Origin of the sequence: Streptomyces marokkonensis (assembly GCF_008312835.1) — a bacterium.
In the GTDB taxonomy this organism is placed as follows: domain Bacteria; phylum Actinomycetota; class Actinomycetes; order Streptomycetales; family Streptomycetaceae; genus Streptomyces; species Streptomyces marokkonensis_A.
In genome coordinates, this window is record NZ_VSKS01000021.1 from 1 (window position 1) to 57,671 (window position 57,671).

Genomic DNA, 57,671 nt, shown 5'->3' on the forward strand with positions numbered 1-57,671 from the left:
AAGTCACCGGCCACCAGGGCGGAATTGTCCCAGGTCCAGGATCCGGTGCCGGAGTCCCAGGCCTTGACGGGTGCGTTGATGCCGGTGCCGGTGGAGGTGAAGGTCCACAGGGCCGAGTGCCCACGCCCGTCGGAGGTGTTGGGGTACCTGTAGAGGGCGCCGACGTCGGACTTGCCGTCACCGTTGAAGTCACCCGCCACCAGGGCGGAATTGTCCCAGGTCCACGAACCGTCGCCGGAATCCCACTTTCTGACCGGTGCGTTGATGCCGGTGCCGGTGGAGGTGAAGGTCCACAGGGCCGAGTGCCCACGCCCGTCGGAGGTGTTGGCGTACTTGTAGAGGACGCCTACGTCGGCGAGGCCGTCACCGTTGAAGTCACCCGCCACCGGGGCGGAACTGTCCCAGCTCCAAGATCCGGTGCCGGAGTCCCACACTTTGACCGGTGCTTTGAATCCGGTACCGGTGGAAGTGAAGGTCCACAGCGCGGTGTGGCCGCGTCCGTCGGAGGTGTTGGGGTACTTGTAGAGGACGCCTACGTCGGCGAGGCCGTCACCATTGAAGTCGCCGGACACCGTCTTGCTGCGGTTCCAGTCCCAGGAATCAGTGCCGGAGTCCCACGACTTCGCCGGCCCGTTGAAGCCGCTGCCGGTGGAGGTCTGCAGCCACAGGGCCGTGTGGTTGGTGCCGTCGGCGTTGGTCCCGTAGTTGTACAGGTACGCGACGTCGGACTTGCCGTCCCCGGTGTGGTCGGTGACGCGGGGGACGGCAACGGTGGAGGCCACCCAGCTGCTCAGGTCGTCGACACGGGTGTCGATGGCGCCGGTGCGGGTTTCGGCGGGATCGTTGCCGAGGCATCCGCCCTGCCAGGAGCGGGAGTTGACGGCGACGAGTTCGGTGGTGCCGTTGACGGTGCGCAGGGCGGGGCCGCCGGCGTCTCCCTTGCAGACGGTCGCACCGTCGGAGCCGTCGAGGTCCACTGTCGTGCTGGTGGTGGAGGCGACGGTGAACGTGCCGCTATGCAGCTTGTCGGGCACCCATTCGGTCTTGGTGCGTCCGAATCCCGCCTTCGTCAGCTCCTCGCCCGGGGCGGCGGGCGTCGTCGCCAGCCGCACGGGCTTGACGGTGGGATCGGTGATCCGGGTGGCGAGCCTGACCAGGACCAGGTCGCGGTCGGCGTGCGGGACGAGCCAGAGGGCCTGCTGGACGCTCCCGCTGGTCTGGGTCAGGTCGGTGCGGCCGACCGTGACGGTGGTGGTGACGGCGGGTCTTCCCGCGGAGAGCATGCCGTCCGCGGCGAAGCAGGTGGCCGCGGTCAGGACCCACTGCGGGTCGACGAGGGTGCCGGTGCAGGCGGACTGCTCACCGACGTTGACCTTCGCGACGTAGTTCAGCTGTGCCGGGGCGTCGACTCCGCCCAGCGCGGAGGCCGAGCCGGTCGCGGCCGGAACGGCGCCCAGTACGACGGGGGCTGCGAGCAGGGCAGCGGCTAACGCGGAGAGACGGTGACGTCTGGAGAGGTGCATGAGCGTGGATTCCTTAAGACATGAGGGCTGCGCGTCCGGTGGACGTCCGACCGCGTTGCGGTGAGCATGACAATGTTGACTGCGCTTACTTGGAGGTCCTGATCTCGACGAGCAGGTGCTCGCGGCCCTCTTCGTCCGCGGCCTCACCCACCGGCGTCCAGGCATTCTTGTTGAGGTCGAACGACTTCTCCTCGGCACCTACGGTCATGTCGACCTCGGTCGTGTAGTCGTTGCCCTTGATCGCGTAGACCGCCGGGATCTCCAAGGTCAGCCAGCCCGAGTCGCCCACCACCTTGAAGCAGATCTTGTCCGCCTTGTTCCGCGCCATGATCTCCAGAAGGCCGGCGCCACTCGCGCAGTCGGCCAGGGTGATGTGCCCGTCTCCGCGCTTGAGGACGATGTTCTTCTCGGCCAGGATCTTGTCCGCCAGCGGGTAGCTGAAGTCCTCCACCGCGTAACCGGGGGATTCCCCCGCGACCAGTGCGGTGGGGTTCGCCTCCTGTGACGCCCCGCCGGGGATGCTCGTGGCCGCCGTGATCCAGGCCAGGGCGCCGGCCACGGCCGCGCCCAGTGCGCGCAGCGCGATCCGCTTGCGCTGCGGCTTGACGGACATTCTGCTGTATTGCTTCATTGCGTCCCCAAGTTCGTGGCTGAAGGTCGGATGTTCGTCACCGGTCTCGGTTTTTCGGATGCACAGGAATGCCTTATCGGCATCGCTCTGCCGGGTGTGTTCCAACTCCTGCGGGAAGAAGCTCCCTTACGCCCCAAAGCGAGAAGTCCTCGCCCGGTGATCATCATCCTCTTCATCATGCAAACACGAAGCCACCCTCAGGTCGAGCGCGCAAAAACACGCATACCGTGGTAATCCCCATGCTTCACTCATGACCTCCGTCACACTAAATAAAGGTTGCGCGAAGTTCTGTGAAGCTCTTGTAAAGAAGATTCTGATGATCCATCAGGACGTGTGCCGATAGCACACGTTGAGGAATGTGACTACTTAATTGCCCCGCTCCATAGGACAGTTGTTGTGGCCCTGAACCACAAGTACTCCCGATTGCATACCACTTCACGTCCGTCGACATTCCACCTTTTGGGCGCACCGGAAACGCCCTGCCGGTGCGATCCGGCATGTCCTGTCACCAGCTCACACGAGGGCAACTCTTCGATGCGGACAATCTTCCGGAGCCGTCGCCGCTGCAGAGGGCGCGGCACCCGAACCGGTGCCGTTGCCGGACACCGAGCGCGCCAAGGTCGTCAGGGCGTGGCTGACTGCTGGCAAGGGCGTCAAGGCCGCCGCCGAGGCCCTTTACGGGTCGGACGCCGGCATCCAGGCCTTCCTCGCCGAGACGCCGGGTCATCGACGCCGACCAGTTCGAGCTGACGTCCTCGTTGCCGGAGACCGGCCCGCACGTCCGCTGCCTGGACACCGCAGACGCGGTGGCACGCTCTCGCGCCCCTGACCGGATCCTTCGAACGGGCCGGCGAGGGGCGTCGCGTTGCCGGGAAGGGGCTACAGCGGGAGCCGGCCCACACCGCCGAACTCGATCCACTCCTGCGTGAGCTGACGGGGCGCCACCTCCGTGTCCGGGCGCCAGGTGGACACCTCCACCAGGCCCGGCTCGAGGATCTCCAGCTCCTCGAAGTAGCTCTCGACGTCCTTCGGTTCGCGCACCCGGCCCCAGTGTCCCTGGGTCGCCTGGTCCATGAAGTCCGTGACGAACTCGCGCACCTCGGGATCCTCGCTGACCAGCTGGCACATCACCATGAAGCTGCCCGGCGCGAGCCGTTCGCGCACCCGGCGGGCCACGGCGAGCGGACCGTCGGTGTCGCTGTCGGGGATGCAGTGGAAGACCGAGTTGAACAGCACGCAGACCGGCTCGGAGAAGTCGATCAGCCGCTGGGTCTCGGGATGCTCGAAGATGCCGTCCGTCTCGCGCATGTCGGCCTGTATGACCACGGTGCGCTCGTCCTGCTCCAGCAGGGCACGGCCGTGGACCAGCACCATCGGGTCGTTGTCGACGTACACCACGTGCGTGCTCGGATCGATGCGCTGCGCGACCTGGTGGACGTTGTCCTGGGTGGGCAGACCGGAGCCGTGGTCCAGGTACTGCCGGATCCCGTACTCCTGGGTGAGCGTGCGGACCACCCGCTGGAGGAAGCGCCGGTTGTTCAGGGCCAGGCGGCGAGTGCTGGGCACCACCTTGTCGAGTTCCTCGGTCGCGGCGCGGTCCGCCGCGTAGTTGTCCTTGCCGCCCAGGTAGTAGTCGTACATGCGCGCGGCCGTCGGCACGGTTGCGTCGATCTCGGTGGACAGCTGCTTACCGGTGTGCATCGTTCCCCCTGCGGAGTGCCGCGCCAACTCGACTGGCTGGACAGGGAGTACATCCTAGGGAGCGCCATGCGGCCCGTGCCAGCCTGTCGGCGAATGAGGCCGCGGAGGAACGGTGTCCGGCTCCCCGGCGTCACTTTCGGTGTTCAGGTGAAAGCGACGCGTGAGTTTCTGGGGGTGTGGGCGGGGCACTCGCGGGGCGACGCCGTTGGTGCCGGCCGGCCCCCGCGGCCACCCGCCGCCGGGCGCGCTCGCCGCGCTGCGGGAGACGGCCTCGCACGCCCTCGGGGAAGCCGGATCCCCGCCGAGGCCTGCGCGAGCGCTTGTGCCCCGCTATCGTCGGTTTCGTCCCCACGGGACGTCCGTCGCCGACGGAGCAGCGGCCGGCCCATCGCTTCCCCGGGAGGCAGGCACCCATGGACGACTACTACGACCTCGGCCCCTACAGCCGGCCGGTGACGACGTCCTCCGCCGACGCCCAGGTCTGGTTCGACCGCGGACTGATGTGGACGTACGCCTTCCATCACGAGGAGGCGGTCGCCTGCTTCGAGAAGGCCGCCGAAGCCGACCCGGACTGCGCCATGGCGCACTGGGGCATCGCCTACGCTCTCGGACCCAACTACAACAAACCCTGGGAGGCCTTCGACGGCGACGAACTCGCCGACACCGTCGAACGCACCCACAGGGCGGTGGAGCGGGCGCACGCGAAGGCCGCGCACGCCACCCCCGTCGAGCAGGCCCTCGTCGAGGCACTGCGCGCCCGCTACCCCCAGGCCGAGGCCGTGGACGACTGCTCGGTGTGGAACGAGCCCTTCGCGGACCGGATGCTCGCCGTGTACGAGATCGCCCCCGGCGACCTCGACGTGGCCACGCTCTGCGCCGACGCCCTGATGAACCTCACCCCCTGGCAACTGTGGGACCTCAGGACCGGCCGGCCCGCCGACGGCGCCCGCACCCTGGAGGCCAAGGCGGTCCTCGACGGCGCGCTCGCCACCGAGGCCGGCGCCCGGCACCCCGGCGTCCTCCACCTGTACATCCACCTGATGGAGATGTCGCCCACCCCGGAGGCCGCCCTCACCGTCGCGGACCGCCTGCGCGGCGCCGTGCCCGACGCCGGGCACCTGCACCACATGCCCTCACACCTGGAGGTGCTGTGCGGCGACTACCGCCGGGTCGTCTCGGACAACACCGTCGCCGTCGCGGCCGACGAGAAGTACCTCCGGCGCGCGGGCGCCATGAACTTCTACACGCTCTACCGCGCCCACAACCACCACTTCCGGATCTACGGCGCCATGTTCGCCGGGCAGTCGGAGGTGGCCCTGGACGCCGCCGCACGGCTCGAGGCCGCCGTCCCCGAGAAGCTGCTCCGGGTACAGAGCCCGCCCATGGCCGACTGGCTCGAGGGGTTCCTGGCGATGCGCGTCCACGTCCTGATCCGCTTCGGGCGCTGGGACGACATCCTGGCGCTGCCGTTCCCCGACGACCCCGGACTCCACTGTGTGACCACCGCCATGCTCCACTACGCCCGCGGCGTCGCCCTCTCCGCGACCGGCGCCGTCGACAGGGCCGAGGCCGAACGGGAGGAGTTCCGCGCGGCGGTGCGGCGCGTCCCCGGGACCCGGATGCTGTTCAACAACACCTGCCACGACATCCTCGCCATCGCCTCGGAGATGCTGGACGGTGAACTCGCCTACCGCAAGGGCGAGTACGACAGCGCCTTCGCCGCGCTGGAGCGGTCCATCGCACTGGACGACAACCTGCCCTACGACGAGCCCTGGGGCTGGATGCAGCCCACCCGGCACGCCTACGGGGCGCTGCTCCTGGAGCAGGGCCGCGTCGCCGAAGCCGAGGCCGTCTACCGGGCGGACCTCGGCCTGGACGACACGCTGCCCAGGCCCCTGCAGCACCCCAACAACGTCTGGGCGCTGCACGGGTTCCACGAGTGCCTGCTGCGCACCGGTAAGACGGGCGAGGCCGCGATCGTCGCACCACAGCTCAGGCAGGCGGTCGCGGTGGCGGACGTCCCGATCGAGGCGTCCTGCTTCTGCCGCCTGGAGGCCCTTCAGCCGGAGGCCTCCGGCGACGGCCACCCCTGTCACTGAGGTCGGTGACGGGGCGGCCGGCGAGGAACCGCGGCGGTCCGGAGCGTGCCGTGGTCCTCAGCGGGACGCCACGACGGCCTGGAACGACTGCATGCAGGAGAAGCAGTGCCGGTCCGTCGTGTGACGCCGCGGGGACTCCTCCTCCTTCTCCACTCCGCACAGCGTCGACGTCTTGTCCGGGGTGAGGACATGCCACACCGGCTCCCCCGAAGTGTCTGCACCGCACCACATCTCGTGCATTCCCAGCTCCCTCCGGGTAGGCATGGAGGCCGCTTCCATACCAGCACGGCACGGACCCGGACGGCGCGCCCGGCGGGCCAGTCGGGTGACGCGCGGGGCCGGGATGCGTGTCCGCGGCACCGGCCGGATGCTGGAAGGGTGAGAAAGGCGCCGATCGTGGTACACCCGCCGCTCGGCTCGGGCGGCCGCCGGGTGACCGTGCGCGGTGAGATCGTCGGCCTCGCGGGCTCCGACCGGGACGTGGTGGAGTTCCTGCGGCGCGCGGGGCTGCCGGACGGCGAACGGCTGCTGGACGACCCGGCCTGGGTGAAGTGGGCCGGCGGCCGGGCCCACGTCTACGACGCGGCGTGACAGCTCCGCCGCGCACCACCGCCCCACGGTGACCGACCGGTGCGCCGTACGCACGGCGGTCACCGTCGGCGCCGACTCCGACGGTGACCGTGCCCGTCCGGGTACCCCCGCTCCTCCCCGGCATGCGCCACGCGCGGCGCATGCCGTCGCACGCCCGCGGCACGGCACACGAGACCGGTGACATTGCCGGTCCCCACCCGCCCCCTCCTCTCCGACAGTGGCACCGCCAGTCAATCGGCGGCGCCCCCGGCCGGGCACGGCCCCCATCCACGCCCTCATCCCGTGCCCCGGCCGGCCGGGCGGTTCGCCGCGACAGAGAGGACCACTCGTCGTGCAGCAGCACCCCCACACCCGCAGGCGCGGGACCGGCCGGTTCGCCGGGCTGGCCGCGGCCCTCGCCGCCGTCGTCGGCCTGACCACCCTCAGCGGCCCCGGCGCCCACGCGGCGGACAACCCCTACGAGCGCGGCCCGGCACCCACACAATCGAGCATCGAGGCACTGCGTGGCCCGTACGCCGTGTCGGACATCTCCGTCTCCCGGCTCTCCGTGACCGGCTTCGGCGGAGGCACGATCTACTACCCGACCAGCACCGCCGACGGCACCTTCGGCGCGATCGCCATCTCGCCGGGCTTCACCGCCTACGAGTCCTCCATCGCGTGGCTGGGCCCCCGCCTGGCCTCCCAGGGCTTCGTGGTCTTCACCATCGACACCAACACCACCCTCGACCAGCCCGACTCCCGCGGCGACCAGCTGCTGGACGCGCTCGACTACCTCACCCAGCGCAGCGCGGTCCGCGGCCGCATCGACAGCAGCCGGCTCGGTGTCATGGGCCACTCGATGGGCGGCGGCGGAAGCCTCGAAGCCGCCAAGGACCGGCCCTCGCTCCAGGCCGCCATCCCGCTCACGCCCTGGAACCTCGACAAGACCTGGCCCGAGGTCCGGACCCCCACCCTGATCTTCGGGGCCGACGGTGACTCGGTGGCCCCGGTCTCCAGCCACGCCGAACCCCTGTACACCGGCCTGCCGTCCTCCCTGGACCGGGCCTATCTGGAGCTGAACGGCGCCACCCACTTCACGCCCAACTCGTCGAACACGACGATCGCGAAGTACAGCATTTCCTGGCTGAAGCGGTTCATCGACAACGACACCCGCTACGAGCAGTTCCTGTGCCCGCTGCCGCGGCCGAGCCTGACGATCGAGGAGTCACGGGGCAACTGCCCGCACACCTCCTGAGTCCTGGGCTCCAGCCGAACGGTCACCCGGTGGCGGTCCGCACACGGTGCGGGCCGCCACCGGCGTTGTGCGTGTGCACCGCCGGGCACCGGCCGCCTTGGGCCGCGGCACACTCCACTCCCCGGGCGGTAGGGGAAGAACCGCTGGTGAACCGGCAGTTGAGCGTTCACCAAGGAGTGGACGCCTTCCTTCCACGTCACCTTACGCGCGAGTAAGGTCACGGGGATGACCGGACAGGCGACCTCCCGACGGCAGGTGATCTCCGCGCTGCTGGACGCGCTGTGCACCGACGGCGGCGTCCGCGTCGTGACCGGTGAACCCGGTTGCGGCCGCACGGCGTTCCTCGAACACGCCGCGCGCTCCTTCCGGGCCGGACCGGTGTGGCACGTACGCGCCGGCCCGGCCCCCGCCGCACGACGTCCGAGCGGCCTGCACACCCTGCTGCGCGCGGCCGGCCGCGACGCGCCCGTGCCCGGGGACGGCTCGGCGGGGGAGGCGCTGTTCGACGTCCTGCGCACGGCGGCCGCCACGTCACCGCTCCTGGTGTGCGTGGACGACGTGCACCGGTGGGACGCTCCGTCGCGCGCCGCCGTGGGGCAGGCCGCGGCGCGCGTGCACGCGGCGGGGGTCCGGGCGGGGCTGCTCCTGACGGTTCCCGGCCACCGTCCCGTCGACCGGGAGCTGGCGGCGCTGCCCCGGCTGCGGCTCGGCCCGCTCGGACCCGCGGACGCGGCGCGACTGGTCGACGACGCGACGGACGGCGCCGTTCATCCCGCCGTGCGCGAGGAACTGGTGACGGAGGCGGAGGGCAACCCCGCGCTGCTGCTGGCGCTCGTCCACCGGCTGTCCCCCGCCCAGCTGGGCGGACGGCGGGCGCTGCCCCGGCCGCTGGCCGACGGGGAGGCCCTGGCCGGTGTCGTCGGCGGATGCCCGGCCGGCGTACCGCCGCAGCAGGCCGGCCTGCTGCTGACGACGGCGGCGGCCGTACGGGCGACGGGGGAGCCGGACGCCGACGCTGACCTCGTCCGGCGAGCGGCCGGAGCGGGTGCCGCGGCCCCGTTGCCCGAGGTCCTGGCCCTGGCCGGGGGCCGGATCCGGTTCCACAGCGCACTGCTGGGGAGGGCGGTGTACGCCGGTGCGCCGCCCGAGCTGCGGCGCGCCGCCCACCGCGCACTGGCCGAGGCCCTGACCGACCCCCATGGCGTCCCCGCCCTGCTGCACCGCTCCTGGGCCGTCCCGGGCCCCGCCCCCGTCCTCGCGGCCGCGCTGGCGGCGGCGGCGACGGACCCGCCGTCCGCCCTCCCGCGGGGCCTGCGCCGCCGGGCGCTCACCCGGGCCGCCGATCTCGCGACGGACGCCACGGAACGGGCCCACCGGTACACCGCCGCCGCGGAGCAGGCCGTCCTCGCCGGTCAGCCGTCCGAGGCCCTGCGCCTGCTCGACGCCGCCCGGAGCCGCCCGGCACCGGCGTCCTCACGCGGCGGCGCGGAACTCCTGCGGGGCGCGGTGCTCCTGGCCGACGGGCCGGTGGACGACGCCCGTGAGTCCTTCCTGCTCGCCGCGGCCCTGCTGGCCCCCGCCGGCCGCGAGGCCGCCGCCACGGCGACCCTGGGCGCGGCGGACGCCGCCTGGTCCGCGGGCGATGCCGCATCCTGTCTGGAGGTCCTCGCCGCGGACACGGCCCCGGCCCTCACCGGCGCCACTGCCCGGCCCGTCCCCCTGCCGCGGCCCGCCGGCTCAGGCCGGGCGGGCTCCGGCGGGATCCGACGCGCCGACGCGCCGGACCCCGCCGGAGCCGCCGCACCGCGCGAGGCCACGCTCCACGACCACCGCGACGGGATGCGGGCCGTGCTGATGGGACGGTTCGACCGCGCCGCCGGACCGCTGCGGCGGGTCGTCGAGCGGGGGCTGTGCGGAGACGAGCCCGAACTGCTGCTGCGTTCCGCCGCCGCCGCGCTGATGCTCGGGGAGGTGACCGCCGCCCGCCGCGCCGGCGCACGGGCGCTCGCGGCGGCCCGGACCCTCGGATCCGCCTCCCTGGAACCGAGAGCGCTGGAGTACCTGGCGTACGCCGAACTGCGGGCCGGGCACCACCAGCTCGCCCGTACCCACGCCGAGGAGGGCCTGCGCACCGCCTCGCGGACCGGGCAGCGGAACACGGCCGCCCACCACCACGCCGTGCTGGCGCTCGCCGCGTCGATCGAGGGGGAGGGGGAGCTGGTCGCCGAGCACGCCGCGGCCGCCCTGCGCACCGCCCGCCGCCACGGACTGGCGCAGGCCGCGACGCTCGCCCAGTGGGCCGCGGCCCGCGCCGACCTGGGTGCCGGCCGCCCGGGTGACGCCGCGGACCGGCTGGGCCCGCTGGTCCGCCCCGGCTCGCGGCGCGGCCACTTCGCGGTGTGGATGCTCGCCGTCCCCTGCTTCGTGGAGGCCGCCGCGCTCGCCGGGCGGCCCGAGCACGCAGCGGCGGTGGTCGAGGACTTCGCCCTGTGGGCTTCCTGCGGAGCCGACCCGCAGGCCCCCGCCCAGCTGCTGCGCTGCCGTGCGCTGCTGGCCGCCCCGGAGGCGGCCGACGCCCTGTACCTGCGTGCCCTGGACCGTCACGAGGAGACGGCCGGTGACTTCGAGCGGGCGCGCACGGAACTGCTCTACGGCAAGTGGCTGCGGCGCCGGCGCCGGCTGCGCGAGGCACGGGCCCGGCTCGGGGAGGCGCTCATCGGCTTCGAACGCTGCGGCGCGCACCAGTGGGCCCGGCAGGCCGCCGCCGAGCTGCGCGCGGGGGGTGCGGCCCCGGTGGGCTCCGGGGCCGGGGACCTGTCCCGGCTGACCCCGCAGCAACTGCGGATCGCACGGTGCGTCGCCGAGGGCGCCACCAACCGGGAGGTGGCCCTGAGCCTGTCCGTGAGCACCCGCACCGTCGACTACCACCTGCGGAACGTGTTCGCCACCCTGGGTGTCCGTTCCCGGGTGGAGCTGGTCCGTCTGGTCGGGCAGGCGGAAAAGACCGGTGCACAGCTCTAGGGACCGACCGGACGGTATGCCATCCTTCGGGGCAGGACGAGTCCGGCGGCGGCCGGCCCACGGGCTCCCCGGCCGGCCCGGCGCCGGTGCGGGGGCCGCCGCACGGACACCGCCGGGAAGCCGACCCTGGGGGAGATGCGCGATGCAACACGCCGTACGGACACCTACCCTGCTTCGCCCCGGACCCGTGCCCGCACCGCGTCCGCGGACACCACGCGTGCGGTCGCTGATCGACGCCGACGCGCTGCGCGTGCTGCACCGGGCCGCCCGCGTGCTGCTGGACGACCTGCCCCAGCTCACGGACCGGCTGGTGGCCGCGCTGCAGGAGCAGGAACCCGCCTACCGGACCGCGGTGGACGGCGACGCCGCCGCCACCTGGCAGGAGGTGCACCGCTCGCTGCGGCACAGCATCACGTCCCTGCTCGACCCGCGGGGCGCCAGGGACGCGGCGCGCCGCTGCTCCTGGAAGATCGGTGCCACGCGCGCCGAACAGGGACTTCCGCTGGACGCGTTGCTGCACGCCTTCCGGCTGGGCGGCTCACTGGTGTGGCAGGGCCTGGTCGACGAGACGTCGCGGGCGGCCCCCGAGGACGTACGGCTGCTGGTGCACGTGGCGTCCGACGTGTGGGACTTCGTCGACGAGCACTGCACCCTCGTCGCGGACGCCTACCGGCAGACCGAGCGGCAGCTGGCGTGGCGGAGGGAGAACAGGGTGCGTCTGCTGGCCGCGGCGCTGCTGGACGGCACGAGCAGGATCGCCGACCTGCCCGAGGCGGCGCAGGCGCTGGACCTGCCGGAGCGCGGGCGGTACGTGGTCGTCGCGGCCGGCGGCGGCAGGCTCGCCGGTTGTCCCGGTGCCCAAGCGGTCCTGTCCCCGGGTGTGCGCGTGCACTGGCACACCGGTGTGGACGCCGATTACGGCATCGTTCCGGTGGAGGACGGCGAGGAGTCGATCGTGCCGGAGGAACAGGCACCCGGGACACGGGTGGGCGTCAGCAGCGCGGTCGACGGACTGGCGGCCGTGGGCCAGGCACGGCGACTGGCGGACACCGCGCTGAGTCTGTGCCCCGAGTCGGGCGGTACGGTCCGCCTGACCGAGCACCTGCCGGCGGCGCTGGTCGCCTCGAGCCCCGAACTCGGCGCCGCACTGGCCGAACGGCTCCTCGGCCCGCTCGACCGGCTCGAACCCGCCGACGCCGAGGTCCTGCTGGACACCCTGGCCACGTGGCTGGCCTGTGACGGCTCGGCCCAGCGGGCGAGCCGGCGCCTGTACTGCCACCGCAACACCGTCCTCAACCGCCTCCGCCGCTTCGAACAGCTCACGGGCCGCTCGCTCTCCCGCCCCACCGACCTCGTCGAGGTGAGCCTGGCCCTGACCGCCCACACCCTCCTGCGCCGCTGATCCCCGCGGGGCCGCGGGCGACCGCGCCTCCCCGGGGTCTGGGCACCCGCACAACCCCCGCCCGCCCCCGTTGGTACGCCGCAGCGAGCAGGCCCGGAAGGGTGTTCCGGCCGCTCCGGCCCGTGCTGTCGTGAGCTCCCCTTCCCCCGAAGCCGTCGCCGCCCTCGCGGTGCGGTCCCGAGGAGTCGTGATGCCCGAAGCACCACCGGACGGCCTGCCCGCGCTGCACGTCGAGAACGTCGACGTCACGTACGGGCGCGCGCTGTCCGCTCTCCGTTCCGTGTCCCTGACCGTGCCGTCCGGCGCCGTCGTGGCGCTGCTCGGCGCCAACGGCGCCGGCAAGACGACCCTGCTGCGGGCCGTGTCCGGCACGCTGCGCCTGCACCGCGGCGCGATCACGGCCGGCCGCATCCGCTACGGCGAGACGGTGCTCGACGGCAGGGACCCCGTCGCGGCGGTACGGGCCGGAGTCGTCCAGGTCCCCGAGGGACGTCGGGTCTTCGCCGGGCTCTCGGTCGACGAGAACCTCCGCTCCGGCGGACTCGGTCTCGGCCGGCGCGGACGCGCCCAGGTCCAGGAGGCCCGCGACCGGGTCTTCGCGCTCTTCCCCCGGCTCGCCGAACGCACCCACCAGGCCGCCGGACTGCTCTCCGGCGGCGAGCAGCAGATGCTCGCCATCGGCCGCGCCCTGATGGCCGCCCCGCGCCTGCTGCTCCTCGACGAGCCCTCCCTGGGCCTCGCGCCGCAGATGGTGGACCGGATCGCCGAGGTGATCCGCGAGATCAACGCCCAGGGCACCGCCGTACTCCTCGTCGAGCAGAACGCCGGCATGGCGCTCTCCCTCGCCGACCACGCGCACGTCCTGGAGGTCGGCGAGACCCGCCTGTCCGGCCCCGCCGGCGAACTCGCCCGCACCGACGCCGTACGCCGCCTCTACCTGGGCGAGTCCGCCGAGGACCAGGGGGCGGCGTGAACGACCGCACCACCACCGCACCGCCCGTGCTCGAGGTTCGGGACGTCACCGTCCGCTTCGCCGGCCTCACCGCCCTCGACGACGTCTCCTTCACCGTCACCCCCGGCTCGGTGCACGCGCTCATCGGCCCCAACGGCGCCGGCAAGTCCACCTGCTTCAACGTGCTGTCCGGCCTGTGCCGTCCCGCCGCCGGAACGGTGACCCTCGGCGACACCGAGCTGACCCGGCTCGCCCCGCACCGCATCGCCGCGCTCGGCGTGGCCCGCACCTTCCAGAACATCGTCACCACCCACGGCACGGTCGCCGACAACCTCATGCTCGGCCGCCACGCCCTGTCCCGCGCCGGTTTCGCCGCCAGCGCGCTGCGCCTGCCGAGTGCCCGGCGCGAGCAGCGCGACCACCTCGACCGCGCCCGGGAGATCGCCGCACTCACCGGCCTCGCACGCCACTTCGACAGCCCCGTCGCCCTGCTGTCGTACGGCGACCGCAAGCGCGTCGAACTCGCCCGCGCCCTCTGCCTGGAGCCCCGCGTGCTGCTTCTCGACGAACCCGTGGCCGGCATGAACGCAGCCGAACGCGCCCGCACCGCAGAGGTCGTGGGCGAACTGCGCGCCGAACTCGGCCTGTCCATCGTCCTCGTCGAGCACGACATGGGCCTCGTCATGCGCCTCGCCGACGACGTCACCGTGCTCGACTTCGGCCGTCCCATCGCCCACGGCACCCCCGACGAGGTCCGGCAGGACCCCGAGGTGCTGCGCGCCTACCTCGGAACCGACGCACCAGGGGAGGACGCGGCATGACCGGGTTTCTCGACAACGTCCTCGGCGGACTGGCACTCGGCGCGGTCTACGCGCTGGTCGCGCTCGGCTTCGTCGTCATCTTCAAGGCCTCGGGCGTCCTCAACTTCGCCCACGGCTCCCTGCTCCTGTTCGGCGGCTACCTCATCGCCGTCCTCCACGACGACCTCGGCTTCGCCGGGGCGCTCGCGCTGGCGGTCCTCACCACGGCCGCCCTGGCCGGCGCGCTCGACCGCTTCCTGCTGCAACGCGGCGGCCAGGACGCCCACTCCGCGCACGTGCAGACCATCGTCACCATCGGCATCGACATCGTCCTGCTCACCGACCTGGCCCGGCGCATCGGCGGCGACCTGCTCTCGCTCGGCGACCCCTGGGGCGACGCGGTGACCGAGCTGGGTCCGCTGACCGTCGCGGACAGCCGGCTCGCCGCGATCGTGGTGTCGGCCGTGGTCATCGGCGGAGTCTTCGCCCTGTTCCGGTTCACCTCCTGGGGGCTGTCCCTGCGGGCGGCGGCCGAGGACCTGGAGGCCGCCGCGCTCATGGGCGTCCGGCTCGGCCGGGTCCGCGCGGGCGCCTGGTGCCTGGCGGGCGCGCTCGCGGCGCTGGCCGCCGTGTTCCTCGCCGCCTTCCCCGCGCCGGGCCTCGAACGCACCACCGGCCAGATCGCGCTCAACGCCTTCCCGGCCGCCATCCTCGGCGGGCTCGCCTCCCCGGCCGGCGCCCTCGCGGGCAGCCTCATCATCGGCCTGACCGAGGCGCTCGTCGTCGGCTACCAGTCCGAACTGCACGTCCTCGGCGAGGGATTCGGCGACGTGGCCCCGTACGCGGTGATGCTGCTGGTGCTCCTCGTCCGGCCCACCGGGCTGTTCGGCGCGAAGGGAGCGGCCCGTGTCTGAACGACTCCTCGGGGCCCTGACCCGCCGGCGGGCCCGGCTCCTGCTGCTCGCCGCCGTCCTGTGCCTGCCGCCGTTCTACCTGGACGCCTTCTGGCTGCGCATCGGCCTGTTCTCCATGGCCGCGGCCATCGGAGCCGTCGGCCTCGCCCTGCTCAGCGGCACCGCGGGACAGCTCTCCCTCGGTCACGCCTTCTTCCTCGCCGTCGGCGCCTACGGGTACGCCTGGCTGGCGGGCGAACCCGGGCCGGGACTGCCGCCCGCCCTCGCCGCGCTCCTCGCGGTGCTGCTCGCCGGAGCGGCGGGCGGGGTGTTCAGTCCCGTCGCCGCCCGGGTCAAGGGCATCTACCTCGGCATCGCGACGCTCGCCCTGGTCTTCCTCGGCCACCACGTCCTGCTGACCGCCGACTCCGTCACCGGCGGCTTCAACGGCCGCTCCGTGCCCCCGCTGAGCCTCGGCGGGTTCACCTTCGCGGAGAGCGACCCCGAACTGACCGTTCTGGGCGTCCCGTTCGGCGCGGAGGAACGGCTGTGGTTCCTGGGTCTGGCCCTGTTCGCGTTCACCTGGTTCTCCTCCCGCGGCCTGCTGCGCGGACGACCCGGCCGGGCGCTGGCCGCCCTGCGCGACAGCGAGACCGCGGCCGCCGTGATGGGCGTCGACGTCGCCCGGCACCGCTCCGCGGCCTTCGTGGTCTCGTCGATGTACGCCGGCCTCGCGGGAGTGCTCCTGGCGCTCGCCTTCCGCCGCGTCGTCCCGGACTACTTCTCCCTCGCCCTCTCCGTCGACTACCTCGCCATGATCGTCATCGGCGGACTCGGTTCCGTCGCCGGAGCCACCGCCGGCGCCGTGTTCGTCACCGCGCTCCCGCTGCTGATGACCCGCTACGCCGACCAGCTCCCGCTGGTGACCGCCCCCGGCTCCACCGAGGGCACCGTGGGCCCCACCGAGGCGGCCCGCTACCTCTACGGCGCCGCCATCGTCCTCGTCCTGCTGTACGCACCCGACGGCCTGCACGGCCTGGCCCGCCGGGCCCGGGACCGCCTGCGGCGCCGCCGAACGCCCACCCCCGCCCCGGACACCACCGTCCCCACGCCCCCGCAACCGGCCGCAGCCGCACGACCCAAGGAGCACACCCCGTGAACACCTCGCACCGCACCCGCCGCGACCGGCACCGCACCGCCGGGACCGTCCTCGCCGGCGCCCTCGCCCTGCTGCTCGCGGCCACCGGATGCAGTTCCAAGGCGGAGGGCGGCGACAAGGGCGGCGAGGCCGCCGACGGCGTCCGCACCGGGCCCGGCGTCGGCGCCGACACCATCAAGCTGGGCGCGCTCACGGACCTGACCGGCCCCTACGCCACCCTCGGCAAGAGCATCGTGCAGGCGCAGCAGATGTGGGCCGACGAGGTCAACGCCGACGGCGGCATCTGCGACCGCAAGGTCGAGATCGTCGTCAAGGACCACGGCTACGACGTGCAGAAGGCGGTCACCGCCTACGCCGACATCGCCCCCGATGTCGTGGCCCTGCCCCAGGTCATCGGCTCCCCGGTGGTCGCGGCGCTGCTCGACGACCTCGAACGCGACAAGATGCTCACCTTCCCGCAGGCCTGGGCGGCCTCCCTGCTCGGCAAGGACGCCATCCAGGTGCTGGGCACCACCTACGACGTCGACATGATCGCCGCGGTGGAGTTCCTCACCCGCACCAAGGGCCTGAAGAAGGGCGACACCATCGGCCACGTCTACTTCGAGGGCGACTACGGGGCCAACGCGCTGGAGGGCTCCACCTGGGCGGCCGGGAAGGCCGGCCTGAAGGTGGCCGGACAGAAGATCAAGGCGACGGACACCGACCTGTCCGCCCAGGTCTCGGCGCTGCGCAAGGAGGGTGTGAAGGCCATCCTGATCAGCGCCGGACCCGCGCAGACGGCGTCCCTCGTCGGCGTCGCGGCCTCCCGCGGCCTGAAGGTCCCCGTCGTCAGCAGCGCCCCCGGCTTCGCGCCCCAGCTGATGAAGACCCCCGCCGCGCCGGCCCTGGCGGCGATGCTGAACGTGGTGAGCGCCGCCCCCGCGGTCAGCTCCGACCTGCCCGGCGTGCAGCGCATGGTCGCGTCGTACCAGAAGAAGTACCCGGACTCGCCGGTCGACTCCGGCGTGCTGTCCGGCTACAACGCCGCCCAGCTCATGGGCGCCGACCTGAAGAAGGCCTGTGAGGGAGGCGGCCTCACCCGAGAGGACGTCGTCAAGGCGCACCGCTCCCAGGCGAACGCCGACACCGGTCTCGGCACCCCGCAGAACTTCTCCGACGTCGACCGCCCCGCCGGCGTCAAGACGTACGTGCTCAAGCCCGACGCCAAGGCGGTCGGCGGCGTGGTGAACGCGGAGGAGGCGCACGAGGCTCCGGGAGTGGAGGACTACCTGTCCGCGCGGTGACGGACGGCCCCGCGCCCCGGCGTACCCCTGGGGGAGGGGACGCCGGGGTCAGCCGGCGGCCGCCTCCGGGTCGCGGTCGGACGGCGGCCAGACGTACGGCAGGTCGTCCGGCTCCCCGGGGAAGAGCTCCCCGTAGACCTCCGGGTCCTTGCGGATGAGCGCCGAGCGGTGGCTGCGGTGCAGCGCGTCGTCCCCGAGCCAGGGCGGCAGCTCGCCGGCCGCGGCCAGCTCCCGCTGACCGCGCACCGGGGCGCCGGGCCGGACGCCCGCGAGGTCGGCGACGAGGGTGGCGGCGCAGCTGTCCTGGTGGCCCCGGTCGCGCCAGACCCGGCAGACCTCCAGGCCGTACCGCACCAGCGCCTCCTCGTAGCCGGTCCACATGCGCACGGCGGGATGGCGGCGCCACCCGTAGCCCGGCACGATCAGGCCGCGCAGCACCTGGAGTGCCTCCACCCGCTGCTTGCCGAGCCGGCGCCGGTCGAGCACCAGCGCCGACTCGTGGAAACCGGGGTACGGCATGAAGGTCTGCATACGACCGTCCGGGAGGCGGGGGACCGCCGCGCCTCGCCGCGCGGCTCACCGCACCGCAGTTCCCCTTCCCCGGCGGCGCACACCTCGTGGCGGCTGTGGAGCTCAGCCCATCGTGCCGAGCCGCGCCTCGCGCCACAGGTCGACGCCGCCCTCGGTGGCGTACCGGTCGATCTCGGCCAGTTCCCCGGCGGTGAAGTCGAGGTTCTCCAGCGCGGCCACGTTCTGCTCCAGCTGCTCGGTGCGGGAGGCGCCCATGACCAGGGAGGTGACCCGCCGGTCCCGCAGGGCCCAGGCCAGCGCCATCTGCGCGAGGCTCTGCCCGCGCCGGGCCGCGATGTCGTTCAGGGCGCGCAGCCGGTGCAGCATGTCCTCGGTCAGCCACGCGGTGTCGAACGACGTGCCCGCCGCCGCCCGGGAGTCCTGCGGTACGCCGTCGAGGTAGCGCCCGGTCAGCAGTCCCTGCGCGAGTGCCGTGAAGCCGATGATCCCGAAGCCCTCCTCCTGGGCCACGTCCAGCAGGCCGTCCGTCTCGATCCAGCGGTTCAGCATGTTGTACGACGGCTGGTGGATCAGCAGCGGAGTGCCGAGGTCGCGGAGGACGGCCACGGCCTCGCGGGTGCGCTCGGCGTCGTAGGAGGAGATGCCGACGTAGAGCGCCTTGCCCTGACGGACGGCGGTGTCCAGGGCGCCCATCGTCTCCTCGAGGGGAGTGGTCGCGTCGAGCCGGTGCGAGTAGAAGATGTCGACGTAGTCCAGCCCCATGCGTTTCAGGGACTGGTCGAGCGAGGCCAGCATGTACTTGCGGGAGCCGCCGCCCTGGCCGTAGGGGCCGGGCCACATGTCCCAGCCGGCCTTGGTGGAGACCACCAGCTCGTCCCGGTACGGCCCGAGGTCCCGCCTCATCAGCCGGCCGAAGTTGATCTCGGCGGCGCCGTAGGGCGGGCCGTAGTTGTTCGCCAGGTCGTGGTGGGTGATGCCCAGGTCGAAGGCGCGCAGGGCGATCTCGCGCTGGGTCGCGAAGGACCGGTCGTCGCCGAAGTTGTGCCAGTAGCCCAGGGACAGCAGGGGAAGGTCGAGCCCCGAGCGGCCGGTGCGCCGGTAGCGCATGGTGCCGTCGTAGCGCTCGGGACGGGCGATGTGGTTCATCGTGCGGACTCCGGTGGTGCGGTGGGGTGATCCGTGGCATCGTGTGTGCACTTCTGCCCCACAGTGCCCCCGGGTGATCAGGAAGTCCAACAGGTCCGTCCACGGCGTGCAGCGGTACCGCTCCTCGCTCGGTCGGCCGGAATGAGGGATTGGCGGCCGTGCCGGTGGGGCAGGTACGCCAGGTGTGTCATGTGCACGACTACCTTCCCCCCCCACATGGAGGTCGACCATGCACGTCCGCAGGATGACCGGCGGTCTGGCCGCGGTCGTCACGATGTCCCTCGCCCTGCTGGGCGGCCAGGCCACGGCCGCGCCGTCCGACGAGACCGCGCGACCGGTCGCCGCCCGGGTGCTCACCTATGACGCGAGCGGCTCCGCGGAGTTCCGCTCCGCGGTCGACCGGGGCGCGGCGATCTGGAACGAGAGCGTCGACGCCGTGGAACTGCGCCCGGTGGCGTCCGGACAGCGCGCCAACATCCGGGTCCTGGCGGACAACGGCTGGCCGCGGGCACTGCCCGGCTCCCTGGGCAACGGCACCGTCTACATCGGCCGCCAGGCCGTGAACCAGGGCTACAACACGGTCCGCATCTCGTCCCACGAGCTCGGTCACATCCTGGGCCTGCCCGACCGCAAGCCCGGGCCCTGCTCCAGCCTGATGTCCGGTTCCACCGCGGGTGTGGCGTGCACGAACCCGTATCCGAACGCGGCGGAGAAGGCGGAGGTCGAGGACAACTTCGCTCGGACGGCCGCCGGGCAGCCGGCAGCGGCCCCGCAAGCCGCCCTGATCGGGGACTGACGGACCGCCCGACGCCCGCAGGGATGCTTCCCGCCCCAGCGTTCATGTGACTGATGTGCATGCTGAGGCGAATACCGCTAGGGTTGGGGCACGTCACGGCGCCGGGGCAACCCGCAGCCCGACGGTGCGTTGGTGGTCCAAGGAAAGACGCCCCGCTTCCTGCGGGGAGATGCAGGTGCAAGGCCTGCCCGGCGCTCTCTCAAGAGCCCCGTCCCGAAGCATTGGGACGGGGCTCTTCGCGTCGCGGGCGGCTCAGCGCCGCGCCGGCACGGCCCAGCAGTTGGAACCCGTCGGCCTGCCCTCGAGCCGGTCGGTCAGCCACTCCACCGCGTCGCCCTGGTCGGTCAGGAGCGGCGCCAGGTGGTTGGTGAGGATCTTGTCGCCGAGGTTGGGCAGCAGGACGGCCTTGTAGGTGACGTCGCCGCCCCTGGCGCACCAGTCCACGGCCAGTTGGCGTGCCTGCTCGTGCGGGACGATGTCGTCCTGGACGCCGGTGACCAGCCGGACCGGCCCGGTGGGCTTCATCGTGCCGAGGCGCTGCTTCTCCAGGACGGCCCGGGCGGCGGGCTCGGCGGCGATGATCTCGGCCATGGACTTCCCGCTCGTCGTCCACTTGGTGCTCTTGGTGAAGCCGTGGCCGAGGATCGCGTCCCCGACGCAGGCGGTGGAGATGTCCTTCAGCGCCTCGCGTCCGGTGGCGTTGATGTTCGCGTCGACGACCCTGCGCAGTTCGGGCTCGGCCTGGGAGAAACCGTTGATCGACCACCCCAGCGCGCCGGCCAGCGCGCTTCCGTCGATGCCCTTCATGACCGCCGCCAGGTCGGCGGGCGGCGCACCGCTGTAGGTGCCGACGAGTCGTACGTCGGGCGCGTAGGACCGCTGGAGTTCGGCCGCGGAGGCACTGGCCCCGCCGCCCTGGCTGTATCCGTACATGGCCACACGGGAGGCGTCGGTGACCGAGGCGCCCGGCACGGACCGCGCGACGCGGGCGGCGTCCAGCATGGCGTGTCCCTCGTCGAGGCGGTTGACGTACGTGTGCAGCCGGTCCGTCGCGCCGAGACCGGCGTAGTCGGTCACGACCACGGCCGCGCCGGTGGCGAGGAGCCGGTAGACCGCCAGCGTCTCGTACCCGAACGACACGGTCCGGCCGTTGAGCGTCAGGGGGTTCTGCAGGGCGAGCGAGGGCGCGCACTGGTCGCCCTGGCCCATGGTTCCGGAGCCGACGACCACCAGGGGCCGGGGGCCGTCGCCCTTCCAGGTGGCGGAGGGCTCGATGTAGGCGCCGGTGACGGCCACCGGCTGCCCGGCCGCGTCCGTGGAGGTGTACATCAGCCGGGTCGCCGTGCCCGGCAGGGTGCGGCCGTCCAGGCCGGGCAGGCTCAGTCCGAGGCGCAGCGGCTCGTGCCGGACCAGGACGCCGTTGCCCGCGGGCAGTGCGGCGGGCGGGGTGTAGAAGGCGGGGATGGTGACGCCCCGCGAGACCACGGGGTCGGTCGCGGCGGCGGGCGGCGCGGACACGCACACACAGGCCGTTGTGGCGACCACGGTGGTCAGCACGCTGCTGATACGGCTCACGGCTCACTCCTCGCTCTGCTCCGGAAGGTGAAACGTGAAACTAACAGCGCTCACTTACCGTCGGTAACCCATGAGTAAGTTACGGCACGGTAACTTTTGCGGGCGGCACGGGGAGCGGGCCCCGCCGGAGGTCCGGCGGGGCCCGCTCGTGGGTGCCGGGCCGTCAGGCCGTGTGCAGCGTCAGCCCGTAACGGCTGAGGATCTCGTTGACCGGCTGGAACCAGGTCTCGCCTCCACTGGAGCAGTTGCCCCAGCCCCCGGAGGTGACGCCCTGGGCCTGGTCGCCGCTGATGAACGAGCCGCCCGAGTCGCCGCCTTGGGCGCAGACGCTCGTCTTCGTCATCTGGTGCACCGCGCCCTGGCTGTAGTTGACGGTCTCGTTCTTGGCCAGGACCCTGCCGCAGTGCCAGTGGGTCGTGGAGCCGGAGCGGCAGATCGAGGCGCCGACCGGCGCCTCCGCCGAGCCGCGCACCAGCTGGTCCGACACCGTGCCCCAGCCGAGCACCACCGGCACCGTCCACCAGCCGCTGCCCACGTTGACCCAGGCGTAGTCGTTGCCCGGGAACGAGGAGCCCTGGAAGTTGCCGATGTACGAGCCGTCCCAGCCTCTGACCTGCTGGCCGGCCCCGCCGCAGTGTCCGGCGGTGACGAAGCCGCCGTGCACCGAGAAGCCTATGGAGCAGCGGACGTTGCCGGTGTAGTACGGGTCGCCGCCGACGGTTCCGGCGGCGAAGGTCTCGGCCGGGGCCGGCACGGTCCGCACGGTGACGGGACCGGCCTCGCGGGCCTTGGCCACGAACGAGCGGACATCGTTGTCGGCGCGCCGGCCGTCCACGACGTTCACCACGACCGTGTTGGCGGTCGGGTCCACGGACCAGCTGCTGACGCCCGACGGCGCGTCGAGGCGGTCGATACGGGACTTGGCCGCGTCGAGCTGCTTCGCGCTGTGCTCGACGGTGCGGACGGCGGCGCCGGAGCCGCGCAGGGCGCGGACCGTCGAGGCGTCGGCGTCCTCGGTGACGGCGACGGTCAGCTTCTCGCTCCCGGCGTCGAACCAGGCCCCGCCGTAGGCGGATCCGGCCGTCCTGCGCGCCTCGGGCGCGAGGTCGGTGGCCTCGCGTTCGGCGGCCAGCCGGTCCTCCGCCTCGGCGCGGGTCAGGCCGAAGTCCCGCTGCATCGCGTCCAGCAGGGCGGTCGAGGCGGGCGCGGAGCCGGCGGTGGGGGACCCGGGGGCGTCCTGCGCCGAGGCCGGCAAGGTGCCCGCCGCGGTCCAGCTGCCGATCATGAGCAGGGCGGCCACGCCGGCATGGGTGAGTCTGGTGCGTCTCATGGAAGGTTGCCCTTCGTCGTTCCAGCAAGGTGGGGGTGGAACAACCGCAGTGTGAGAGCGCTCTCAACGTGAGGTGAGCAGAGCTTAGCGAGGCCTTGGTGTCAGGTCTATGCCAATGCACGCCTCATTTTGCCGGCACACCGTCAGGGCGGTGCCGGGTCCTCGCCGTTGTCCCGTCGTCGTCGCCCGTGTCCCCGGTCAGCGGGCGCCCTTCTCCGCCCGCTCGACCTCCCTCGCGGCTTCCTCCGCTTCCCGCTGGGCCCTGGCCACCGTGTCCGCGGCCGTCCGGTGCCGCTTCCCCGCCTCCCCCTGCTCCCGTTCCGCCCGTTCCAACTCCGCGCGGTCCTTCCGCAGTTGCTCCTCCAGTGCGGACACCCGCTCCTCGGCCTCCCGGCGGTGCCCGCGCGCCCGCCGGAGCGCGGCCTCGGCGTCCTCCCGCTCGGTGCGCCGGTCACGCAGCCGCTCCTCGGCCTCCCGGGCCGCCTTCCGCGCCTCGGCCAGCCGCCTCTGCCGTTCCGCGCGCCGCTCCGCCGGCTCGTCCTTCTTCCGCGCTGACTCCGACGGCGCACGCGCCGGCGTGCGGGACGCCTTGCGCGCCGGGCGCTCCGCGGTGGCCGCACCCGCGGGGAAGCCCGACGGAGGGGTGAGCGTGCTCTCCACCCGGCCCGTGGCCCACACGTCTGCCGCCTCCGGATCGGCGAGCACGGCGCGCAGCGTCGTCTCGACGTCCCGCTGGACCGCGCCGGACAACGGGTGCCCCGCCTCCCGGGCCAGCCCCGCCGCCTGCCGGGACAGCTCGGAGACGATACGCCGCCGCTGGGCCGACAGCTCCTTCAGCCCGCTCGGATCCAGGGTGGCGTGGGCCTCGCGCAGCGCCCGTCCCAGCTCCAGGAACCGCTCGGCCTCGTCCGGCCGGGAACGCCGGAGCAGATTCGCCGCCCAGGCCGCGAGGGTGGGGCGGCGGGCGGCGTGGATCCGGCGCGCGTCGTCGGCCCGCCGGGCCGTCCTGGCGGCCGCGGCCCGCTCTTCCCGCCGGGTGACGAACTCGGACGGCGGCAGCGCGTAGAGCTCGTCGAGGACCGCCTCCACATCGTCGTCCCCACCGTCCCGTACGTCCGTGCGCCGCATGATCCCCAGACTCCACCGAACCCGACGGCCGCGCACATCGGACGGGCGTCCCCGCGAGCCTGGGGAACGCAGGGCACCGCCACCCGGCACGCGCGCGCCGGTGACCGCGAACCGGGTGACCCGTGCGCCGTGTGACGCGGCGGCACGACGGCCCGGCGGACCGTCGCTCCGGCGTACCCGTGTTCCGGCGTTCCGGTGTTCCGGTATTCCATGGGGCCGTGTTCCCGGGCGGGTTCGGCGTCGGCCCCTCGGCCCGTCGGCCCGTGCCCCGGAGGGTGGCGTCCCACCGGACCGGGAGCCAGAGGGCGGGCGGCCCGACACGCGGTGCGCCAGGGCGTGGCGGCCCGGTCGGCCGTGGCCCGGGCCCGGTTGCCGGGTGGCCGGGTGGGTGGTGAGCCCGGGCCGGGGCCGGAGGGGACGGGAGCCCGGTGGCTCGGTGGGTCGTCGACCCGGCAGGGACTCAGCCGGACGCCGGATCGGGCAGCGGGACCGCCGGCACCCGGCCGGCCGCCCCGCGGCACCGCCCGCGGGTCACAGCCGTTCGCCCGCCACCGTGTCCTCGTCCGGGTTCCCTCCCGCGTCGCCCGAGCGGGCGCGGTGCAGCCGGAGCCGGTCGAGGCGGGAGATGACGGGGGTGGCGCTCACGCCGTGCAGGACCACGGACGCCAGCACCGTGAAGGTCACCACCGCCCACATCTGCCCGGCCGGGACGTCGAAGCCGGGGGAGCCGAGCGCGTACGCCAGATAGAACAGCGAGCCGATGCCGCGGATCCCGAAGAAGGCGATCACCAGGCGCTCCCGGGGACCGGCGGGCGTACCGAGCTGCGCGACCCATCCGGTCAGAGGCCGGACGACCAACAGCAGCAGCACCCCCACCAGCGCGCCCTGCCAGGTCAGCGGCCCCAGTCCGCCCTGGGCGACGAACGCGCCGAGCAGGAACAGCAGCGCGGCGGTCAGCAGACGCTCCACCTGCTCGACGAAGTCGTGCAGCACCGTGTGGAAGCCGTGCGCACGCTCCGCCGCACGGATCCGGCAGGCGGTGACGAACACCGCGAGGAAGCCGTAGCCGTGCAGCAGCTCCGTCACCCCGTAGGCGAGGAACGTGGCGCCGATGGCGACGAAGCCCTCCCGTTGCTCGGACAGCCGCATCGCCCGCCACCCCGCCCGGAAGAACAGCCAGCCGAGCAGTGCGCCGATCGCGAGTCCCGCGAACACACCCACCGCGCACTTGTACAGCACGTCGACCAGGACCCAGTGGGCGATTCCGCCGCCCGTCACCCGCCCGCCCGCGGCCGCGGCGAGCGCGACGGCGGCCATCACGAAGGGAAAGGCGAGCCCGTCGTTCAGCCCGGCCTCGCTGGTCAGCGCGAAGCGCACCTCGTCCTCGTCGTGCTCGGAGTCGGTGGGCGCGCCCACCCGCACCTCCGAGGCGAGCACCGGATCGGTCGGCGCGAGCACCGCCGCCAGCAGCAGCGCTGCGGCCGGCGCCCAGCCCAGTACGCCCCAGGCCAGGAAGCCCACCGCCGCGATGGTCAGCGGCATGGTGACACCCAGCTGCCGCCAGGTGGCCCGCCAGCTGCGGCGGCCGAAGGGCCGGTTCAGGGCGAGACCGGCACCCATGAGGGAGACGACCACACAGATCTCGGTGATGTGCTCCACCCACACCCGGTCCGACACGGGGTCGAGCTCGGGCATCGGCAACGGCAACAGTTCGAGGCCGACCCCGCAGACCAGGAAGACCAGGGGCAACGACAGCGGCATGCGGGCCACCAGGCGCGGCAGCACGGCCGCGCCGAGGGCACCGGCCCCGAGCAGGGTGAAGAGGAATTCAGGGGAAGTCACCGATCACATGTGCCCGGCTCCGGCCGACGGCACGCCGCCCATCCGGCCGAAAGCACACCCCCGGGCGTGAGGGACGGGGCTCCCGAGGAGCCCTGTGGCCGGTGCGGACCGAGTGCGCTCCGTGGCGACGCGGAGGCCTTGACGAAGGCTCCGTGGCGACGCGGAGGCCTTGACGAAGCGGGAAGGCCTCCGCGCTACGAGCGCTGACCCCGCCCGGTGTACGCCGACGTCAGTACACGGGGTTACTCCCGCCGCCGGATGTCCGTGCCGCCGGGGCCCGGCACCGTGGGTCTCGTGGAACTCAGCCGACCCGCACGCCGGGCCCACCTCGTCATCCATGTCGTCGCCTCGGCCGGCCGGCCCGGACCCACCGTCGGGCTGCTAGCGCTCGGCGTCACCGCGAACACCACCGGGGAGCCGGCCGCGGTGGAGGCGTCCGTCCGGGCCCTGAAGCTCTTCGCCGACCGGCTCCTGCTCCCGATCGCCTTCCTGGCGCTCGCCGGCGGCCTGGTCCTGTCCCTGGGCACGCCCTGGGGGCCGGCGAGGCACCGCTGGGTGCGGACGGGGTTCTGGCTGACCCTCGCCACGGTCACCGCCACGGTCCTCGCCCCGCGGGCGGGTGTGAACGCGGCCGCGGAAGCCGTGTCCGCCGGGCACGCCCTGCCCGACGGCGGCGACGTCCTCATGGGGCCGGTCGTCTCGCTGACCGCCCACGTCCTCATGACGGTGATCTCTGTCCTCAAGCCCTGGGGCCTCACCCGCCGCGGCCGGCGCCCGCGGGCGGCCGTCCGCGGGCCGGCTTCCGCCGGGCCCGCCCGCGTCTGAGCGCGGACGGGCGCGCCGTCACCTCACAGGGTGCGCTCCAGCCGGTCGGCCATCAGCTGCACGAAGCGTGCCGGGTCCTTCGGCCGGCCGCCCTCGGCCAGCACGGCCAGCGAGTACAGCAGTTCCGCGGTGTCGGTGAGGTCCGAGGGGTCCTCGCGATGCCCGTACGCCTCGTTCAGGCCCTTCACCAGGGCGTGGTCCGGGTTGAGTTCGAGGACGCGCCGGGTGCGCGGCACCTCCTGCCCCATGGCCCGGTACATGTTCTCCAGCGCCGGTGTCAGATCGTTCGCGTCGGCGACGAGGCAGGCCGGCGACACCGTCAGCCGCGTCGACAGACGCACCTCCTTGACGTCCTCCTCCAGCCGCTCCCGCATCCAGCCGAGCAGACCCGCGTACGCCTCGGCCTGCTGCTCCCGCTCGTCCTCGCTCCGGTCGTCCTCCCGGGCGCCGAGGTCGATCTCGCCCTTGGCGACGGACCGCAGCCGCTTGCCCTCGTACTCGCCCACGGCGTCGGCCCACACCTCGTCGACGGGGTCGGTGAGCAGCAGCACCTCGACGCCCCGCTCCCGGAACGCCTCCATGTGCGGGGAGTTGTCGATGCTCTCCCGGGACTCGCCGGTGATGTAGTAGATGTCGTCCTGCCCGTCCGGCATCCGCTCCACGTACTGCCGCAGCGTGACCGTCGCGTCGTCCCCCTTCGTGGTGGCGAACGACGTCACCGCGAGGAGGGCGTCACGGTTGTCGGGGTCGGTGACCAGCCCCTCCTTCAGCACGGCGCCGAACTCCCGCCAGAACGTGGCGTACCGCTCGGTGTCCTCGGTCATCATGGACTTGACGGAGGCCAGCACCTTCTTGGTGAGCCGGCGCTGCATCATCCGGATGTGCCGGTCCTGCTGGAGGATCTCGCGCGACACGTTCAGCGAGAGGTCCTGCGCGTCGACGACGCCCTTGACGAAGCGCAGGTACGACGGCAGCAGCGCCTCGCAGTCGTCCATGATGAAGACGCGCTTCACGTACAGCTGCAGCCCGTGCCTGAAGTTCTGGTTGAACAGGTCGTGCGGGGCGTGCGACGGGACGAACAGCAGGGCCTGGTACTCGAACGTGCCCTCGGCCTGCAGCTGGATGGTCTCCAGCGGTTCGCGCCAGTCGTGGCCGATGTGCTTGTAGAGCTCGTGGTACTCCTCCTCGGACACCTCCTCGCGTGAACGAGCCCACAGCGCCTTCATCGAGTTGAGCGTCTCGGGCCCGGCCGCCTCGCCGTCGTCGCCCGTCTCGCCGACCAGCCGGACCGGCCAGGTGATGAAGTCCGAGTAGCGCTTGACGATCTCCTTGATCTTCCACACCGAGGTGTAGTCGTGCAGCTGGTTGTCGGGGTCGGCCGGCTTGAGGTGCAGCGTGACCGAGGTGCCCTGCGGTGCGTCGTCGACCGCCTCCAGCGTGTACGTTCCCTCGCCCCGCGACGTCCAGCGGGTGCCCTGCCGCTCTCCCGCGCGCCGGGTGAGCAGGGTGACCTCGTCCGCGACCATGAAGCCCGAGTAGAAGCCGACGCCGAACTGGCCGATCAGGCCCTCCGCCCCGGCCGCGTCCTGCGCCTCCTGAAGCTCCCGCAGGAACTCGGCGGTGCCCGAGTTGGCGATCGTGCCGATGAGCTGCCCGACCTCGTCGTACGACATGCCGATGCCGTTGTCCCGCACGGTGAGCGTACGGGCGTCCCTGTCGATCTGGAGCTCGATGTGCAGGTCGGAGACGTCCGCGTCGAGCGTGTCGTCCCGCAGTGCGGCCAGACGCAGCTTGTCGAGCGCGTCGGAGGCGTTGGAGACGAGTTCACGCAGGAAGACGTCCTTGTTCGAGTAGACCGAGTGGATCATCAGCTGGAGCAGCTGACGGGCCTCTACCTGGAACTCAAACGTTTCGGTCGACATGGTTCGCGATTACCTCACTGGTCCATGAGTACGCCGGATACTGGCCCGCTCACTCTAGTAAAAAGGCGTCACTCCCCGGTGCCGCGCCCGGAGACGGTCCGGAGCCGGCTCCGGGCAGGGCCGCGTCCAGGAGGGGGCCGAGCTCCCGGGCCACCGTCGTCAGGGCGCGGACGCTCCGCTCGGCGCGGGCGATCAGGATCGCCCCTTCGAGGGAGCTGATCATCAGCGTCGCGAGCGGCGCGGACCGCTCGGCGGGAACGCCCATGTCCGCCAGGGCGCGGGCCACCGCACCGGTCCACCCGGTGAAGGCGGCGGACGCTGCCTCGCGCGTCGAATCGGCGGATCCGGCACGGTCCACCGTGGCGGCGGCGACCGGGCAGCCGCCGCCGAAGCCGTGGGTCTCGTACTCGTCGGTCCACTGGCGGACCATCAGGGCGAACAGTGCGCCGGGCGTGGGCTCGGGCAGCGCGGCGAGGAAGCGGGCCACGCGGTTGCCCGCGTACCGGCCCGCCCAGCCCACCGCCTCGTTGACGAGTTGCTCCTTGCCGCCCGGGAAGTAGTGCTGGAGCGACCCGCGCGGCGCTCGCGCGTGCGCGGCCACGTCGCGCATCCCCGTCGAGGACACCCCGTCGCGCCGGATCAGCTGGGCCGCGCTGAAGACCATCCGCTCCCGTGGCCCCCGTTCCGGCACCGCCATCCCCGGCCTCCCGCCCGCGTGTTCCCGACTCCCTCACCCTATGACGGCCGTCATGAGGGCCGCTACTATGACAGCGGTCATAGACGTCAGGGTGCCCCGGTGCGCCCGGAAACGGCGGTGCATCGTGGACGTGGGCTTCATCGGACTCGGAGTCATGGGCCGGCCCATGGCGCTCAACCTCGCCCGCGCCGGGACGCCGCTCGTCGTCTGGAACCGCACCCCCGGCCGGTGCGCACCGCTGCGGGAGGCCGGGGCCGAGGTGGCCGGCAGCGCCGCCGAGGTCTTCGACCGGACCGGCACCGTGCTCCTGATGCTGGCCGACGAGGCGGCCGTCGACGCGGTGCTGGGCAGAGGCACACCGGACTTCGCCGCCCGGGTCGCCGGGCACACCGTGGTCCACATGGGCACGACGTCACCGGAGTACTCGGCCGCCCTGGAGGACGCGGTCCGCCGCGCGGGCGGTGCCTACGCGGAGGTCCCGGTGTCCGGCTCCCGGGTCCCGGCGGAGCGGGGACACCTGGTCGCGATGCTGGCGGGCGACGACTCCGCCGTGGCGGCCGTCCGGCCCCTGCTCGCCCCGATGTGCAACGAGACGTTCGACTGCGGTCCGGTCCCCAGCGCCCTGCTGATGAAGCTCGCCGTGAACCTCTTCCTGATCACCCAGGTCACCGGGCTCACCGAGGCGTTCCACTTCGCCGCCCGGCACGGTCTCGACCGCCGCCGCTTCCTCGACGTCCTGGACGCCGGCCCGATGGCCAGCGCCGTCTCCCGCATGAAGGCGCCCAAGCTGCTCGACCGCGACTTCACGGTCCAGGCCGCGGCCACCGACGTACTGAAGAACAACCGCCTGATCGCGGAGGCCGCCCGCAAGGCCGGCGTGGCCTCCCCGCTCCTCGACGTCTGCCACACCCTCTTCGGCGAGACCGTGGCGGACGGCCACGGGGGCGAGGACATGGTGGCCGTGCTCCGTGCGCTGGAGGCCAGGACCGACGGCCCGCCCGCGCCGCCCCGGCGGGGGTGACCTCGGGTTCCGATTGCCCTCACCGCATCCGGGGCACCCGGGGGAGTGCCGAACGGCGGCCGGAGCCCTCGGGGCCCCGGCGGGACGGCACAGGACGAGGGCAAGGGGACCAACGGTGACGGTGCGTATCGGAGCAGAGGAAGAGTTCCACGTCGTGGACGTGGAGAGCGGCCGGCTCGTGCCGCGTGCCGACACACTGCTCGGCAGGCTCGGCGGAGACGGCTTCAGCCGTGAGCTGCAGCAGTCGGCGGTGGAGAGCAACAGTCAGGTGCACGACACCCTGGACGACCTCTTCGCGGACCTGTCCGGCACCCGGCGCCGGCTGGACGCGGCCGCCTCGTCCTTCGGCCTGGCCGTCGTGGCCGCGGGCACCGTTCCGCTGGCCCGCCTCACCCCCCGCGACGTCACCGCCGACGCCCGGTTCCTGCGCATGTCCGACGACTACCGCCGGGTGGCCGACGAGCAGCTCATCTGCAGCGCCCAGGTGCACGTCGACGTACCCGACCGGGACACCGCGGTGCGCGCCATGTGCCTGGTGTCGCCCTGGCTGCCGCCGCTGCTGGCCCTGTCGGCCAGCTCGCCGTTCTGGCTCGGATCCGACACCGGATACGCCAGCTGGCGCACGATGCTGTGGCAGCGGTGGCCGACCGCGGGTCCCGCCGGCTGCTACGGGAGCGCCGCCGACTACGACGCAGCCATGGCGGAGCTGATCGGTTCGGGCGTCATCAGTGACACCGGGATGCTGTACCACGACGTACGGCCGTCGGCCCACCAGAGCACACTGGAGATGCGGATCTGCGACGCCTGCCCGCGCGCCGAGACCGTGGTGCTGGTCGCCGGGCTGTTCCGCGCGCTGGTGCGGGACGCCCGCGAACGGCTGGAGCGGGGCTCAGGGACCGGGTGCGACGGCCACCACGAGTGGCTGCGCGCCGCCACATGGCGCGCAGCGCGTTCGGGCCTCGAGGGCCGCCTCGTCGATCCCGGGACCCGCCGGGGGGCTCCGGCCCCCGTGGTGCTGCGCGGGATGCTGCACCGGCTGCGGCCGGCGCTGGAGGCGTCCGGTGACTTCGCCACCGTGCGCACGCTCCTCGAGGAGGCCCTCGCCACGGGCAGCGCGGCGCACCGGCTGCGGCGGGCCGCTCGCGACGAGGACCTGCTCGCCGGCATCGACATGCTGGTCGCCGAGACCCGCGGCGACCGCCTCGCACCCGACGCCTCCCGCCGTCACCGGCGTTCGCCCGGCCCGAGCGGCGCGGGCCCGGCCCGGGCCCACGTGCACTCGGCCACGACCCCGGGCACGCCCGGCTGATCCGGACGGGCCACCGGCCGTCCGGCCCCTCACGCGCATCCGAAACCACCCCTGACCAAGGAGAGTCGCACCGCCATGTCCAGGAGTACGCATGCCTCCCCGCGCCCGCCCCAGGAACCGGACCCGGACCTGGCTCCCAGGGAAGGGAGGGACCGCTGATGTGCGGCCTCGGCGGAGAGGTACGGTTCGACGGCGGCCGGCCCGACATCGCGGCGGTGGAGCGCATGACCGACCGGCTGGCCCCGCGCGGACCCGACGGACGCGGCCTGTGGTCCCAGGGGCCGGTGGCCCTGGGACACCGCCGGCTGAAGATCATCGACCTGTCGGACAGCGGTGCCCAGCCGATGGCCGACCCCGGTGCCCGCCTCACCGGCGTCTTCAACGGCTGCATCTACAACTACCGCGAACTGCGGGACGAGCTGCACGGCCTCGGCCACCGCTTCTTCTCGCAGTCCGACACCGAGGTGGTCCTCAAGGCGTACCAGCAGTGGGGCACCGACTGCGTCGAGCGCTTCCGCGGCATGTTCGCCTTCGTCATCGTCGAGCAGGACACCGGGCGCGTGGTCCTGGCCCGCGACCGGCTCGGCATCAAGCCGCTCTACCTCTCCGCCACGTCCGAACGCCTGAGGTTCGCCTCCTCCCTGCCCGCGCTGCTCGCGGGCGGAGGCGTCGACAGCTCCCTGGACCCCGTCGCGCTGCACCAGTACCTCAGCTGGCACGCCACCGTCGCCGCGCCGCGCACCGTCCTCACCGGCGTACGCAAGCTGCCCCCGGCCACGGTGCGGGTCGTCCGGCCCGACGGCAGCCACGACGACCACGTCTACTGGAACCCCGTCCACACCCGCCGCCCCGAGTACGACGGGCTCGGCGCCGACGACTGGACCGACGCCGTCCTGGAAACCCTGCGCACCGCCGTGCGCCGCCGCATGGTCGCCGACGTGCCGGTCGGGGTGCTGCTCTCGGGCGGCCTGGACTCCAGCCTGATCGTCGCGCTGCTGGCCGGCGAGGGCCAGGAGGACCTCGCGACCTTCAGCGTCGGCTTCGAGTCCGAGGGGGACGAGGAGGGCGACGAGTTCCACTACTCCGACCTCGTGGCCCGCCACTTCGACACCCGCCACCACCAGCTGATGGTGCCCTCCGACCGGGTCGCCGGCGCCCTCGACGGAGCGGTCCTCGCCATGAGCGAGCCCATGATGAGCCATGACGTGGTGGCCTTCCACCTGCTGTCGGAGCAGGTGGCCAAGGAAGTGAAGGTCGTGCAGAGCGGTCAGGGCGCCGACGAGGTGTTCGCTGGGTACGGCTGGTACCCGCGGATGGCGGACGTGCCCCGCCCGCGCGCCGCCGAGGCGTACATCGACACCTACTTCGACCGCTCGCACGCCGACCTCGCGGACATGCTCCACCCCGACCTGCTGCCCGACCGGGACACCTCCGCCGAGTTCGTCCACGCGCACATGGCGGCCGAGGGGGCCCAGACGGCACTCGACGCCCAGCTCCGCCTCGACACGCTCGTGATGATGGTCGACGACCCGGTCAAGCGGGTCGACAACATGACGATGGACTGGGGCCTGGAGGCCCGCGTGCCGTTCCTCGACCACGAACTGGTCGAACTGGCCGCCGCCTGCCCGCCCGGGCTGAAGCTCGCCGACGGCGGCAAGGGCGTCCTCAAGGCCGCCGCCCGCCGGGTGCTGCCGCGCGAGGTCGTCGACCGGCCCAAGGGCTACTTCCCCGTTCCGGCGATCAAGCACATGGCCGGGCCCGTCCTCCAGCGGGTCCGGGAGGCCCTCACCGCCCCCGAGGCCCGGGCCCGCGGCGTCTTCCGCGAGGAGTACGTCACCGGACTGCTCGCCGCACCCAACGCGCACCGCACCAGGCGAGGGGCGAACACCCTGTGGCAGGTGGCGTTGCTGGAGACATGGCTGCAGACGCACGGGATCCGCTGACGGCCATGGAGACGCGCACCGACGCCTCCACGCGGGCGCTTCCCGCACCGGAGCCGCTCCCGCTCGCCGACACCTCCACGCCGTACGACCTTCCGCCGCCGGCCGTCCACGGCTGCTGGTACCCCTCGGTGGACCCCGGCGGCCGGTACGTCGCCTTCATCTGCGACCGGGCCGGGGTGCCACAGCTGTGGACCGGCCCGGTGGACGGCGAGGAGGTGCGCCTGCTCGACGCCGACCCCCATCCGGTGACGGAGGTCTCCTGGTCCCCGGACGGACGCTGGATCGCCTACACCACCGCTCCGGAGGGCGGCGAACTCACCCGCGTGCTGTGCGTACGTCCCGACGGCACGGGGCGGCACCTGCTGGCCGGCGGGGAGCCCGGCACCTCCGCACGCCTCGGCTGCTGGCAGCACGACGGGTCGGCGGTCGCGGTGACCGTCACCGATTCCGCCCCGTCCGGGCAACCGCTTCCCGCGCACCCGGGCCCGGCGGGCGTCTCCCACCCCGCCCGCCGGGCGGGCCGCGACGGCCGCGCCGTGCTGCTGGAGCCCGGCCGGCCACGACCCGGGCCCGCCGGGGGCGCCGGGAGCGGCCGGACGGTGTCCGCGGAGGAACCGGAGGCGAGGGCCCTCTCCGCGTATCTCGTCGACCCCGAGGGCGTGGCCGCGCCCGTGCTGCTGGCGAGCGAACGCGGCGCGGCCAACCAGCGCGTGTGCGACCTCAGCAGGGACGGCAGGTTCGCCCTGGTCTACCGGGGCCCCCGAGGCCGCCGCGAGGCTCTCGTCGTCCGCACCGGCGACCGGGTGGTGACCAGCACGCTGCCGGTCGCCGACGGCGACCCGTGGGTCGGCGGCTTCTCACCGGACGCCGGCACGCTGTGGCTGCGCAGCGACGGCGGCCGGGAGCATGCCGCCCTCGTCGCCGCGCACCTCGATCCGCGCGGACACCTGCTCGGCACCACGGTGGCCGCCGAGCGCCCCGACTGCGGCCTGGAACTGCTCGCCCTGGGACGGGACGGGCGGCGCGCGGTGCTCGCGTGGAACGTGCGCGGAGTCAGCGAGCTGGAGACGACCGTGCTGACCGCGGCCTCGCCGCCCGGCGGCGGACCGGCCGGTGTCCCGTCGCCACGACCCGCACCGGCCGGTGCCGCACGCACCGTCGAACTGCCCCACGAGGTGGTCACCCGCATCGCGCCCACCGCCGACCCCGACGCACCCGTCGTCGCGCTGTCCGGATCCCGGCGCCATCCGGGAGTGTGGTGGCTGCCGCACGGACTGCCCCTGCGCACGCCGTGGTCCTCGCGCGACGAGGACGCCTTCCCGGCAGGCCGCACGCCCGTACGGCCGATGCCCATGAGCCCCGTGGCCCGTGACGGACTCACCCTCGGCGGCTGGTACTACCGGGCCCCGGGCCGCTCGCCCGGCGAACCGGCACCGTGCGTCCTGCACCTGCACGGCGGACCGGAGGAGCAGGAGCGCCCGGTGCTCGAACCGCTCTACCTCGAACTGCTCGGCAGGGGACTGGACGTGTTCGCGCCCGACGTCCGCGGATCGTCCGGCCACGGCCGCTCCTTCGTCGACGCCGACCTGGGCACGGGCCGCTTCGACGCGATCAACGACGTCGCGGACTGCGCGGCGCACGTCATGGTGCGGGGCCTGGCCGACCCCCGGCGGATGGCCGTGATGGGCCGCTCCTACGGCGGCTACCTGGTGATGGCGTCGCTGGTGTGGCACCCGGACCTGTTCCGCACCGGGGTGGCGGTCTGCGGCATGTCGGACTTCGCCACCTTCTTCGCCGGGACCGAACCCTGGATCGCGCAGTCCGCCGCCCACAAGTACGGGCACCCGGAACACGACCGGGACCTGCTGCGCTCGCTGTCGCCGATGAGCCGCGTCGACGCCCTGCGGGCGCCGGTCCTCGCCGTCCACGGCGAGCACGACACCAACGTGCCCCCGGGCGAGTCCGAACAGTTCGTCCGCGCCGCCAGGGAACGCGGGCTGGAGGCCGAGCTCCTCCTGCTGCGCCACGAGGGCCACGACTTCCGGCGCGCCGACAACCGCCGCCTGTTCCGCCGGACCGCCGCCGACTGGATGGAGCGGCACCTGGCGGACTGAGATGTCGGAGGTACCTGTCACACTTCAGTGGCGTGCGGGGGAGCGATGCGGGTAGTCGCGCGGTGTGATCGGTGAGTGAAGGCGGACCGGATGGAACCAGTTCCTGTCGACGGAGGGGAAGCGGTGCCAGGCGCACCCAGGCTGCGGGCTTCGTACGCCCTGGACGGCGACGGTGCCTGGATCGCGCAGGCGCGCCATCTCGCGGCCGCGTTCCTGACCCGGGCGCGGACGGAGGACGGCCTGCCGGTGTCGACCCGCGCGGTCGAAGTCACCCAGCTCGTCGTCAGCGAGCTGGTCACGAACGCCCGCAAGTACGCGCCGGGCCCCGTGGGGCTGGACCTGCGGCTCGGCGACGACGTTGTCGAGGTGGTCGTCCACGACGGCAACCCCGCGGCGCCGGTGCCCCGGGACGCCGATCCCGGGCGGGTGGGGCAGCACGGACTCGAGATCGTGATGGCCGTGGCCCAGGCCCTGCACGTGCGGCAGGAGCCGGCCGGCAAGAGCATCACGGCCCGCATCTCCCTCTCCGCCTGATCACCGCCCCCGGGGGAGCGCCGGCCCACCGGCGGTGCCTCACTGGTGTCCCTCCCCGGGCGTCCCGCATGCGCGTCCGCCCTCAGCCGTAACGCTCGAGAAGGGCCTGGACGTACCCCTCCAGCCTGTCGGTCAGGACTCCCGGTGTGAGATCGGTGCGCCCCAGCTCCCGCCAGGGGACGGCCAGCTTCTCCGCGTCGGGCGCGTAGGCCAGGGCGTCGAGCAGCCGCCAGTAGAGGTGAGCGCCGGGGTCCCCGGCCGTGCTCCCGCCCGCCGCGGTGTAACGGTCGGCGAAACTCATCCCCGCGGCGACGCCGTGCAGCAGGGCGAGGGCCGTCGCGCAGTGCGCCACGTCGAGGTCGGCCGGCCCCCAGGAGGTCTCCACCCAGTCGACGACCCCGCTGATCCGCGGCCCGGTGGTGCCGCCGTCCCCGCCGCCGGTGAAGAGCACGTTGCCGGGGTGGAAGTCCCGGTGCAGGAAGCACGCCCGGTGGTCCGGCGGCTCCCGGCGGATGACGTCGACGGCGCGCCGCCACAGCTCCGGCCGCCCGGTTCCCGCGGGCGGGCCGACCCGCTCGGCGCACGTCCACGCCTGGTAGGCCCGGGGCCGGTTCCGCGCGGTGACCTCCACCCGGTGGATGCGCACCAGCTGCCGGGCGAGCAGGCCGGCCCGCTCCCCGGCGCCCTCGTCGTCCAGCCGTACGGTGCCGGGCAGCAGGGACATCAGCAGGGAGGGGTGGTCGCAGTGCCGCGCCGTCGCGTCCACGGCGACCAGCGCGGCGGTGGGTACGTCCGTCTCCCCGAGCAGGGACAGCACGGCCGCCTCACGGTTCAGCAGTCCCTCCGCGTGCCGCACGAAGAACGGCTCGACGAACGACCGCAGCACCAGTGCGCGCCGCCCCCCGGGGCCGCGCACGTCCAGCCGGCGCACCTGAGACGTCCAGCCTCCACGCAGCCGCACCACCCCCTCGATGCGCTCGCCCGCCGACAGCTCCTTCTCCACCCAGGCCCGCGTGTTTGTCAGCATCCGGGCAGACTAGCCAGCCCGCTGTCCGCGAGGGCCGGCCCGACCGGAACAATGGGGTGCGCGACGGGGTTCTCAGTGGGGAACGTCGCAGGACACCTGGGAGAAGGGCGGCACGAGATGACGAGGACCGAGGAGAGGGCGCTGCTCGCGGGCGGCTGCTTCTGGGGCATGCAGGAGCTGATCCGCACGTTCCCGGGCGTGCTGACCACGCGGGTCGGGTACAGCGGCGGTGACGTGCCCGACGCGACCTACCGCAACCACGGCACCCACGCCGAGTCGATCGAGATCACCTACGACCCGGCCGTCACCGACTACCGCACGATCCTGGAGTACTTCTTCCAGATCCACGACCCGAGCACGAAGAACCGGCAGGGCAACGACATCGGGACGAGCTACCGCTCCGCCATCTTCTACTTCGACGACGAGCAGAAGCGGGTCGCCGAGGACACGATCGCCGATGTCGACGCGTCGGGGCTGTGGCCGGGCAAGGTGGTGACCGAGGTGGCGCCGGCCGGGCCCTTCTGGGAGGCCGAGCCGGAGCACCAGGACTACCTGCGGCGCTACCCGGACGGCTACACCTGCCACTTCGTGCGCCCCGGCTGGCGTCTGCCGAAGCGCACGGAGTCCTGACAGGGATCATGACACAGGGGGTCCCGGGTGCCGGCCGTCCCGTGAGGGGCGGCCGGCCCGGTTTCACCCGAACTGGCCGGGCCGGTAGTCGCCGGCCGGCTGCTGGTTGATGACGTTGATGCGGTTGTAGGCGTTGATGACGGCGATCAGCGAGATCAGTGCGACGAGCTGCTCCTCGTCGTAGTGCTTGGCCGCTTCGGCCCACGCCTCGTCGCCGACGCCGCCGGCCGCGTCGGCGATCCGGGTGCCCTGCTCCGTCAGTTCCAGCGCGGCGCGCTCCGCCTCGGTGAAGACCGTGGCCTCGCGCCAGGCGGCGACCAGGTTGAGGCGGACCGGGGTCTCCCCGGCGGCAGTGGCGTCCTTGGTGTGCATGTCGGTGCAGAAGCCGCAGCCGTTGATCTGGCTGGCACGGATCTTCACCAGTTCCTGGGTGGCGTGCGGCAGCCCGGACTCCGTCACCGCCCTGCCCGCCGAGTTGATGTGCCGCAGCACCTTGGCGGCGAGGGGGTTGCCGAAGAAGTCGACACGCGCGTTCATGATGTTCTCCTTGGTCAGCTTCGCGGTTACGCACCACTGACGGACCGGCCGCCCCCTGTGTGACCGCAACACGGGTGTGACCTACGTCTCTTGGTCGCGTGGTGCTCCGCCGCACGTCGTCCGCGGGACGCCGTCCGGCCGATAACCTGGCCGGGTGGACGGGGAGCGGAGCGTCGGTGAGTGAGCGTCGGGAACGCGACTGGACGGACATGACGCCCGGGGATTTCGACTCCGAGGCCCCGCTGTGCCTCAACGTGGGCACGGGCCCCGTCGTGGTGCCGGCCGAGCCGGACGAGTACGGCACCGAGCCGCTGTTCGGTGAGGACACCCCGCCGCGCGCCCCCGGGCCGCGCCGCCCTCCGCGCCGGACCGCCTCCGCCGAGCAGGGGGAGTTGTTCTGAAACCGGCGCGCGCCGCGACCCTCCTCTGAACGGGTGAGCCCGCGACCGCGGCGGCGCTCCGTGCCGCATCCTCATGCCTTGACTCCCGAGCCGTGGGTACGCGGGCTGAGCGGTCGGATCCGGCGGGGGGGACAGGGAGGACATGCGGAGCGCGGGTGCCTCGGGGCGGGACGTTCACCCCATCGGGCCGCGCTCGCTGCGAGGGCGTTTCCGCCGTGAGACGTTGGCGGTGCCCGGTGCCCTTTCACCCCCTTTGTGCCATCGGGGCGGCCGCAGTCGGCAACTGAACGTACGGCCACCCCGTCCGTGGCCGGTCTGAAGCGGAGGAGTGTCACCCCATGAGCGAGGCCAACCCCGTCAAGCGGGCAGCGAAGAAGATCACCGAAAGCCTGCAGGGCGACGCCTCGGCCCCGGCCGACGGCATCCCCGGCCGGCCGGGCCCCCAGCCGCCCACCGTGGCCGAGCCGGCCGAGCCCCGTGAACCGCTGCCGCCGAAGCCGGACCAGAGCGGCCCGGACACCGTGTCGCCCACCGGGCAGCCGACCGGGGCCGATCAGGCGAGGGTGGCCCAGTCCGGGAGCTACCTGACCAACGCGCAGGGAACACGGCTGTACGACACCGACCACTCCCTCAAGGCGGGTCCGCGTGGCCCCGTACTGCTCCAGGACCACCACCTGCGCGAGAAGATCATGCACTTCGACCACGAGCGCATCCCGGAGCGCGTGGTCCACGCCCGCGGCGCGGGCGCGCACGGGGTCTTCCGGAGCTACGGCACGGCGTCCTCCGTGACCAAGGCGGGGTTCCTCGCCCCGGACGTCGAAACGCCGGTGTTCGTGCGGTTCTCCACGGTGGTCGGCTCGCGCGGGTCCGCCGACACCGTGCGTGACACCCGCGGCTTCGCGACGAAGTTCTACACCAGCGAGGGCGTCTTCGACCTGGTCGGCAACAACATCCCGGTGTTCTTCATCCAGGACGCCATCAAGTTCCCCGATGTCGTGCACGCCGCCAAGCCGCATCCCGACAGGGAGATCCCGCAGGCGCAGAGCGCCCACGACACGTTCTGGGACTTCGTGTCCCTGCACACGGAGGCGACCCACCACACCCTCTTCTTCATGGGCGACCGCGGCATCCCGCGCTCCTACCGGATGATGGAGGGATTCGGCGTCCACACCTTCCGCCTCGTGAACGCCGAGGGCGGCACGACCCTGGTGAAGTTCCACTGGAAGCCCAAGCTGGGCGTGCACTCCCTGGTGTGGGACGAGGCGCAGCTCATCAACGGCAACGACCCGGACTTCCACCGCCGGGACCTCGCCGACGCCATCGAGTCGGGCGCCTACCCGCAGTGGGAACTGGGCATCCAGACCTTCCCCGACACCCCGGACCAGACCTTCGAGGGCATCGACCTGCTGGACCCGACGAACATCGTCCCCGAAGAACTCGCGCCGGTGCAGCCGATCGGGCTGATGACCCTCGACCGGAACCCGTCCAACTTCTTCGCCGAGACCGAGCAGGTGGCCTTCCACGTCGGTCACCTCGTGCCCGGCATCGACGTCACCGACGACCCCCTGCTCGCGGGACGGCTGTTCTCGTACCTGGACACCCAGATCACCCGCCTCGGCGGCCCCAACTTCCCGCAGCTGCCCATCAACCGCCCCCACGCGCCGGTCAACGACATGCTCCGCGACGGCATGCACCAGACCGCCGTGCACCGGGGCGTGGCGCCCTACCGGCCCAACTCCCTCGACGGCGGCTGCCCGTTCACCGCGGGCGCGGACATGAGCGCGTACATCGAGACACCGGTGCGCGTTCCGGAGGGGTCGAAGGTGCGCGAGGCCCCGGAGTCCTTCGCGGATCACTTCAGCCAGCCCCGCCGCTTCTGGCTGAGCATGAGCCCGGTGGAGCGGGAGCACATCATCGGCGCCTACACCTTCGAGCTGGGCAAGTGCTACGAAGAGGCCATCAGGGTGCGGACCCTCCAGGTCCTGGCCAACATCGACCCCGAGCTGTGCGCCGGCGTCGCCGAAGGGCTCGGACTGCCCGCTCCGGAGCCGACCGTGCCGCTCGCCGACGTCGAGCCCAGTCCGGCGCTCTCCCAGATCGGGGGGACCTGGCCGGTGGACGGCCGCGTCATCGGCATCCTCACCGCCCCGGACGGTGACCTGGACGGGGTGCACGCGGTACGCGACGCGGTGCTGGAGGCGGGAATGGTTCCCCTCGTCGTCGCACCGACCGGCGGCACCCTCGGCTCGGGCGCGGGCGCGCTGACGGTACAGCGCAGTTATGTCACCGCGCGCTCGGTCGAGTTCGACGCCGTACTGCTGGCGGGTCCGCCGGCCGTGGGCGGCGACGGGCCCGGCGTGCGCGACGGCAGGGGCGCCCCGGCGGCCCCGGTGCCGGCGGACCCGCGGGTCGGCCAGCTGCTGGCGGAGGCGTTCCGGCACGGCAAGGCGATCGGCGCGTGGGCGGGCGGTGAGACGGCCCTCGCGGCGGCCGGTGTCCCCGCCGACGCCCCCGGCGTCGTCGTCGCCGACTCCGGCTCCGCCGTCCTCGAACGGGTCCGCGAGCTCCTGGGCTCGCACCGGGTCTGGGAACGGTTCACCACCCGGCCCTGACACCCGCCACCGGAACCACGACCACCCGGACGGCCGCCGGCGCACCCGGTGGCCGTCCGGACGCCAGCCGACCCGGGATGTCCCTCCGGCGGCCGGTCCGCGCCCGGCCCACCGGTCGCCCGCGCTGCTCGCACCGGGCTTCTCGCGGGCCGGTGGGGGACCGGGTGGGGAGGCCGCCGGTCCGGTCGGGTCGGGGGACTCGTGCCGCTGGTGCCCGTACTGGTGCGCGCCGGGCTTTTCGCGGGCCGGTGGGGGACCGGGTGGGGAGGCCGCCGGTCCGGTCGGGCCGGGGGACTCGTGCCGCTGGTGCCCGTACTGGTGCGCGCCGGGCTTTTCGCGGGCCGGTGGGGGACCGGGTGGGGAGGCCGCCGGTCCGGTCGGGTGACGGGGCGCCCGCGCTGCTCGTGCCCCTACTGGTACGCGCCGGAGCTTCGGCGGCCGGTGGGCCGGCCGGTCCGGGGATCCCCGGACCGGTGGCCGCGGCTCGCCGCCTCGGCGCCGTACAGTGGAGAGGACGGCCGGGTCCCGCCGGAGCCGGCCGGCGGGCATCACGTACCGCCTCCCCGCCCGAGCAGCCGGTCAGGACATGCGCCACCACTCTTCCCCGTCCCAGGGCCCGCAGGAGCCGCTCTTCGGCCTCGACGCGCTGCCGCAGGAGCCGCCGGCCGGGCCGCCCCCGTCCACCCCGGCCTTCCGCGACTCCGCGCAGGCGCGCAGGCTCCTCGCCGTCCGGGAGATCCACGCCGAACCGGCCGCCGCCGTCTCCCCGCGCGGCCGGCAGATCCTCGCCCGGTTCCCCGGGGCCCGGCTGGTCGAGGTCGACTCCCACTGGCGCATCCCCGAGCTGCACGGCAACGAGGGCAGCGCCGAGCGCTGGATGCGGATCAAGCGCGAGACCCTCGTGCTGGGCGTGAAGAAGACCCTCACCACGCGGCCCAACGGCCGGTCCGCCGACTGGATCGCCCCCGGACCGTCCAACGGCTGCGCCCTGTCCTGCGTGTACTGCTACGTGCCCCGCCGCAAGGGCTTCGCCAACCCGATCACCCTCTTCACCAACATCGACCGGATCATCGACCACCTGGGGCGCCATGTCGCCGCCCAGGGCCCGAAGCCGGAGCCCAACCAGTGCGACCCCGAGGCATGGGTGTACGACATCGGGGAGAACGGCGACTGCTCCGTCGACGCCCTCGTCTGCGACAACACCGCCGACCTGGTCCGTGCCTTCCGCGACTGGCCCACGGCGAAGGCGTCCTTCGCGACCAAGTTCGTCAACCCGGACCTGCTGGAACTCGACCCGCGCGGCAGCACCCGCATCCGGTTCTCGGTGATGCCGGCCGGCGACTCGCGCCTGCTGGACCTGCGCACCAGCCCGGTCGACCGGCGGATCGCCGCCGCCGCGGACTTCCTCGACGCCGGGTACGAGGTGCACTTCAACCTCTCACCCGTCGTCGTCCGCCCCGGCTGGCAGGACGCCTGGACCGAACTGCTGCGGCACATGGACGACGTACTGCCGCAGCGCGTCAAGCGGCAGGCGCGGGCGGAGGTCATCATGCTGACCCACAACGCCGGCCTGCACGAGGTCAACCTCCGCTGGCACCCGCGCGGCGAGGACGTGTTGTGGCAGCCCGCCGCACAGGAGACCAAGCGCTCCCAAAACGGCGCCCTCAACCTCCGCTACCGCGCCGACATCAAGCGCCGTGCCCTCGCGGATCTGCGCGGCCTCGTGGCCCGCCACACCCCGTGGCTCGGTGTCCGGTACGCCTTCTGACGGAGCGGCAGGACGGGCCGGCTACGCCGCAGGTCACCCCCTGACAACGCGAAATTAGGGTAGGCTAACCTTGCCTCGTGATTCCTGGTGAAGAGGTCGGCCCGGGCCCGCGCGGTCACGAACTGTCGGCCACCGGTGTGACCGTGGCGTACGACGGCACGGACGTCGTACACGACGCGGCGCTGACGCTGCGGCCCGGCGAAGTGACCGCGCTGGTCGGCCCGAACGGCAGCGGCAAGTCGACCCTGCTGCGCACGGTCGCCCGGCTGCAACGGCCACGGCTCGCCGCGCTCACGATCGACGCCGGCACCGACGCGCTGGCGCTCGGCCCGCGGGAGTTCTCCCGCCGCGTCGCCCTGCTGCTGCAGGGGCGCCCCACGCCCAGCGGGCTGAGCGTGCGGGACGTCGTCGAGTTCGGCCGCTACCCGCACCGCGGCCGGTGGGGCGGAACGGATCCCGGCGGCCGCGCCGCCGTCGACCGCGCACTCGCCCTGACCGGCGTCACGGAACTCGCCGATCGGGGAGCCGAACACCTCTCCGGCGGGCAGCTCCAGCGCGTATGGCTGGCCGGCTGCCTCGCCCAGGAGACCGGCGTCCTCCTCCTCGACGAACCCACCACCTACCTCGACCTGCGCTACCAGGTCGAACTCCTCGACCTCATGCGCGACCTGGCCGACGAGCACGGCATCGCGGTCGGTGTCGTCCTGCACGACCTCGACCAGGCGGCGGCCGTCGCCGACCGGATCGTGCTCCTCGCGGCCGGACGCGTCGTCGCCGAGGGCCTGCCCGAGCACGTCCTCACACCGGAGCGGCTGACGGAGGTCTACGGCATCCGGATCGAGGTCGACACCGACCCCCTGACCGGCCGGCTGCGCACCCGCGCCATCGGCCGCCACCACACCCGAAGCGAAAGGCTCGGCACCACCTCATGAGACGCCTCCTGCGCACCGCGCCCCTGGCCACCGCCGCCGCCCTCCTGCTCGCCGCCTGCGGCACGACCGAGCCCGCCGCCGACGACGCGAAGGAATCCACCGGGGCGATCACCCTCACCGACGCCTCCGGCGCGAAGGTGGAACTCGACGGCCCCGCCAAGAAGGTCGTCGGCACCGAGTGGAACGTCGTCGAGCACCTGATATCACTCGGCGTCGACCCGGTCGGCGTGGCCGACGTCAAGGGCTACAAGACCTGGGACTCCGCCGTGCCGCTCGAGAACGAGCCCAAGGACATCGGCACCCGCGGCGAGCCCAGCATGGACACCATCGCCTCGCTCGAGCCCGACCTCATCGTCGCCACCACCGACCTCCAGCCGGGCGCGGTCAAGCAGTTGCGCAAGGTCGCCCCGGTCCTCGAGGTGAAGTCCGCCGACGCCTCCGACCCGGTCGGCCGGATGCTGGAGAACCTCGACCTCATCGCCGAGGCCACGGGCACCACCGAGCGCGCGACGACCCTGAAGAAGGACTTCGACACCAAGCTCGCCGAGGGCAGGAAGGCCCTCGCCGACGCCGGGCTGGACGGCGCGGAGATCGCCTTCGCCGACGGCTACGTCAGCTCCAACCAGGTCTCCATCCGCCCCTACACCTCCGGTTCGCTCATCGGCGGTGTCAACGAGCGGCTCGGACTGAGGAACGCCTGGAAGCAGAAGGGCGACGAGGCCTACGGCCTGGCCGCCACCGATGTCGAGGGGCTGACCGGCCTGGGGAAGGTGCAGTTCGTCCACATCGGCAACGACGGCGACGCCAACAGCGACCCCTTCGGCAAGGAACTCGCCGGCAACTCCGTGTGGAAGTCCCTGCCCTTCGTGAAGTCCGGTGACGTCCACCGGCTGTCCGACGGCATCTGGATGTTCGGCGGCACCGGCTCGATGGAGCGTTACGTCGACGCCCTCGTCGCGTCGCTGACGAAGTAGCGCGATGGCCGTCACCGCCACCACTCCCACCGCCCGTCCGGCGACGGTGTCGTCCCGGACGGGCGCGGCCGCGGTGACGACCGCGCTCGTGCTCCTGGTCGCGGCCCTCGCCGTCGTCGACATCACCCAGGGCACGGCCGCGGTCGGCCCGGCCGAGGTCCTCAAGGCCCTCACCGGACGGGCCGACCCGGCCGACGCGTCCGTCGTCATCGCCTCACGGCTGCCCCGGATGACCGCCGGACTCCTCGTCGGCGCGGCCCTCGGCATGGCCGGCGCGGCCCTGCAGGCCGTCAGCCGCAACGTCCTGGCGTCCCCGGACACCCTCGCGGTCAACGCGGGCTCCTATCTGGCCCTCGGCGTCGCCGCCGTCACCGGCGTGTCGCTGCCGCTGCCGGCCTCCTCGGGCATCGCCTTCGCCGGCGGACTCGCGGCGGCGGCCGTCGTCCTCGGACTGTCGGGGCTCGGCGCGGGCACCGTACGGCTGGTGCTCGCCGGCACCGCGCTCGCCCTCGGACTCACCGCCGTCACCGAGGGCCTGCTCCTGCTGTTCCCGCAGGAGACCGAGGGCCTCTACCGGTGGAACCAGGGCAGCATCGGGCAGAACGGCTTCGACGGTGTCCTGCGGATGCTGCCCGTCGCCGCCGTGGGCCTCGCCGGCCTGCTGCTCGTGGCCCGCCGGGTCGACGCCCTCGCCCTCGGCGACGAAGCCGCCCGCGGACTCGGCGTGCCGGTACGGGCCACCCGGGTCACCGCCGTCGTCCTGGCGACGCTGCTCTCCGCGGCCGCCGTCACCCTCGCCGGACCGATCGGCTTCGTCGGCCTGTGCGCCCCGGCCCTCGTCCGGCCGCTCGCCCGCTGGTTCCGGGGCATCACCCGGCTGCGCGCCGCCCTGCCGGTCGCGGGCCTGGCCGGCGCCGCGCTGGTCCTCGGCGCGGACGTGCTGCTGCGCGCGTTCATCGACTCGGACACCGCGGTCGCCGTCCCCACCGGCGTGGTCACCAGCCTCGTCGGCGCGGTGTTCCTGGTCGTGATGGCGGCCCGGCTCCGGGACACCGCCTCGGCCGCCGCGCCCGACACACTGCGCATCCGCAGCCGCGCCGTGTTCCTCACCACTCTCACCGTGCTCTCGCTCGCCGTGGTCGGCATCACCGTCGCCGCCGTCCTCCTGGGCGACAGCAAGCTGCTGCTCGGCGACGTGGTCAACTGGGCGCAGGGCAGGGCCGGCCGCACCGTCTCCTTCGTCCTGGACACCCGCGTCCCCCGGGTGTTGGCCGCCCTCCTCGCCGGCGCGGCCCTCGCGCTGGCCGGGACCCTGGTGCAGGCCGTCACCCGCAACCCGCTGGCCGAACCCGCCGTACTGGGCGTCTCCGGCGGCGGCGCGCTCGGCGCCGTGGTCCTCGTGACCACCGTCCCCGTCGCCGGGGCGTGGAGCATCGCCGGAGCCGCCTTCGCGGGCTCCGCGGCCACCGCGGTCGTGGTGTTCGGGCTGGCCGCACGCGGGGGCTTCCAGCAGAACCGGCTGGTCCTCGTCGGCGTCGGAACCGCGGCCGGTACGACGGCGCTGATCAGCCTGCTGATCGTGCTGACCGATCCGTTCAACGCCACCAAGGCCCTCACCTGGCTGTCGGGTTCCACCTACGGCCGGGCCCTGCCCGACGTCCTGCCCCTCGCGGCCGTCCTCGCCGTGGCCGTCGCGGTGGCCGGCGTCCGGCACAGGGAACTCGACCTGGTGTCCCTGGACGAGGACACCCCCCGGCTCCTCGGGCTCGACCTGGGGCGGGGCAGGCTGGGCTTCCTCGTCCTGAGCGTGCTGCTCACGGCCACCGCCGTGTCCGCCGCCGGCACCATCGGGTTCGTCGGTCTGGTCGCCCCGCACGCGGCGCGCGCCCTGGCCGGACGGCGGCACACCCGGGTCCTCCCGGTCACGCTGCTCCTGGGCGCCGTACTGGTGTGCACCGCGGACCTGCTGGGCCGCACCGTGATCGCGCCGGCCCAGCTGGGCGCCGGCCTGATGACGGCCGTGATCGGGACGCCGTACTTCCTCTACGTACTGGTGCGCGGCCGACGGTGGTTCACCGGACGAAAAAGTGCCTGACAGAGCGTCGGGCGACGGGCTAGGCTCGCCGCGATGACCACTCACTCCGTTCACAGAATGGGGGTCCCGTCCACGCAAGGTGAGTGCTGATGCACACACCCGTGGTGGACGGGGACTCCCGCCTTTCCTTCTGGCCGCGCGTGCGTGAGTACGCCGTGCCGCCCTCCATGATCGAGACCGCGACCGCCCGCCGACGCGCCGGCGACTGGGCCGGGGCGTGCGCCGCCGCGAGGGTCGACGTCGACCTGCGTCTGCGTGATCTGGCCTGCACACACGGCCGGGAACTCGCGGCGCACGTCCGTTCCGACCTGCGGCACCTGGCGCCCGACCTGCTGCGCTGGCACATGCCGAGGATCGCCCCGGACGGACTGCTGCGCCCCGGCCTGACCGTGGCCCTGGCCCGCTACGGCGTGGCGCGGCCCGGCGGTCCGCGCCCGGTGCATCTGGTGGTCCGGACCCCGCCCGCCTGGGCGGACGGCGGACAGCGCATGAGCCTCACACTGTGGGACGGTGAGCGTCTCCGTGACGCCGCCCGCCGGCATCCGCATCCCCGGCCCGGCCCGCGGTTCCGGCTCGACCTCCACCGTCACCTGTGGGACGCCCGCCGCGCGGACGACCTGCGCCACCGGTCCGGGGCCGACAGGCCGGCCGGTGACGGCCGGGAGGCGATGCGTACGGTGCCGTCCGGGCTGCTTCCGCCCGGGCACCACTGCGCGGTGGACCGCTGGGCCGACGAGGCGCGGATCGTGCTCCGCGACGCGGGGTGCACGGCCGGTGCCGTCGCCGTGCGGATCGCGGCCGGGCACCGGTTGGTCCTGACCCTCCCCGACGACGGCGACGGACCCGCTCCGCCCACGGTGCGGATCGGGCGTCCCGACACGGCCGGGCCGATGCCGGCGCCGCTCGTCCTGCCCGACGCGGCGACCCATGTCCTGCCCGATCTCGAACTGCTCCGTGCGGGCGCGATCGAGGCCGGGAGGCTGCATCCCCTGGTCGCCTCCGCCCTCGTGCCCGGCCACACGGCGGCCGGCCCACCGCCGCCACCCGGCCCGGCGCGGCCCCACATCGTGGAGTGCCGCGGGGCACGGCACCGGATCGGCCTGGTCGACGGCGTCCTGGTCCCCCTGGACCATGCCCCGGACGAGATCCGGCGGGAGGAGCTGCTGGCCGAACTGACCGGCACACCGCTGCCCTGCCTGCGGGTCATCGACCGCGCGCACCGGCGACCGGACTGCCTCACGGGCGTACGCGAACGCCTGGACCACGGCGACATCACCGGAGCGCTGGCCGTCGTCGAGAACCTGCTGGGACCCCACGCCCGCCTGCGCGGCGGGCCCCTGCGGGACGAACTCGAAGCAGCCGCGCTGCGGCGGCTCGCCCACGGGCTGTACCGGTCCGGCCTCCAAGGCCCCGCGGACGCTCGCGTCCGTCCCGCTCCCGCCCGGCCGGGCGACCGCCGCTCCCACCCGCGCCACGCCACCCGCCACTGACTCCCCCGACCCCGGGAACCCACGCCCACCCACGCCGCACAACCCGCCCCGACTCCCGAGCGGACCGTGGCTCCTCACGCCGACTCGCGCGACGCCACCCGCCCCGGCCCTTCCGGGGACCCCTGGTCTCCCCACGCCCGCCTGCTCACCACCCCACACACCCACAGGTGATGACCCGTGCCTGCACACACCCTGCCCGCCGACGCCCGGCTCGACGTCGCCGGCGACCTGCTCACCCTCCTGCGCGACACCACCACCGAACCGCGCCCCGACATCCAGCTGGAGGCCCTCACCCTCGCCGTGGCGGCCGACCTGCCCGTCCTGCTCTGGGGCGAGCCGGGGATCGGCAAGACGGCCGCGCTCACCCAGCTGGCCACCGCCCTCGACCTGCCCCTGACCACCGTGATCGCCAGCGTGCACGAGCCGTCGGACTTCTCCGGGCTGCCCGTCGTCGGGGACGACCCCGCCGAACAGGGCGTCCCCATGGCCCCGCCGGACTGGGCCGTACGCCTGGTGCGGGCCGGCCGGGGGCTGCTGTTCCTCGACGAGCTGTCCACCGCGCCGCCCGCCGTGCAGGCCGCCCTGCTGCGGCTGGTCCTGGAACGGCGTATCGGCGCGCTCCGGCTGCCGCCCGGCGTACGGATCGTCGCCGCCGCCAACCCGCGCGCCTCGGCGGCCGACGGCTGGGAGCTCAGCCCGCCGCTGGCCAACCGGTTCGTGCACCTGGACTGGACCCACGACCACGAGGTCGTCGTCCGCGGCCTCGGCGGGACCTGGCCCCGGGCCACCCTGCCCCGCCTCGACCGGCGGAAGCTGCCCGAGGCCGTGGCCTTCGCCCGCCGGGCGGTGTGCGCGTTCCTCACCGCCCGGCCCCTGCTGGTGCACCGGCTGCCGAACAGCGAGACCCGCCGGGGCGGCCCCTGGCCCTCGCCGCGCAGCTGGGAGATGACCCTGCACCTGATCGCCTTCGCCACCGCCGCCGGTTCCTCCCGCGACGTGCTCTCCCTGCTGGTGCGGGGCACCGTCGGTGACGGTCCAGGCCTGGAACTGCTGGCGAGCCTGGACCGGCTGGACCTGCCCGACCCCGAGGTGCTGCTCGCCGACCCGGCGGGTGCCGAGCTGCCCGAGCGGGGCGACCTGCGGCAGGCCGCCCTGGACGCGGTGGTGGCCGCCGTGCGCGCACGCCCCGAGAAGTCCCGCTGGGACGCGGCGTGGGCGCTCCTCGCCCGTGCCGTCGACACCGGCGCGCCCGACCTGGTGGTCGTACCGGCGACCACCCTCGCCAGCCTGCGCCGCGAGGACTGGGACGTACCGGCGACGATCGAACGGCTCACCTCCGCCGTGTCGCTGTCCCGCCGCGCGGACCGGGCCGCGGCCCGGGCGAAGGCGGGCCGATGACCACGCACCCGCCGGTGACAACGGCCCCGGCGCTCGATACCGGCAAACTCCTCGCCGCCCGGCTGCACGCCGCCCGCGCCCGGCCCTACCTCGCCACGGCCCTGTTCGCGCTGCACCCCGTCGAGTCCCGGAGGGTCCCCACGATGGCCGTCGACCGGCACTGGCGGTGCTACGTCTCGCCGGCGTTCGTCGACGCCACGCCGGTGGAGGAACTGGCCGGCGTCTGGGTGCACGAGGTGTCCCACCTCCTGCGCGACCACCACGGACGCGGCGACCGGGTGGCCCGGGAGCGCGGACTGAACGGTCCGGGGGAGCGGCTGCGGATGAACATCGCCGCGGACTGCGAGATCAACGACGACGTGTACGGCGACGGGCTGCGGCCACCCGACGACGTCGTCCTGCCGGAGACACTGGGGCTGCAGCCCGGAGAGCTGATGGAGGACTACCTGCGCCAGTTCCGGCTGGGCCCGTACACCCAGGGCATGGTCTGGCTGGACTGCGGAAGCGGCGCCGACGGTCTCGAACGGGACTGGGACCTCGGCCCGGACGGCGCGCACGGTCTCACCGACCAGGAGCGCGACGCGGTCCGCTTCCGGGTGGCGCAGGGCATCACGGCCCGGCCGGGCAACGCGCCGAAGAGGTCGCGACGGTGGGCGGAGGAGGCGTTCCACCCGCCGCAGCCGTGGCGGGAGCTGCTGGGCGCCGCGCTCCGCTCCGCGGTCTCGGCCTCCGGCGCGGGTGACGACTACAGCTACGGCCGCCCGGCCCGGCGGTCGGCCGGGGTGCCCGGCGCCGTACTGCCGAGCCTGCGGCGCACACCGCCCCGGGTCTCGGTCGTCATCGACACCTCGGGCTCGGTCAGCGACGCCGAACTGGGCAGCGCGCTGCTGGAGGTGGCCGCGATCTCGCGCGCCGTGGGCGGCCGCCGCGACATGGTCTCCGTGGTGCCCTGCGACGCGGCGGCGCGTGAGGTGCACCGGCTGTGCCGCGCCGAGGGGATCCCCCTGACGGGCGGCGGCGGGACGGATCTGCGGACCGGGTTCGCCAGGGCGCTCGCCTCCCGGCCCCGGCCGGACGTCGTCGTCGTCCTCACCGACGGCCAGACGCCCTGGCCGGGTTCGCGGCCACCGTGCCGGACGGTGGTGGGCCTGTTCCCCCGGCAGCACGGACGGCGCTCGTGGAGCGAGGAGAACCCCGGTTACGTACCGGACAACCCGCCCGACTGGGCCCGCGTGGTGACCATCGGCGCGGGACCCGGTACGCGATGAGAACGAGGGGCCCGGTCAGCTCCGTGCCGTACCAGGCGGCCGGTGGGTCCATTCCCGGTCCGCGTCGGCGACGGGCCGCGGGACACGGGCCCGGGAGGGCGCGGCGGGCCTCCGGGGGGAGGCCCGGTCGCACCGCCGCGTGGGTGGTGCGACCGGGCCGTCGTCCTCCCGGCTGGAGGAACTCGCCGCCGACGCCGTGATCGTCGTCATGGAGGTGCACCTCCTGGACGCGGCGACGGCCGAACTCCCCCCGCACGTCCAGGTCGTGCCGGTCGGCTCCGACGCCGGCGGCCACCGCACGGCCGTCGACACCGACCAGCACGGCCGCACCCGCACCGCCGTGCAGCCCCTGTTCGGCCCAGGTGACCGCACGGTGTGGCACGCGGCCGGCCGCCTGCCCCGCTGACCACCGTCCACCGGGACTTCGCCGGGGCGAGCACGGCACCGCCCCGGCCTTCCGGCCGGCGGGAGACCTCCTGTACGGGCCCGATCGCGCCGTGCTACTGTCGATCTCAGTTGTAGCCGTGGTAATCGAAAAAGCCGCAGGGCCGGAGACACCGTCCCTACGCCATACTCGCCATACTGACGTCTACGTCGCAGCTGGGGTCGGCACCAGAAGGTGCGGGCTCCGGTTCGCTGCTTTTCGGGGGTCTCGTCTCATGGACCGGGCGGAACAGCCGACGTGACCACTTCATCTCCGGCTCGTTCTTGCAATTCCCTGCGTTGTACCACTGCGGCGGACATTCCTTGATACGTGCCACATCAGGGAAGGTTCCACTTGACACAGGCACGCGCGAACAATCGAACGGCCCGAGCCCGCTCCGGCGGACAGGGCTTCGCCAAGGGCGGTGGCCGCACGGGCGCCGCAGCCCATCGCGCCGGAGCGCAGAGGCGCTCCAAGGGCTCCCCGAGCCGCGGGACCGCGGCGACCGGTGAGTTCGCTCTCCCGGTGACGAGCACCCCCGCGCTCCCCGCCGTACAGGCCTTCGACGAACTGGCCCTGCCGGCGGAGATGCTGGCCACCCTCGGCCACGAAGGCGTGACGGTGCCGTTCCCCATCCAGGGGGCCACGCTGCCGAACTCCCTGGCCGGCCGTGACGTGCTCGGCCGGGGCCGTACCGGTTCGGGCAAGACCCTCGCCTTCGGGCTGGCGCTGCTGGCCCGCACGGCGGGCCGTCGTGCCGAGCCGCGCAAGCCGCTCGCCCTCGTCCTCGTCCCCACGCGCGAGCTGGCCGGGCAGGTCACGGACGCGCTGACGCCGTACGCACGCTCGGTGCGGCTCCGGCTCGCCACCGTGGTCGGCGGGCTGTCGATCGGCAAGCAGGCCAGTGCCCTGCGGGCGGGCGCCGAGGTCGTCGTCGCGACGCCCGGGCGGCTCAAGGACCTCATCGAGCGCGGCGACTGCGCACTCGACGAGGTCGCCGTCACCGTCCTGGACGAGGCCGACCAGATGGCCGACATGGGCTTCCTGCCCCAGGTCACCAGGCTGCTCGACCAGGTGCGGGCCGACGGTCAGCGCATGCTCTTCTCCGCCACCCTCGACCGCAACGTCGACCAGCTGGTACGCCGCTACCTGACGGACCCGGTGGTCCACTCCGTCGATCCGTCCGCGGGCGCGGTCACGACGATGGAACACCACGTGCTCCACGTCGACGACACGGACAAGCGCCGGACGACGACCGAGATCGCGGCACGGGACGGCCGAGTGATCATGTTCCTCGACACCAAGCACGCGGTGGACAGGCTGACCAAGCACCTGCTGAACAGCGGCGTGCGCGCGGCGGCCCTGCACGGCGGCAAGTCCCAGCCCCAGCGCACCCGGACCCTCACCCAGTTCAAGGACGGGCGGGTGACGGTGCTGGTGGCGACCAACGTCGCGGCGCGGGGCATCCACGTCGACAACCTCGATCTGGTCGTCAACGTCGATCCGCCGAGCGACCACAAGGACTATCTGCACCGGGGCGGACGCACGGCCCGTGCCGGCGAGTCCGGCAGCGTCATCACCCTGGTGACGCGCGACCAGCGGCGCGACTTCAGCCGGCTGATGGCACAGGCGGGCATCACCCCGCGCATCACCCAGGTGCGGTCGGGCGACGCGGAGCTGAACCGCATCACGGGGGCCCAGGAACCCTCGGGTGTCCCGGTCGTCATCGCGGCGCCGGTCGTGGAGCGCCCCCGCCGCGCCGCGTCCTCGTCGGCACGCGGCCGTCGGAGCCGCAGTGCCCAGGACCGCGCCAAGCAGGGAGGCGACGGGCAGACCCGCAACGCCGAGGGCCGGAGCGCGCAGCGCGGCCGCACCACCGGGGAGCGCCCGGCGCAGGAGCGCACCGCCCAGGGACGGCGTACCGGTGAGGCGCCGCGCCGCAGGCCCCGGACGAAGCCGGCCGCGGACCGCGCGGCCTAGGACGTCCCGGCTGCGCGACGACATGGCGACATGACGACATGGCGACACGGGGTACGGCCGCAAGGCCGGCCCCGGGTCGGCATGCCGCCGGGCGGGGACCCTCCGGCACCGGCCGAAGGGTCCGCGGGCCGGCGTCCTCCCATGAACGTTTCCTCGGGCCCCGGCCGGCCGTACGCCACACCGGACGCCGAAGCGACCGGGGTCACGGCGTGACGCCGCCGGAGATGCTCGGGGTCTTCGCGGCGGGCGTCGGCGCCGGTGCCCTGAACGCGGTCGTCGGCTCGGGGACGCTGGTCACCTTCCCCGTCCTGCTCGCGACCGGTCTGTCACCCGTCACCGCCACGGTCTCCAACGCCCTCGGCCTGATCCCCGGCGCCATCAGCGGGGCCATCGGCTACCGGCGAGAGCTCGCCGGCCAGGCCCGCCGCGTCCGCAGGCTCGGCATCGGCTCGGCGCTGGGTGGGCTCACGGGGGCCACCCTCCTGCTGGCCCTGCCCGCCGAGGCGTTCGAGACCATCGTGCCGACCCTGGTGGGGCTCGCCCTCGTCCTCGTCGCGCTCCAGCCCCTGATCAGCAAGAAGGTGCGCGGCCGCCGACGGCCGCAGCAAGGCCCCTCCCGGCGCGACGGCGGATGGCCGCTGTTCACCGGCCTGACCCTGGCCAGTGTCTACGGGGGCTACTTCGCCGCCGCCCGGGGCATCATCTACCTATCGCTGATGGGTCTGCTCCTCGACGAGCCGCTGCAACGCCTCAACGCCGTCAAGAACGTGCTCGTGGCGGTCGTCAACACGGTCGCGGCGACCTTCTTCCTCTTCGTCGCCGACTTCGACTGGACGGCCGTCGCGCTCATCTCTGGCTCCGCCCTCGGCGGAGGGCTCGGGGCGAGGACGAGCCGCAGGTTCAGTCCCGTGGTGCTGCGCGCCCTCATCGTCACGATCGGGTCCGTGGCCCTCGTCCAGTTGCTGCTCCGCTGAGCGGACCGCTCGCCGGCCCGCCCGGGGAATGCTTGTCGTGCACCTTGCCAATCCAGGCCGTGTTCTGGTTCCGTCTCGTTAGGAAACTTTCCTAACCATCCAGTCCTGGACGGAGCCCCCCATGACACCGGCACGTTTCCAGCCACGCCCAGCCGCGGCCGCCGCGGCTCTCGCCAGTGCCCTCCTCCTCGCCCTGACCACCGCCACGGCGGCTCCCGCCGCACCGGCGGCCCCCGCGGGCACGGACGACCCCACGCAACGGTCCCGGGCGGCGGCCGCCCGGATCACGGCGGACATCACGCGCACGTCCTCGTGGGACACCGGCTACGGCGCCGACGTGTCGATCACCAACGACGGCGACACCACGGCGGACGGCTGGACCGTCGAATTCGACCTGCCCGCCGGAACGACGGTCGGCAGCCACTGGTCCGCCACCAAGTCCCAGCAGGGACAGCACTACCGCTTCACCGACGTCGCCTACAACGCCACCGTCACCCCCGGCGGCCGGCAGAGCTTCGGCTTCAACGCCATCGGCACCGGACTGCCCCTCAACTGCACCGTCAACGGCCTGCCCTGCCAGGACGGCGGCACCACACCGGCCGACCCGCCCGCGGAGCCGCCCCGGGCCGGCACCCCCGTGGACCTCAACGGCCGGCTCGAGGTGTGCGGCACCAAGCTCTGCAACGAGCACGGCAACCCGGTCCAGCTGCGCGGCATGAGCACCCACGGAACCCAGTGGTACGCCCAGTGCCTCACCGACGGATCGCTCGACGCCCTGGCCGGGGACTGGAAGGCCGACGTCCTGCGCGTCTCCACGTATGTGCAGGAGGGCGGCTACGAGACCGATCCCGCGCGCTTCACGAGCCTGGCCGACTCCCTGATCCAGGAGGCGAGCGAGCGCGGCATGTACGTGATCGTCGACTGGCACATGCTCGACCCCGGCGACCCCGTGGCGAACCTGGACAACGCGCGGAGGTTCTTCACCGACATCGCGAACCGCAACAAGGGCCGGGACAACATCCTCTACGAGATCGCCAACGAGCCCAGCGGCGTGAGCTGGTCCCGCATCAAGGGCTACGCGGAACAGATCATCCCGGTGATCCGCGCCGTAGACGCCGACGCCCCCGTCCTGGTCGGCACCCGCGCCTGGTCCTCACTCGGCGTCTCCGAGGGCGCGGACGAGTCGGAGGTCGTGAACAACCCGGTCGACGCCTCCAACATCATGTACACCTTCCACTTCTACGCCGCTTCGCACCGGGACGAGTACCTGGCGACCCTCTCCCGCGCGGCGGACCGGATCCCCGTGTTCGTCACCGAGTTCGGCACCCAGAACTACGCGGGCGAGGGCGCCGACGACTTCGCCATGTCACAGCGCTACCTGGACCTGATGGCGGACAAGAAGATCAGCTGGGTCAACTGGAACTTCTCCGACGACCACCGTTCCGGTGCCGTGTTCACCCCCGGCACGTGCGCCGGCGACGGCCCGTGGACCGGCACGACGTCGCTGAAGCCCGCCGGCGTCTGGATCCGCGAGCGCGTCAGGACCCCGGACGGCTTCCCCACCGGCTGAGCCGCCACCCCCGGCACCCGCCCGTCCGGCACCCGCGCCGGACGGGCGGCCCGGCCGGCCGGCGTGGCCCGCGCATCGCGTGCGGGCGCACGCCACCCGCCAGGGCTCGCTGCGTCTCCGGAACTCCGCGGACGAACCACCGTAAATCGTCCGGGAGGCATACGCTTTTGCTAAGGCGGCGTGTGTCGGGGCAGACGGCAACATGACGACAGACCCCAGCGCACCGAAGAGGCGGGAGACCACGTGACGGCCGAACACTCGGACACGTCCAAGGGCCGTACGAAGGCCGGGGCGACTTCCTCCGGGACGACCGGCGACGACCTGCTCCACGGGCTGGAGGTGGACGACCGGCGTCCGGAGCGTCCCGTGCTCCTCGACGCCGACGGCGCCCCGATCGAGACCTGGCGGGAGAACCACCCCTACGACCGGAAGATCCGCAGGGCGGAGTACGAGCGGACCAAGCGCATCCTGCAGATCGAACTGCTGAAGATGCAGCGGTGGGTGAAGGACACCGGCCAGCGGATCGTGGTGGTCTGCGAGGGACGGGACGCGGCGGGCAAGGGCGGCACCATCCAGCGGTTCACGGAGCGCCTGAACCCCCGCGGTGCCCGCGTGGTCGCCCTGGAGAAGCCGACCGAGCGGGAGGCCGGGCAGTGGTACTTCCAGCGCTATGTGGCCCATCTGCCGGCCCGGGGTGAGATCGTCTTCTTCGACCGCTCCTGGTACAACCGGGCCGGGGTCGAGCGGGTCATGGGTTTCTGCACGGAGGACGAGTACAGCCTGTTCCTCGAGCAGACGCCGATGTTCGAGCGGCTGCTCACGGACGACGGGATCATGCTGGTGAAGTTCTGGTTCTCCGTGTCCCGGGCCGAGCAGCGCACCCGGTTCGCGATCCGTCAGGTCGATCCGGTGCGGCGCTGGAAGCTGTCGCCGATGGACTTCGCGTCGCTCGACCGCTGGGACGACTACACCAAGGCCAAGGTCGAGATGTTCCGGGCCACGGACACGCCCCACGCGCCCTGGACGGTCGTGAAGAACAACGACAAGCGCCGGGGCAGGCTCGAGGCCATGCGCAGCCTCCTCGACCGCTGCGACTACCCGGCGAAGGACCACGGGGCGCTGGGCAAGCCCGATCCGCTGATCGTCGGCGCGGCGGACACCCTGCTGGAGGCCGGTGAGGAACCCGCGGTGCTCTCACCGACCCCCCTGGCGGGTCCCGGTCACGGCCCCGGCAGTCATCCGGGGACGTGACCCGGTCACCGCAGCGGCACCGACACCTCGCCCGCGCCCCGTGCCTCCGCCCCGCCGGCGACGCGCACCGTGAACGGGCGGTCGGTCCCCGACGCCGTGACCCGCAGGACGTCGCCGTCCCGCCGGACCCGGAACGTCGCGGCCGGCAGCCCGGCCGCGTCCGGCACGGTGACCTCGGCCGTGCCGCCGGACCCGGCCGGCGGATGCACCAGCAGGACCGGAGCGTCCAGCCAGTCGCCGTCCGGCCGGGAGTCGTCGCCGGCCAGCGGCAGCACGGCGCCCTCGCGGACGTACAGGGGGAGGCTGTCGTAACCGTGCCGCTCGGTGCGCCAGCAGGG

Annotated in this window: 47 protein-coding genes and 2 pseudogenes (1 of these 49 running past the window's edge); 34 read left to right on the top strand and 15 right to left on the bottom strand. The window is 73.4% G+C overall.

Annotation, left to right across the window (positions count from 1 at the left end):
• Nucleotides 1-1,523, bottom strand: a 1,523-nt coding sequence (locus tag F1615_RS35770; protein ID WP_167533886.1) for a trypsin-like serine protease, incomplete at its 3' end; no start/stop codon positions are given.
• Nucleotides 1,524-1,608: 85 nt separating this feature from the next.
• Nucleotides 1,609-2,136, bottom strand: coding sequence for a hypothetical protein (locus F1615_RS28715; protein ID WP_208818430.1), 528 nt, complete (start codon nt 2,134-2,136; stop codon nt 1,609-1,611).
• Nucleotides 2,137-2,743: 607 nt separating this feature from the next.
• On the opposite strand from F1615_RS28715, the gene F1615_RS28720 reads away from it, so the two are divergent.
• Nucleotides 2,744-2,983 (top strand): ALF repeat-containing protein, encoded by a 240-nt coding sequence (locus tag F1615_RS28720; protein ID WP_208818431.1) that lies wholly within the window; start codon nt 2,744-2,746, stop codon nt 2,981-2,983.
• A gap of 50 nt (nt 2,984-3,033) precedes the next feature.
• On the opposite strand, the gene F1615_RS28725 is transcribed toward F1615_RS28720, so the two are convergent.
• Nucleotides 3,034-3,855, bottom strand: coding sequence for an SAM-dependent methyltransferase (locus F1615_RS28725; protein ID WP_149551966.1), 822 nt, complete (start codon nt 3,853-3,855; stop codon nt 3,034-3,036).
• A gap of 413 nt (nt 3,856-4,268) precedes the next feature.
• On the opposite strand from F1615_RS28725, the gene F1615_RS28730 reads away from it, so the two are divergent.
• Nucleotides 4,269-5,954: a hypothetical protein gene (locus F1615_RS28730; RefSeq protein ID WP_149551967.1), complete on the top strand. Its 1,686-nt coding sequence runs from the start codon at nt 4,269-4,271 to the stop codon at nt 5,952-5,954.
• A 57-nt stretch (nt 5,955-6,011) separates the two neighbouring features.
• Here the strand turns inward: F1615_RS28730 and F1615_RS28735 are convergent, their stop codons facing one another.
• Complete coding sequence (locus tag F1615_RS28735; RefSeq protein ID WP_244328886.1) at nt 6,012-6,194, bottom strand: hypothetical protein; 183 nt, start codon at nt 6,192-6,194, stop codon at nt 6,012-6,014.
• 156 nt (nt 6,195-6,350) lie between these two features.
• On the opposite strand from F1615_RS28735, the gene F1615_RS28740 reads away from it, so the two are divergent.
• The 9 genes from F1615_RS28740 to F1615_RS28780 all read left to right on the top strand — a co-directional run bounded on the left by F1615_RS28740 (nt 6,351) and on the right by F1615_RS28780 (nt 17,289).
• Entirely contained in the window at nt 6,351-6,545 is a 195-nt protein-coding gene (locus tag F1615_RS28740) for a hypothetical protein (protein ID WP_149551969.1), read from the top strand.
• A 331-nt stretch (nt 6,546-6,876) separates the two neighbouring features.
• A complete protein-coding gene (locus F1615_RS28745) occupies nt 6,877-7,779 on the top strand; it encodes an alpha/beta hydrolase (RefSeq protein WP_149551970.1) in 903 nt (300 codons plus the stop codon).
• Between the two features lie 225 nt (nt 7,780-8,004).
• Nucleotides 8,005-10,800, top strand: coding sequence for a helix-turn-helix transcriptional regulator (locus F1615_RS28750; RefSeq protein ID WP_149551971.1), 2,796 nt, complete (start codon nt 8,005-8,007; stop codon nt 10,798-10,800).
• A 142-nt stretch (nt 10,801-10,942) separates the two neighbouring features.
• Nucleotides 10,943-12,202, top strand: a complete 1,260-nt coding sequence (locus F1615_RS28755) for a helix-turn-helix domain-containing protein (RefSeq protein ID WP_149551972.1) — start codon at nt 10,943-10,945, stop codon at nt 12,200-12,202.
• Between the two features lie 190 nt (nt 12,203-12,392).
• Entirely contained in the window at nt 12,393-13,175 is a 783-nt protein-coding gene (locus F1615_RS28760; RefSeq protein ID WP_149551973.1) for an ABC transporter ATP-binding protein, read from the top strand.
• Nucleotides 13,172-13,975 (top strand): ABC transporter ATP-binding protein, encoded by an 804-nt coding sequence (locus F1615_RS28765; protein WP_149551974.1) that lies wholly within the window; start codon nt 13,172-13,174, stop codon nt 13,973-13,975. Before F1615_RS28760 ends, F1615_RS28765 begins: the two co-directional genes overlap by 4 nt.
• Nucleotides 13,972-14,868, top strand: a complete 897-nt coding sequence (locus F1615_RS28770) for a branched-chain amino acid ABC transporter permease (protein WP_149551975.1) — start codon at nt 13,972-13,974, stop codon at nt 14,866-14,868. The genes F1615_RS28765 and F1615_RS28770 overlap by 4 nt, the downstream gene beginning before the upstream one ends.
• Nucleotides 14,861-16,006, top strand: coding sequence for a branched-chain amino acid ABC transporter permease (locus tag F1615_RS28775; RefSeq protein ID WP_149551976.1), 1,146 nt, complete (start codon nt 14,861-14,863; stop codon nt 16,004-16,006). Before F1615_RS28770 ends, F1615_RS28775 begins: the two co-directional genes overlap by 8 nt.
• A complete protein-coding gene (locus F1615_RS28780; RefSeq protein WP_149551977.1) occupies nt 16,003-17,289 on the top strand; it encodes an ABC transporter substrate-binding protein in 1,287 nt (428 codons plus the stop codon). Before F1615_RS28775 ends, F1615_RS28780 begins: the two co-directional genes overlap by 4 nt.
• Nucleotides 17,290-17,337: 48 nt before the next feature.
• Here F1615_RS28780 and F1615_RS28785 read toward each other — a convergent pair whose 3' ends face one another.
• Entirely contained in the window at nt 17,338-17,820 is a 483-nt protein-coding gene (locus F1615_RS28785; RefSeq protein ID WP_149551978.1) for an MSMEG_6728 family protein, read from the bottom strand.
• A 102-nt stretch (nt 17,821-17,922) separates the two neighbouring features.
• On the bottom strand, nt 17,923-18,966 hold the full coding sequence (gene mgrA / locus F1615_RS28790; RefSeq protein WP_149551979.1) for an L-glyceraldehyde 3-phosphate reductase: 1,044 nt from the start codon (nt 18,964-18,966) through the stop codon (nt 17,923-17,925).
• A 229-nt stretch (nt 18,967-19,195) separates the two neighbouring features.
• Between mgrA and F1615_RS28795 the strand changes: the two genes are divergently transcribed.
• Nucleotides 19,196-19,762, top strand: a complete 567-nt coding sequence (locus tag F1615_RS28795) for a snapalysin family zinc-dependent metalloprotease (protein ID WP_149551980.1) — start codon at nt 19,196-19,198, stop codon at nt 19,760-19,762.
• Between the two features lie 252 nt (nt 19,763-20,014).
• On the opposite strand, the gene F1615_RS28800 is transcribed toward F1615_RS28795, so the two are convergent.
• The 4 genes from F1615_RS28800 to F1615_RS28815 form a co-directional block, all read right to left on the bottom strand.
• Nucleotides 20,015-21,337 (bottom strand): lipase family protein, encoded by a 1,323-nt coding sequence (locus F1615_RS28800; RefSeq protein WP_149551981.1) that lies wholly within the window; start codon nt 21,335-21,337, stop codon nt 20,015-20,017.
• 163 nt (nt 21,338-21,500) lie between these two features.
• Nucleotides 21,501-22,667: a S1 family peptidase gene (locus F1615_RS28805; RefSeq protein ID WP_149551982.1), complete on the bottom strand. Its 1,167-nt coding sequence runs from the start codon at nt 22,665-22,667 to the stop codon at nt 21,501-21,503.
• 198 nt (nt 22,668-22,865) lie between these two features.
• A complete protein-coding gene (locus F1615_RS28810; protein WP_149551983.1) occupies nt 22,866-23,795 on the bottom strand; it encodes a hypothetical protein in 930 nt (309 codons plus the stop codon).
• A 531-nt stretch (nt 23,796-24,326) separates the two neighbouring features.
• Nucleotides 24,327-25,637, bottom strand: a complete 1,311-nt coding sequence (locus F1615_RS28815; RefSeq protein ID WP_149551984.1) for a cation:proton antiporter — start codon at nt 25,635-25,637, stop codon at nt 24,327-24,329.
• Nucleotides 25,638-25,931: 294 nt separating this feature from the next.
• Between F1615_RS28815 and F1615_RS28820 the strand changes: the two genes are divergently transcribed.
• A complete protein-coding gene (locus tag F1615_RS28820) occupies nt 25,932-26,462 on the top strand; it encodes a DUF2269 domain-containing protein (protein ID WP_244328888.1) in 531 nt (176 codons plus the stop codon).
• A 23-nt stretch (nt 26,463-26,485) separates the two neighbouring features.
• Here the strand turns inward: F1615_RS28820 and htpG are convergent, their stop codons facing one another.
• Together htpG and F1615_RS28830 are read right to left on the bottom strand one after the other, a co-directional pair.
• Nucleotides 26,486-28,384, bottom strand: coding sequence for a molecular chaperone HtpG (gene htpG, locus F1615_RS28825; protein ID WP_149551986.1), 1,899 nt, complete (start codon nt 28,382-28,384; stop codon nt 26,486-26,488).
• A 49-nt stretch (nt 28,385-28,433) separates the two neighbouring features.
• A complete protein-coding gene (locus F1615_RS28830) occupies nt 28,434-29,081 on the bottom strand; it encodes a TetR/AcrR family transcriptional regulator (protein WP_149551987.1) in 648 nt (215 codons plus the stop codon).
• 124 nt (nt 29,082-29,205) lie between these two features.
• On the opposite strand from F1615_RS28830, the gene F1615_RS28835 reads away from it, so the two are divergent.
• From F1615_RS28835 to F1615_RS28855, 5 genes are all read left to right on the top strand, one after another.
• Nucleotides 29,206-30,102, top strand: coding sequence for an NAD(P)-dependent oxidoreductase (locus F1615_RS28835; RefSeq protein WP_149552064.1), 897 nt, complete (start codon nt 29,206-29,208; stop codon nt 30,100-30,102).
• A 115-nt stretch (nt 30,103-30,217) separates the two neighbouring features.
• On the top strand, nt 30,218-31,411 hold the full coding sequence (locus F1615_RS28840; protein ID WP_149551988.1) for a carboxylate-amine ligase: 1,194 nt from the start codon (nt 30,218-30,220) through the stop codon (nt 31,409-31,411).
• Between the two features lie 158 nt (nt 31,412-31,569).
• A complete protein-coding gene (locus F1615_RS28845; RefSeq protein ID WP_149551989.1) occupies nt 31,570-33,354 on the top strand; it encodes an N-acetylglutaminylglutamine amidotransferase in 1,785 nt (594 codons plus the stop codon).
• Nucleotides 33,327-35,468, top strand: coding sequence for a prolyl oligopeptidase family serine peptidase (locus F1615_RS28850; RefSeq protein WP_149551990.1), 2,142 nt, complete (start codon nt 33,327-33,329; stop codon nt 35,466-35,468). The genes F1615_RS28845 and F1615_RS28850 overlap by 28 nt, the downstream gene beginning before the upstream one ends.
• 90 nt (nt 35,469-35,558) lie before the next feature.
• Nucleotides 35,559-36,002 (top strand): ATP-binding protein, encoded by a 444-nt coding sequence (locus F1615_RS28855; protein ID WP_149551991.1) that lies wholly within the window; start codon nt 35,559-35,561, stop codon nt 36,000-36,002.
• Nucleotides 36,003-36,084: 82 nt separating this feature from the next.
• Here F1615_RS28855 and F1615_RS28860 read toward each other — a convergent pair whose 3' ends face one another.
• A complete protein-coding gene (locus F1615_RS28860) occupies nt 36,085-37,029 on the bottom strand; it encodes a phosphotransferase family protein (protein WP_149551992.1) in 945 nt (314 codons plus the stop codon).
• A 117-nt stretch (nt 37,030-37,146) separates the two neighbouring features.
• Here F1615_RS28860 and msrA point away from each other — a divergent pair, with 117 nt between their 5' ends.
• Nucleotides 37,147-37,659, top strand: coding sequence for a peptide-methionine (S)-S-oxide reductase MsrA (gene msrA / locus F1615_RS28865; protein WP_149551993.1), 513 nt, complete (start codon nt 37,147-37,149; stop codon nt 37,657-37,659).
• Between the two features lie 63 nt (nt 37,660-37,722).
• On the opposite strand, the gene F1615_RS28870 is transcribed toward msrA, so the two are convergent.
• Nucleotides 37,723-38,196, bottom strand: coding sequence for a carboxymuconolactone decarboxylase family protein (locus F1615_RS28870; RefSeq protein WP_149551994.1), 474 nt, complete (start codon nt 38,194-38,196; stop codon nt 37,723-37,725).
• A gap of 176 nt (nt 38,197-38,372) precedes the next feature.
• Between F1615_RS28870 and F1615_RS28875 the strand changes: the two genes are divergently transcribed.
• From F1615_RS28875 to ppk2, 15 genes and pseudogenes are all read left to right on the top strand, one after another.
• Nucleotides 38,373-38,597, top strand: coding sequence for a hypothetical protein (locus F1615_RS28875; RefSeq protein ID WP_149551995.1), 225 nt, complete (start codon nt 38,373-38,375; stop codon nt 38,595-38,597).
• Nucleotides 38,598-38,935: 338 nt separating this feature from the next.
• On the top strand, nt 38,936-41,209 hold the full coding sequence (locus tag F1615_RS28880) for a catalase (protein ID WP_149551996.1): 2,274 nt from the start codon (nt 38,936-38,938) through the stop codon (nt 41,207-41,209).
• A gap of 586 nt (nt 41,210-41,795) precedes the next feature.
• Nucleotides 41,796-42,977 (top strand): spore photoproduct lyase family protein, encoded by a 1,182-nt coding sequence (locus F1615_RS28885; RefSeq protein ID WP_149551997.1) that lies wholly within the window; start codon nt 41,796-41,798, stop codon nt 42,975-42,977.
• A gap of 77 nt (nt 42,978-43,054) precedes the next feature.
• The gene (locus F1615_RS28890; RefSeq protein WP_149551998.1) at nt 43,055-43,909 is read left to right on the top strand and encodes an ABC transporter ATP-binding protein; all 855 of its coding nucleotides are present in this window, start codon (nt 43,055-43,057) and stop codon (nt 43,907-43,909) included.
• Nucleotides 43,906-44,883, top strand: a complete 978-nt coding sequence (locus F1615_RS28895) for an iron-siderophore ABC transporter substrate-binding protein (protein ID WP_149551999.1) — start codon at nt 43,906-43,908, stop codon at nt 44,881-44,883. Before F1615_RS28890 ends, F1615_RS28895 begins: the two co-directional genes overlap by 4 nt.
• Nucleotides 44,884-44,887: 4 nt before the next feature.
• On the top strand, nt 44,888-46,978 hold the full coding sequence (locus F1615_RS28900; protein WP_149552000.1) for an iron ABC transporter permease: 2,091 nt from the start codon (nt 44,888-44,890) through the stop codon (nt 46,976-46,978).
• Nucleotides 46,979-47,067: 89 nt separating this feature from the next.
• Nucleotides 47,068-48,468: a hypothetical protein gene (locus F1615_RS28905; protein WP_149552001.1), complete on the top strand. Its 1,401-nt coding sequence runs from the start codon at nt 47,068-47,070 to the stop codon at nt 48,466-48,468.
• Between the two features lie 177 nt (nt 48,469-48,645).
• Nucleotides 48,646-49,866, top strand: coding sequence for an AAA family ATPase (locus F1615_RS28910; RefSeq protein WP_149552002.1), 1,221 nt, complete (start codon nt 48,646-48,648; stop codon nt 49,864-49,866).
• Complete coding sequence (locus tag F1615_RS28915) at nt 49,863-51,134, top strand: vWA domain-containing protein (protein WP_149552003.1); 1,272 nt, start codon at nt 49,863-49,865, stop codon at nt 51,132-51,134. The genes F1615_RS28910 and F1615_RS28915 overlap by 4 nt, the downstream gene beginning before the upstream one ends.
• Nucleotides 51,135-51,300: 166 nt before the next feature.
• Nucleotides 51,301-51,525 (top strand): annotated as a pseudogene (locus F1615_RS28920) (LacI family transcriptional regulator); the annotation flags it as partial.
• A gap of 387 nt (nt 51,526-51,912) precedes the next feature.
• Entirely contained in the window at nt 51,913-53,538 is a 1,626-nt protein-coding gene (locus tag F1615_RS28925; protein ID WP_149552004.1) for a DEAD/DEAH box helicase, read from the top strand.
• 224 nt (nt 53,539-53,762) lie between these two features.
• Nucleotides 53,763-54,512: a sulfite exporter TauE/SafE family protein gene (locus tag F1615_RS28930; RefSeq protein ID WP_425385665.1), complete on the top strand. Its 750-nt coding sequence runs from the start codon at nt 53,763-53,765 to the stop codon at nt 54,510-54,512.
• Nucleotides 54,513-54,633: 121 nt separating this feature from the next.
• Nucleotides 54,634-55,029: pseudogene (locus F1615_RS36530) on the top strand (cellulose binding domain-containing protein); the annotation flags it as partial.
• A gap of 51 nt (nt 55,030-55,080) precedes the next feature.
• Nucleotides 55,081-56,082 carry a glycoside hydrolase family 5 protein gene (locus F1615_RS28935; RefSeq protein ID WP_388233176.1) on the top strand — a complete coding sequence of 334 codons (1,002 nt, stop codon included), beginning with the start codon at nt 55,081-55,083 and terminating at the stop codon, nt 56,080-56,082.
• 243 nt (nt 56,083-56,325) lie between these two features.
• Nucleotides 56,326-57,333: a polyphosphate kinase 2 gene (ppk2, locus tag F1615_RS28940; protein ID WP_208818432.1), complete on the top strand. Its 1,008-nt coding sequence runs from the start codon at nt 56,326-56,328 to the stop codon at nt 57,331-57,333.
• Between the two features lie 5 nt (nt 57,334-57,338).
• Here ppk2 and yicI read toward each other — a convergent pair whose 3' ends face one another.
• Nucleotides 57,339-57,671, bottom strand: the 3' end of a protein-coding gene (yicI, locus tag F1615_RS28945) for an alpha-xylosidase (RefSeq protein WP_149552007.1). 1,938 nt of this gene lie beyond the right edge of the window; 333 of the gene's 2,271 nt are visible here — the last part of the coding sequence; the start codon falls outside the window, past its right edge — the gene reads right to left on this strand; it ends in the stop codon at nt 57,339-57,341.

Bases quoted from the DNA above. Each gene is read 5' to 3' on its own strand.
- F1615_RS28715 (WP_208818430.1), bottom strand. From the start codon at position 2,136: ATGTCCGTCAAGCCGCAGCGCAAGCGGATCGCGCTGCGCGCACTGGGC.
- F1615_RS28725 (WP_149551966.1), bottom strand. From the start codon at position 3,855: ATGCACACCGGTAAGCAGCTGTCCACCGAGATCGACGCAACCGTGCCG.
- F1615_RS28730 (WP_149551967.1), top strand. From the start codon at position 4,269: ATGGACGACTACTACGACCTCGGCCCCTACAGCCGGCCGGTGACGACG.
- F1615_RS28735 (WP_244328886.1), bottom strand. From the start codon at position 6,194: ATGCACGAGATGTGGTGCGGTGCAGACACTTCGGGGGAGCCGGTGTGG.
- F1615_RS28750 (WP_149551971.1), top strand. From the start codon at position 8,005: ATGACCGGACAGGCGACCTCCCGACGGCAGGTGATCTCCGCGCTGCTG.
- F1615_RS28755 (WP_149551972.1), top strand. From the start codon at position 10,943: ATGCAACACGCCGTACGGACACCTACCCTGCTTCGCCCCGGACCCGTG.
- F1615_RS28760 (WP_149551973.1), top strand. From the start codon at position 12,393: ATGCCCGAAGCACCACCGGACGGCCTGCCCGCGCTGCACGTCGAGAAC.
- F1615_RS28770 (WP_149551975.1), top strand. From the start codon at position 13,972: ATGACCGGGTTTCTCGACAACGTCCTCGGCGGACTGGCACTCGGCGCG.
- F1615_RS28785 (WP_149551978.1), bottom strand. From the start codon at position 17,820: ATGCAGACCTTCATGCCGTACCCCGGTTTCCACGAGTCGGCGCTGGTG.
- mgrA (WP_149551979.1), bottom strand. From the start codon at position 18,966: ATGAACCACATCGCCCGTCCCGAGCGCTACGACGGCACCATGCGCTAC.
- F1615_RS28795 (WP_149551980.1), top strand. From the start codon at position 19,196: ATGCACGTCCGCAGGATGACCGGCGGTCTGGCCGCGGTCGTCACGATG.
- F1615_RS28805 (WP_149551982.1), bottom strand. From the start codon at position 22,667: ATGAGACGCACCAGACTCACCCATGCCGGCGTGGCCGCCCTGCTCATG.
- F1615_RS28810 (WP_149551983.1), bottom strand. From the start codon at position 23,795: ATGCGGCGCACGGACGTACGGGACGGTGGGGACGACGATGTGGAGGCG.
- htpG (WP_149551986.1), bottom strand. From the start codon at position 28,384: ATGTCGACCGAAACGTTTGAGTTCCAGGTAGAGGCCCGTCAGCTGCTC.
- F1615_RS28830 (WP_149551987.1), bottom strand. From the start codon at position 29,081: ATGGCGGTGCCGGAACGGGGGCCACGGGAGCGGATGGTCTTCAGCGCG.
- F1615_RS28845 (WP_149551989.1), top strand. From the start codon at position 31,570: ATGTGCGGCCTCGGCGGAGAGGTACGGTTCGACGGCGGCCGGCCCGAC.
- F1615_RS28850 (WP_149551990.1), top strand. From the start codon at position 33,327: ATGGCTGCAGACGCACGGGATCCGCTGACGGCCATGGAGACGCGCACC.
- F1615_RS28855 (WP_149551991.1), top strand. From the start codon at position 35,559: ATGGAACCAGTTCCTGTCGACGGAGGGGAAGCGGTGCCAGGCGCACCC.
- F1615_RS28860 (WP_149551992.1), bottom strand. From the start codon at position 37,029: ATGCTGACAAACACGCGGGCCTGGGTGGAGAAGGAGCTGTCGGCGGGC.
- msrA (WP_149551993.1), top strand. From the start codon at position 37,147: ATGACGAGGACCGAGGAGAGGGCGCTGCTCGCGGGCGGCTGCTTCTGG.
- F1615_RS28870 (WP_149551994.1), bottom strand. From the start codon at position 38,196: ATGAACGCGCGTGTCGACTTCTTCGGCAACCCCCTCGCCGCCAAGGTG.
- F1615_RS28880 (WP_149551996.1), top strand. From the start codon at position 38,936: ATGAGCGAGGCCAACCCCGTCAAGCGGGCAGCGAAGAAGATCACCGAA.
- F1615_RS28885 (WP_149551997.1), top strand. From the start codon at position 41,796: ATGCGCCACCACTCTTCCCCGTCCCAGGGCCCGCAGGAGCCGCTCTTC.
- F1615_RS28895 (WP_149551999.1), top strand. From the start codon at position 43,906: ATGAGACGCCTCCTGCGCACCGCGCCCCTGGCCACCGCCGCCGCCCTC.
- F1615_RS28900 (WP_149552000.1), top strand. From the start codon at position 44,888: ATGGCCGTCACCGCCACCACTCCCACCGCCCGTCCGGCGACGGTGTCG.
- F1615_RS28905 (WP_149552001.1), top strand. From the start codon at position 47,068: ATGCACACACCCGTGGTGGACGGGGACTCCCGCCTTTCCTTCTGGCCG.
- F1615_RS28915 (WP_149552003.1), top strand. From the start codon at position 49,863: ATGACCACGCACCCGCCGGTGACAACGGCCCCGGCGCTCGATACCGGC.
- F1615_RS28930 (WP_425385665.1), top strand. From the start codon at position 53,763: ATGCTCGGGGTCTTCGCGGCGGGCGTCGGCGCCGGTGCCCTGAACGCG.